This is a genomic window from Serratia sp. ASV30, assembly GCF_016428815.1.
GTDB lineage: Bacteria > Pseudomonadota > Gammaproteobacteria > Enterobacterales > Enterobacteriaceae > Chania > Chania fonticola_C.
In genome coordinates this window covers 1-57,671 of record NZ_JAELTL010000004.1, presented here as the reverse complement: position 1 = coordinate 57,671, position 57,671 = coordinate 1, and the positions used below count along the sequence as shown (strand labels likewise).

Annotated in this window: 51 protein-coding genes, 4 tRNA genes and 1 pseudogene (1 of these 56 running past the window's edge); 40 read left to right on the top strand and 16 right to left on the bottom strand. The window is 55.7% G+C overall.

The window, feature by feature from the left end; translation table 11 throughout:
• Window positions 1–66, top strand: partial view of a pitrilysin family protein gene (locus tag JHD74_RS02530; RefSeq protein ID WP_024527798.1) — the 3' portion only. 1,431 nt of this gene lie to the left of the window's left edge; 66 of the gene's 1,497 nt are visible here — the last part of the coding sequence; its start codon lies beyond the left edge, outside the window; the stop codon is at window positions 64–66.
• A 191-nt stretch (window positions 67–257) separates the two neighbouring features.
• Here the strand turns inward: JHD74_RS02530 and ppiC are convergent, their stop codons facing one another.
• Window positions 258–539, bottom strand: a complete 282-nt coding sequence (ppiC, locus tag JHD74_RS02525) for a peptidylprolyl isomerase PpiC (RefSeq protein WP_021181563.1) — start codon at window positions 537–539, stop codon at window positions 258–260.
• Window positions 540–653: 114 nt separating this feature from the next.
• On the opposite strand from ppiC, the gene rep reads away from it, so the two are divergent.
• Window positions 654–2,678: a DNA helicase Rep gene (gene rep, locus JHD74_RS02520; RefSeq protein ID WP_024527799.1), complete on the top strand. Its 2,025-nt coding sequence runs from the start codon at window positions 654–656 to the stop codon at window positions 2,676–2,678.
• A 78-nt stretch (window positions 2,679–2,756) separates the two neighbouring features.
• Here rep and ppx read toward each other — a convergent pair whose 3' ends face one another.
• Both ppx and rhlB read right to left on the bottom strand, forming a co-directional pair.
• Entirely contained in the window at window positions 2,757–4,250 is a 1,494-nt protein-coding gene (gene ppx, locus JHD74_RS02515) for an exopolyphosphatase (RefSeq protein WP_065684894.1), read from the bottom strand.
• A gap of 9 nt (window positions 4,251–4,259) precedes the next feature.
• The gene (gene rhlB, locus JHD74_RS02510) at window positions 4,260–5,549 is read right to left on the bottom strand and encodes an ATP-dependent RNA helicase RhlB (protein WP_024484189.1); all 1,290 of its coding nucleotides are present in this window, start codon (window positions 5,547–5,549) and stop codon (window positions 4,260–4,262) included.
• Window positions 5,550–5,680: 131 nt separating this feature from the next.
• Between rhlB and trxA the strand changes: the two genes are divergently transcribed.
• The 19 genes from trxA to JHD74_RS02415 all read left to right on the top strand — a co-directional run bounded on the left by trxA (window position 5,681) and on the right by JHD74_RS02415 (window position 23,358).
• Window positions 5,681–6,007 (top strand): thioredoxin TrxA, encoded by a 327-nt coding sequence (gene trxA / locus JHD74_RS02505; RefSeq protein WP_024484188.1) that lies wholly within the window; start codon window positions 5,681–5,683, stop codon window positions 6,005–6,007.
• A 447-nt stretch (window positions 6,008–6,454) separates the two neighbouring features.
• Window positions 6,455–7,714, top strand: coding sequence for a transcription termination factor Rho (gene rho, locus JHD74_RS02500; RefSeq protein WP_021181558.1), 1,260 nt, complete (start codon window positions 6,455–6,457; stop codon window positions 7,712–7,714).
• A gap of 278 nt (window positions 7,715–7,992) precedes the next feature.
• A complete protein-coding gene (wecA, locus tag JHD74_RS02495) occupies window positions 7,993–9,090 on the top strand; it encodes a UDP-N-acetylglucosamine--undecaprenyl-phosphate N-acetylglucosaminephosphotransferase (RefSeq protein ID WP_024527801.1) in 1,098 nt (365 codons plus the stop codon).
• Window positions 9,091–9,110: 20 nt separating this feature from the next.
• On the top strand, window positions 9,111–10,163 hold the full coding sequence (wzzE, locus tag JHD74_RS02490) for an ECA polysaccharide chain length modulation protein (protein ID WP_021181556.1): 1,053 nt from the start codon (window positions 9,111–9,113) through the stop codon (window positions 10,161–10,163).
• A gap of 86 nt (window positions 10,164–10,249) precedes the next feature.
• Window positions 10,250–11,380: a non-hydrolyzing UDP-N-acetylglucosamine 2-epimerase gene (gene wecB, locus JHD74_RS02485; protein WP_024527803.1), complete on the top strand. Its 1,131-nt coding sequence runs from the start codon at window positions 10,250–10,252 to the stop codon at window positions 11,378–11,380.
• Window positions 11,377–12,639 (top strand): UDP-N-acetyl-D-mannosamine dehydrogenase, encoded by a 1,263-nt coding sequence (wecC, locus tag JHD74_RS02480; RefSeq protein ID WP_024484184.1) that lies wholly within the window; start codon window positions 11,377–11,379, stop codon window positions 12,637–12,639. Before wecB ends, wecC begins: the two co-directional genes overlap by 4 nt.
• A complete protein-coding gene (rffG, locus tag JHD74_RS02475; RefSeq protein WP_199061530.1) occupies window positions 12,636–13,703 on the top strand; it encodes a dTDP-glucose 4,6-dehydratase in 1,068 nt (355 codons plus the stop codon). The genes wecC and rffG overlap by 4 nt, the downstream gene beginning before the upstream one ends.
• Window positions 13,704–13,820: 117 nt before the next feature.
• The gene (gene rfbA, locus JHD74_RS02470; RefSeq protein WP_024527805.1) at window positions 13,821–14,702 is read left to right on the top strand and encodes a glucose-1-phosphate thymidylyltransferase RfbA; all 882 of its coding nucleotides are present in this window, start codon (window positions 13,821–13,823) and stop codon (window positions 14,700–14,702) included.
• On the top strand, window positions 14,680–15,399 hold the full coding sequence (gene rffC / locus JHD74_RS02465; protein WP_065684893.1) for a dTDP-4-amino-4,6-dideoxy-D-galactose acyltransferase: 720 nt from the start codon (window positions 14,680–14,682) through the stop codon (window positions 15,397–15,399). Before rfbA ends, rffC begins: the two co-directional genes overlap by 23 nt.
• Window positions 15,386–16,516 carry a dTDP-4-amino-4,6-dideoxygalactose transaminase gene (gene rffA / locus JHD74_RS02460; protein ID WP_024484180.1) on the top strand — a complete coding sequence of 377 codons (1,131 nt, stop codon included), beginning with the start codon at window positions 15,386–15,388 and terminating at the stop codon, window positions 16,514–16,516. The genes rffC and rffA overlap by 14 nt, the downstream gene beginning before the upstream one ends.
• Before the next feature lies 1 nt (window position 16,517).
• Complete coding sequence (gene wzxE / locus JHD74_RS02455) at window positions 16,518–17,768, top strand: lipid III flippase WzxE (RefSeq protein WP_059199111.1); 1,251 nt, start codon at window positions 16,518–16,520, stop codon at window positions 17,766–17,768.
• Window positions 17,765–18,850, top strand: coding sequence for a TDP-N-acetylfucosamine:lipid II N-acetylfucosaminyltransferase (locus JHD74_RS02450; RefSeq protein ID WP_074030090.1), 1,086 nt, complete (start codon window positions 17,765–17,767; stop codon window positions 18,848–18,850). The genes wzxE and JHD74_RS02450 overlap by 4 nt, the downstream gene beginning before the upstream one ends.
• Entirely contained in the window at window positions 18,847–20,214 is a 1,368-nt protein-coding gene (gene wzyE, locus JHD74_RS02445; protein WP_024527809.1) for an ECA oligosaccharide polymerase, read from the top strand. Before JHD74_RS02450 ends, wzyE begins: the two co-directional genes overlap by 4 nt.
• Before the next feature lie 8 nt (window positions 20,215–20,222).
• Window positions 20,223–20,963 carry a lipopolysaccharide N-acetylmannosaminouronosyltransferase gene (gene wecG / locus JHD74_RS02440; protein ID WP_024527810.1) on the top strand — a complete coding sequence of 247 codons (741 nt, stop codon included), beginning with the start codon at window positions 20,223–20,225 and terminating at the stop codon, window positions 20,961–20,963.
• 346 nt (window positions 20,964–21,309) lie between these two features.
• Window positions 21,310–22,713 carry an amino acid permease gene (locus JHD74_RS02435; RefSeq protein WP_024527811.1) on the top strand — a complete coding sequence of 468 codons (1,404 nt, stop codon included), beginning with the start codon at window positions 21,310–21,312 and terminating at the stop codon, window positions 22,711–22,713.
• Between the two features lie 135 nt (window positions 22,714–22,848).
• Window positions 22,849–22,925, top strand: a tRNA-Arg gene (locus JHD74_RS02430).
• A gap of 70 nt (window positions 22,926–22,995) precedes the next feature.
• Window positions 22,996–23,071 (top strand) — tRNA-His (locus tag JHD74_RS02425).
• A gap of 47 nt (window positions 23,072–23,118) precedes the next feature.
• Window positions 23,119–23,205: transfer RNA gene (locus tag JHD74_RS02420), tRNA-Leu, on the top strand.
• Window positions 23,206–23,281: 76 nt separating this feature from the next.
• Window positions 23,282–23,358 (top strand) — tRNA-Pro (locus JHD74_RS02415).
• Window positions 23,359–24,807: 1,449 nt separating this feature from the next.
• Here the strand turns inward: JHD74_RS02415 and hemY are convergent.
• From hemY to hemC, 4 genes are read right to left on the bottom strand one after another with little or no spacing between them, the layout of a single operon-like run.
• A complete protein-coding gene (gene hemY / locus JHD74_RS02410; RefSeq protein ID WP_199061528.1) occupies window positions 24,808–26,001 on the bottom strand; it encodes a protoheme IX biogenesis protein HemY in 1,194 nt (397 codons plus the stop codon).
• Between the two features lie 3 nt (window positions 26,002–26,004).
• Entirely contained in the window at window positions 26,005–27,129 is a 1,125-nt protein-coding gene (gene hemX, locus JHD74_RS02405) for a uroporphyrinogen-III C-methyltransferase (protein WP_024529530.1), read from the bottom strand.
• A 22-nt stretch (window positions 27,130–27,151) separates the two neighbouring features.
• Entirely contained in the window at window positions 27,152–27,892 is a 741-nt protein-coding gene (gene hemD, locus JHD74_RS02400; protein ID WP_199061526.1) for a uroporphyrinogen-III synthase, read from the bottom strand.
• On the bottom strand, window positions 27,889–28,830 hold the full coding sequence (hemC, locus tag JHD74_RS02395) for a hydroxymethylbilane synthase (RefSeq protein ID WP_161712661.1): 942 nt from the start codon (window positions 28,828–28,830) through the stop codon (window positions 27,889–27,891). The genes hemD and hemC overlap by 4 nt, the downstream gene beginning before the upstream one ends.
• A 314-nt stretch (window positions 28,831–29,144) precedes the next feature.
• On the opposite strand from hemC, the gene JHD74_RS02390 reads away from it, so the two are divergent.
• On the top strand, window positions 29,145–31,703 hold the full coding sequence (locus tag JHD74_RS02390; RefSeq protein WP_199061524.1) for a class I adenylate cyclase: 2,559 nt from the start codon (window positions 29,145–29,147) through the stop codon (window positions 31,701–31,703).
• Between the two features lie 38 nt (window positions 31,704–31,741).
• Here JHD74_RS02390 and cyaY read toward each other — a convergent pair whose 3' ends face one another.
• Window positions 31,742–32,062: an iron donor protein CyaY gene (cyaY, locus tag JHD74_RS02385; RefSeq protein WP_173410001.1), complete on the bottom strand. Its 321-nt coding sequence runs from the start codon at window positions 32,060–32,062 to the stop codon at window positions 31,742–31,744.
• Between the two features lie 78 nt (window positions 32,063–32,140).
• On the opposite strand from cyaY, the gene JHD74_RS02380 reads away from it, so the two are divergent.
• From JHD74_RS02380 to uvrD, 6 genes are all read left to right on the top strand, one after another.
• On the top strand, window positions 32,141–32,335 hold the full coding sequence (locus JHD74_RS02380; protein WP_282440812.1) for a lipoprotein: 195 nt from the start codon (window positions 32,141–32,143) through the stop codon (window positions 32,333–32,335).
• 69 nt (window positions 32,336–32,404) lie between these two features.
• Entirely contained in the window at window positions 32,405–33,229 is an 825-nt protein-coding gene (gene dapF / locus JHD74_RS02375; RefSeq protein ID WP_021181537.1) for a diaminopimelate epimerase, read from the top strand.
• Window positions 33,226–33,930: a DUF484 domain-containing protein gene (locus JHD74_RS02370; RefSeq protein ID WP_024529535.1), complete on the top strand. Its 705-nt coding sequence runs from the start codon at window positions 33,226–33,228 to the stop codon at window positions 33,928–33,930. Before dapF ends, JHD74_RS02370 begins: the two co-directional genes overlap by 4 nt.
• Window positions 33,927–34,838 carry a tyrosine recombinase XerC gene (gene xerC, locus JHD74_RS02365; RefSeq protein WP_024529536.1) on the top strand — a complete coding sequence of 304 codons (912 nt, stop codon included), beginning with the start codon at window positions 33,927–33,929 and terminating at the stop codon, window positions 34,836–34,838. Before JHD74_RS02370 ends, xerC begins: the two co-directional genes overlap by 4 nt.
• Window positions 34,838–35,554 (top strand): 5-amino-6-(5-phospho-D-ribitylamino)uracil phosphatase YigB, encoded by a 717-nt coding sequence (gene yigB / locus JHD74_RS02360; RefSeq protein ID WP_021807765.1) that lies wholly within the window; start codon window positions 34,838–34,840, stop codon window positions 35,552–35,554. Before xerC ends, yigB begins: the two co-directional genes overlap by 1 nt.
• A gap of 77 nt (window positions 35,555–35,631) precedes the next feature.
• Window positions 35,632–37,794 (top strand): DNA helicase II, encoded by a 2,163-nt coding sequence (uvrD, locus tag JHD74_RS02355; protein ID WP_021181533.1) that lies wholly within the window; start codon window positions 35,632–35,634, stop codon window positions 37,792–37,794.
• Window positions 37,795–37,988: 194 nt separating this feature from the next.
• Here the strand turns inward: uvrD and JHD74_RS02350 are convergent, their stop codons facing one another.
• Window positions 37,989–38,462, bottom strand: a complete 474-nt coding sequence (locus tag JHD74_RS02350; protein ID WP_199061522.1) for a WbuC family cupin fold metalloprotein — start codon at window positions 38,460–38,462, stop codon at window positions 37,989–37,991.
• 190 nt (window positions 38,463–38,652) lie between these two features.
• Between JHD74_RS02350 and ysgD the strand changes: the two genes are divergently transcribed.
• The 3 genes from ysgD to JHD74_RS02340 all read left to right on the top strand — a co-directional run bounded on the left by ysgD (window position 38,653) and on the right by JHD74_RS02340 (window position 41,054).
• Window positions 38,653–38,742: a YsgD/CorL family protein gene (ysgD, locus tag JHD74_RS27025; protein ID WP_367651464.1), complete on the top strand. Its 90-nt coding sequence runs from the start codon at window positions 38,653–38,655 to the stop codon at window positions 38,740–38,742.
• A gap of 167 nt (window positions 38,743–38,909) precedes the next feature.
• A complete protein-coding gene (gene corA, locus JHD74_RS02345; protein ID WP_024529538.1) occupies window positions 38,910–39,860 on the top strand; it encodes a magnesium/cobalt transporter CorA in 951 nt (316 codons plus the stop codon).
• Between the two features lie 132 nt (window positions 39,861–39,992).
• Entirely contained in the window at window positions 39,993–41,054 is a 1,062-nt protein-coding gene (locus JHD74_RS02340; protein ID WP_199061520.1) for an AbrB family transcriptional regulator, read from the top strand.
• Here JHD74_RS02340 and rarD read toward each other — a convergent pair.
• Window positions 41,046–41,933: an EamA family transporter RarD gene (gene rarD / locus JHD74_RS02335; RefSeq protein ID WP_021807769.1), complete on the bottom strand. Its 888-nt coding sequence runs from the start codon at window positions 41,931–41,933 to the stop codon at window positions 41,046–41,048. The two genes, JHD74_RS02340 and rarD, sit on opposite strands and share 9 nt — an antisense overlap.
• Window positions 41,934–42,025: 92 nt before the next feature.
• Window positions 42,026–42,496: a thioesterase family protein gene (locus tag JHD74_RS02330; RefSeq protein WP_074030108.1), complete on the bottom strand. Its 471-nt coding sequence runs from the start codon at window positions 42,494–42,496 to the stop codon at window positions 42,026–42,028.
• Window positions 42,497–42,698: 202 nt separating this feature from the next.
• Between JHD74_RS02330 and pldA the strand changes: the two genes are divergently transcribed.
• From pldA to rhtC, 3 genes are read left to right on the top strand one after another with little or no spacing between them, the layout of a single operon-like run.
• Window positions 42,699–43,577 carry a phospholipase A gene (gene pldA / locus JHD74_RS02325; protein WP_024529541.1) on the top strand — a complete coding sequence of 293 codons (879 nt, stop codon included), beginning with the start codon at window positions 42,699–42,701 and terminating at the stop codon, window positions 43,575–43,577.
• A 60-nt stretch (window positions 43,578–43,637) separates the two neighbouring features.
• The gene (gene recQ / locus JHD74_RS02320) at window positions 43,638–45,470 is read left to right on the top strand and encodes an ATP-dependent DNA helicase RecQ (protein WP_024529542.1); all 1,833 of its coding nucleotides are present in this window, start codon (window positions 43,638–43,640) and stop codon (window positions 45,468–45,470) included.
• Window positions 45,471–45,482: 12 nt separating this feature from the next.
• Window positions 45,483–46,109, top strand: coding sequence for a threonine export protein RhtC (gene rhtC, locus JHD74_RS02315; protein ID WP_024529543.1), 627 nt, complete (start codon window positions 45,483–45,485; stop codon window positions 46,107–46,109).
• 33 nt (window positions 46,110–46,142) lie between these two features.
• Here the strand turns inward: rhtC and rhtB are convergent, their stop codons facing one another.
• The gene (gene rhtB / locus JHD74_RS02310; protein WP_021181524.1) at window positions 46,143–46,763 is read right to left on the bottom strand and encodes a homoserine/homoserine lactone efflux protein; all 621 of its coding nucleotides are present in this window, start codon (window positions 46,761–46,763) and stop codon (window positions 46,143–46,145) included.
• 105 nt (window positions 46,764–46,868) lie between these two features.
• Here rhtB and pldB point away from each other — a divergent pair, with 105 nt between their 5' ends.
• From pldB to JHD74_RS02295, 3 genes and pseudogenes are all read left to right on the top strand, one after another.
• Window positions 46,869–47,906, top strand: coding sequence for a lysophospholipase L2 (gene pldB, locus JHD74_RS02305; protein WP_024529545.1), 1,038 nt, complete (start codon window positions 46,869–46,871; stop codon window positions 47,904–47,906).
• 11 nt (window positions 47,907–47,917) lie between these two features.
• Window positions 47,918–48,718: a sugar/pyridoxal phosphate phosphatase YigL gene (gene yigL / locus JHD74_RS02300; protein WP_024529546.1), complete on the top strand. Its 801-nt coding sequence runs from the start codon at window positions 47,918–47,920 to the stop codon at window positions 48,716–48,718.
• Between the two features lie 63 nt (window positions 48,719–48,781).
• Window positions 48,782–48,954: pseudogene (locus tag JHD74_RS02295) on the top strand (IS6 family transposase); the annotation flags it as partial.
• A 37-nt stretch (window positions 48,955–48,991) separates the two neighbouring features.
• Here the strand turns inward: JHD74_RS02295 and alsS are convergent.
• Window positions 48,992–50,671 carry an acetolactate synthase AlsS gene (gene alsS / locus JHD74_RS02290; RefSeq protein WP_199061518.1) on the bottom strand — a complete coding sequence of 560 codons (1,680 nt, stop codon included), beginning with the start codon at window positions 50,669–50,671 and terminating at the stop codon, window positions 48,992–48,994.
• A 28-nt stretch (window positions 50,672–50,699) separates the two neighbouring features.
• Window positions 50,700–51,479: an acetolactate decarboxylase gene (gene budA / locus JHD74_RS02285; protein WP_199061517.1), complete on the bottom strand. Its 780-nt coding sequence runs from the start codon at window positions 51,477–51,479 to the stop codon at window positions 50,700–50,702.
• 430 nt (window positions 51,480–51,909) lie between these two features.
• Here budA and JHD74_RS02280 point away from each other — a divergent pair, with 430 nt between their 5' ends.
• Window positions 51,910–52,812: a LysR family transcriptional regulator gene (locus JHD74_RS02280; protein WP_199061516.1), complete on the top strand. Its 903-nt coding sequence runs from the start codon at window positions 51,910–51,912 to the stop codon at window positions 52,810–52,812.
• Between the two features lie 123 nt (window positions 52,813–52,935).
• Here JHD74_RS02280 and glpQ read toward each other — a convergent pair whose 3' ends face one another.
• Together glpQ and glpT are read right to left on the bottom strand one after the other, a co-directional pair.
• Window positions 52,936–54,015 (bottom strand): glycerophosphodiester phosphodiesterase, encoded by a 1,080-nt coding sequence (glpQ, locus tag JHD74_RS02275; RefSeq protein WP_024529558.1) that lies wholly within the window; start codon window positions 54,013–54,015, stop codon window positions 52,936–52,938.
• Between the two features lie 104 nt (window positions 54,016–54,119).
• Window positions 54,120–55,472, bottom strand: coding sequence for a glycerol-3-phosphate transporter (glpT, locus tag JHD74_RS02270; RefSeq protein WP_024484654.1), 1,353 nt, complete (start codon window positions 55,470–55,472; stop codon window positions 54,120–54,122).
• 361 nt (window positions 55,473–55,833) lie between these two features.
• Between glpT and glpA the strand changes: the two genes are divergently transcribed.
• Together glpA and JHD74_RS02260 are read left to right on the top strand one after the other, a co-directional pair.
• Complete coding sequence (gene glpA / locus JHD74_RS02265; RefSeq protein WP_199061515.1) at window positions 55,834–57,483, top strand: anaerobic glycerol-3-phosphate dehydrogenase subunit A; 1,650 nt, start codon at window positions 55,834–55,836, stop codon at window positions 57,481–57,483.
• A partial coding sequence (locus JHD74_RS02260) for an FAD-dependent oxidoreductase (protein WP_199061514.1) occupies window positions 57,473–57,671 on the top strand: 199 nt, incomplete at its 3' end. The genes glpA and JHD74_RS02260, both read left to right, overlap by 11 nt.

The window sequence follows — 57,671 nt, the reverse complement described above, 5'->3', positions numbered from 1 at the left end:
GTGGTGAGCGAAGAGCCAAAACCGGCGGACGCGGCTACCGCAGCACCGGAAACCAGCACTCAGTAATCATTGCCCCTCACCCCAACCCTCTCCCACAGGGAGAGGGAGCTGGTCCGGTGTTGTGGTCATGTACTGTGATAGATCTGTTCCCGACACAAAGGGGATCTGATTTGGTGCTGTAGTCAGGTAATTTTCTTTAGCTGATAGTTAGCTCGATCGGTCCCCTCTCCCTGTGGGAGAGGGTTAGGGTGAGGGGCCTAGTTGCGATACAGTACCTTGATGATGTGATAGCCGAACTGGGTTTTCACCGGGCCATAGGGCTTGAGCAACGGGATGCTGAACACCGCCTTATCGAAGGCTGCGACCATAGTCCCCTTGTTGAACTCACCCAGGGAGCCGCCGTTGCGCTTGGACGGGCAGCTCGAGTATTTGCGCGCCAGCGTATCAAAGCTGACGCCGCGCTTGAGTTTGGCCAACAGCTCGTTGGCCAGTGTTTCGTTATCCACCAGAATGTGCAGGGCACTAGCGGTCTTTGCCATCTTGATTTCCAATTAGTCGTGTAGAATTTGCCGCCATTATACCTGTTAAATCTGAGCGGCGCTTTCTGCTACAATCCTTCTCCCCCGCACACCAATATTGAGCAATAAAGCGCCATGCGATTAAACCCCAGCCAACAACAAGCCGTCGAATTCGTTACCGGGCCTTGCCTGGTGCTGGCCGGTGCCGGTTCCGGCAAAACGCGTGTGATCACCAATAAAATTGCTCACCTGATCCACCAATGTGGCTATCAGGCCCGGCATATTGCCGCCGTAACCTTCACCAACAAAGCGGCGCGTGAGATGAAAGAGCGTGTGGCGCAAACCATGGGGCGCAAAGAGTCACGTGGCCTGATGATCTCCACCTTCCATACGCTGGGGCTGGAAGTGATCAAACGCGAATATGCCGCGTTGGGGATGAAGTCCAACTTCTCGCTGTTTGACGATCAAGACCAACTCGCGTTGTTGAAAGAACTGACTGAGAAGTGGCTGGAAAACGACAAGACTCTGGTAGCACAGCTGATCTCGACCATTTCCAACTGGAAGAACGATCTGGTGGATCCGCAGCGGGCAATGGGGCTGGCGCGCTCCGAGCGGGACAAACTGTTCGCCCACTGCTACGGGCTGTATCACGACCACATGAGGGCCTGTAACGTCCTGGATTTTGACGATCTGATCCTGCTGCCCACCTTGTTGCTACAGCGTAATGAGGAGGTGCGTGAGCGCTGGCAGAACCGTATCCGCTACCTGCTGGTGGATGAATATCAGGACACCAACACCAGCCAGTACGAACTGGTGAAACTGCTAGTGGGTAACCGCGCACGCTTTACCGTGGTGGGGGATGACGATCAGTCGATCTACTCCTGGCGTGGAGCACGTCCACAGAACCTGGTACTACTAAAGGAAGATTTCCCGGCGTTACAGGTGATCAAGCTGGAGCAGAACTACCGTTCCAGCGAACGTATTTTGAAGGCCGCCAATATCCTGATTGCCAACAACCCGCACGTCTTTGAAAAACGCCTGTTCTCCGAACTGGGTTACGGCGAAGAGTTGAAGGTGGTCACGGCCAACAATGAAGATCACGAGGCCGAGCGGGTGGTGGGGGAACTGATCGCCCATCACTTTGTGAAGAAAACCAACTACGGCGACTATGCGATCCTCTATCGCGGTAACCACCAGTCGCGGCTGTTTGAAAAAATGCTGATGCAGAACCGCATTCCGTACAAGATTTCTGGCGGCACGTCGTTCTTCTCGCGCCCGGAAATCAAGGATTTGCTGGCTTATCTGCGGGTTTTGACCAACCAGGATGACGACAGTGCCTTCCTGCGTATCGTCAATACGCCGAAGCGGGAAATCGGCCCGGCGACGCTGCAAAAGTTGGGGGAGTGGGCCAATCAGCGTAACAAGAGCCTGTTCCGCGCCAGCTTCGATCTTGGCCTGGGCCAGTATCTGACCGGCCGGGGGCTGGAGTCTTTGCAGCGTTTCACCCACTGGATGGAAGGGATCATCCAGATGGTGGAGCGTGAGCCGGTGGCAGCGGTGCGCGATCTGATCCGCGGCATCGATTATGAAAGCTGGTTGTTTGAAACCTCGCCCAGCCCGAAAGCGGCCGAAATGCGTATGAAAAACGTCAACACGCTGTTTGGCTGGATGACCGAGATGCTGGAAGGCAACGATCTGGACGAACCGATGACGCTGACCCAGGTGGTCACGCGCTTTACGTTGCGTGACATGATGGAGCGCGGCGAAAGTGATGAAGAGTTGGATCAGGTACAACTGATGACTCTGCATGCTTCCAAGGGATTGGAATTCCCCTATGTGTTCCTGGTGGGGATGGAAGAGGGGTTATTGCCGCATCAGAGCAGCATTGACGAGGATAATGTCGATGAAGAACGGCGTTTGGCCTATGTTGGGATCACTCGAGCCCAGAAAGAGCTGATTTTCACCCTGTGTCGCGAACGTCGCCAATACGGTGAGCTGGTGCGGCCGGAACCCAGCCGTTTCCTGTTGGAACTGCCGCAGGACGATCTGGCTTGGGAGACGGAACGCAAGGTGGTTAGTCCACAGGAGCGGATGGAGAAAGGCCAGAGCCATTTGGCCAGCGTGAAGGCGATGTTGGCCAAGGCCAAGGGCGGTAGCTGAGACTAGTTGCGAAGGCGTCTCAGACCGCTAACAAAAGCCTGCACTGGCTTCCTATATAGGGGCGCTGCATGTGCCCTTTTAAGACTGCTCTTCCAAAAACAGCGGCCAGTGGGCATAGCTCTGCCAGTGGCTTTCCTGATCCAACGCCTCTGCGCGCAGCGGATGTCGTTCTAACCAGCCGTGCGGCAAAATCACATGCAACTCTTCATCGTTGGCGCGCAGGCGTACTGCGGGCAGGGTATCGTCACGGCGGCGGCTGGCAAAGATGATGGCCAGACGTAACAGACGACACATGCGCTGTGCCACGCGGGGCGGCACGGCGTTTTGTTGGCTCAGCAGCGCCAGATCGAGGGCATTGCTTTGGTTTTGCAGCAGGGTGGCTAACAGTTTTTTCTGTGCCGGGGTGAAGCCGGGTAAATCAAGATGGCTGACCAGATAGGCGGCATGTTGAGGAGCCTGTTTGAAATCGACGCTCAGGCCGATTTCGTGGATCAGGCAGGCCGCATGCAGTAGCTCACGACATCGCGTGTCTAATTGCCATTCATTGGTGGTCTGCAAACAGAAGTTTGCGGCCAACTGGCTGACGCGTTCGGCCTGCTCGATATCCAGCAGGTAACGGCGTTGCAGATTGCGTAACGTGCGGCTGCGGATATCCTGCTCGACCGGCAGATGCAGCATGCCATACACCAGGCCTTCGCGCAGAGCGCCACCGGCCAGCGTCATGCTTTCGATGCCTAACTCCTGGAAAATGGCCAGCAGTATCGACAGGCCGCTTGGGAACACCAAGGCACGTTCCAACGTCAGCCCTTCGATTTCCAACTCTTCCAGTTTGCCACACTGAATGGCGCGTTGTTTCAACTGCCGCAGCTTGGGCAGGGTAATACGTTCATCCATCCCCTGCGCCACCATGATTTCCTGTAGCGCTTGCACGGTACCGGAGGCGCCGACGCAAATCTGCCAGCCATGTTGACGAAGTTGTGGGGCGATTGGCCGCACCATTTCACGCGCTGCCTGTTCGGCGGCTTCGAAGTTATCCCGCTCCAGATTGCGATCGCTGAAGAAGCGTTCGAGCCAGGTGACACAGCCCATCGAAAGGCTATACAGCTGCGCGGCCTGCGCCCCTGTACCTACGACCAACTCCGTGCTGCCACCCCCGATATCGACCACCAGACGCCGATCCGGGCCGCCTGTGGTGTGGGCAACGCCGTGGTAAATCAGGCGGGCTTCTTCTTCACCGCTGATGACCTGAACGGGGCAGCCAAGGATAGTTTCGGCGGTTTGCAGGAATTCGGCCGCGTTGTTGGCCAGGCGCAGCGTTGCGGTGGCGACGACCCGAATTTGATCGCGTGGGATATCCTGCAGGCGTTCCGAGAACAGCCGCAGGCATTGCCAGCCGCGCTGCATGGCTTCCTGTGACAGGTGATTGTGCTGATCCAGCCCGGCCGCCAGGCGCACTTTGCGCTTGATGCGAGCCAGCGTCTGGATACTGCCAGCCACCTCACGTACCACCAACATATGGAAACTGTTGGAACCCAGATCGATGGCGGCATAGAGGGTGCTGGAACCTGGCATAGTCGTCTATTAGCCCGAACGTTTACGGTTGTTACGTGGCGCACCACCACGACGTGGCGCGGAAGAGTTACGGCGTGGGCCGTTGTTGCCACGTGGGCGCACCAGGCGCTTCGGTGCAGGCAGATCGCTCAGCAGCGCATCGCTGTTGTACTTGCTCACAGGAATGCTGTGGCCCGTATAGGTTTCGATAGCTGGCAGGTTAAGCGCGTACTCTTCACAGGCCAGGCTGATGGAGTGACCGCTTTCGCCCGCGCGGCCAGTACGGCCAATGCGGTGCACGTAGTCTTCGCAGTCGTCCGGCAGATCGTAGTTGAAGACGTGAGTCACCAACGGGATATGCAGGCCGCGTGCGGCGACATCGGTGGCGACCAGGATATCCAGGTTACCCTTGGTGAAGTCGTCCAGAATACGCAGGCGTTTTTTCTGCGCCACGTCGCCGGTCAGCAAGCCTACGCGGTGACCGTCGGCAGCCAGATGGCCCCAGATGTCCTCACAGCGGTGCTTGGTGTTGGCGAAGATGATGCAGCGATCCGGCCACTCTTCCTCGATCAGCGTTTGCAGCAGGCGCATTTTTTCTTCGTTGGAAGGGTAGAACAGCTCTTCCTGAATGCGGTGGCCGGTTTTCTGTTCCGGTTCAACTTCCACATATTCGGCATTGTTCATCTGCTCAAAGGCCAGCTCGCGTACGCGATAGGACAGGGTGGCAGAGAACAGCATGTTCAGGCGTTGATCGACCGCAGGCATGCGGCGGAACAGCCAGCGGATATCTTTGATAAAGCCCAGGTCGTACATGCGGTCGGCTTCATCAAGCACCACAACCTGGATCGCACCCAGATCGATATAATTTTGTTTGGCGTAGTCGATTAAACGGCCGGTGGTCCCCACCAGAATATCTACGCCGCTTTCCAGCACTTTCAGCTGTTTGTCATAGCCATCGCCGCCGTAGGCCAGGCCAAGTTTCAACCCGGTAGACTGCGACAGAGCTTCTGCATCGGAATGGATCTGCACTGCCAGTTCACGCGTAGGCGCCATGATCAAGGCGCGCGGCTGGTTGGTCTGGCGACCTTCTTTCGCCGGGTGGGACAGCAAATAGTGAAAAGTAGACGCTAAAAATGCCAGCGTCTTTCCGGTACCGGTTTGCGCCTGACCTGCAACGTCGCGCCCACTGAGGGTGAGCGGCAATGCTAACGCCTGGATGGGCGTGCAGTTGTGAAACCCTTTTTTCTCAAGGGCTTCAAGGACTAACGGGTGCAGGGCGAAGTCGGAAAACTTCTGTTCGGTCAAGTGTGTTTTGCTCATAGTGTGGTAGAATATCAGCTAACTATTGCTTTACGAAAGCATATCCGTTGAAATAAAAGCGGTGAAATAAAATCACCTGAGTTGGTTTGATGCTACACCAACAAGGTAGACCTAATCCTGTGGAGTAGAACATGAGCGATAAAATTATTCACCTGACTGACGACAGCTTCGATTCCGATGTGCTGAAAGCCGAAGGGCCAATCCTGGTCGATTTCTGGGCTGAATGGTGTGGTCCGTGCAAGATGATTGCTCCGATCCTCGACGAGATTGCCGAAGAGTTCGCCGGCAAGTTGACCATTACCAAACTGAACATCGATCAAAACCCGGCTACCGCGCCTAAATACGGCATCCGCGGTATCCCGACGCTGTTGTTGTTCAAGAACGGTGAAGTGGCAGCGACCAAGGTCGGCGCGCTGTCCAAGGGCCAGCTCAAAGAGTTCCTGGACGCGAATCTGTAATTAGGGCGGGAAGCCCCGTGACGGGCGTCTGGAGGGGGATTTTCATTCACCGCTAGACGCCTGCCAAGAAGCGTGTTAAGTTTAACCATACTGCATTCTGAACTTGCCATAAGTATTAAATCTAAAGAGTCTGAATCTAAGCATTACTCTACGTTGAACCATCGGCACTAGCATTTTACTGTGAACCGAGCCCGTGTTTTGACGATCAAGCGGTTTTACAAAAAAATCAGTTTTAAGGCACCTTCGATCTTAAACCGTCAGCGTGTGCGCCCCAGCTAAGCCATTTCTTACTGCGGCGGCCCAGCAGCCCGGCGATCGAACGTCCAGTAACAGGCACGCATACCCTATGAATTTCACGTTGTAGCTTGAAAGGTTATGGGTATAACACGCTGCCATACCATTCACGATACTAGTTCGAGACACACCCCGAGTTTAAGAACCCCCACTATGAATCTTACCGAATTAAAGAATACGCCGGTTTCTGAGCTGATTACTCTCGGCGAAAATATGGGGCTGGAAAACCTGGCCCGCCTGCGCAAACAGGACATTATCTTCTCTATACTCAAGCAACATGCGAAAAGCGGAGAAGATATCTTCGGTGATGGCGTGCTGGAGATATTGCAGGATGGATTTGGTTTCCTCCGTTCCGGAGACAGTTCCTACCTCGCAGGCCCCGACGATATCTACGTTTCTCCCAGCCAAATCCGCCGCTTCAACCTCCGCACAGGTGACACCATTTCCGGTAAGATTCGTCCGCCAAAAGAAGGCGAGCGCTATTTTGCCCTGTTGAAAGTTAACGAAGTTAACTACGACAAACCGGAAAACGCCCGTAACAAGATCCTGTTCGAAAACCTGACGCCGCTGCACGCCAACTCACGTTTGCGTATGGAGCGCGGCAACGGCTCTACCGAAGATCTGACGGCTCGCGTACTGGATCTGGCAGCGCCAATCGGTCGTGGCCAGCGTGGCCTGATTGTGGCACCGCCGAAAGCCGGTAAAACCATGCTGCTGCAAAACATTGCGCAGAGCATCGCATACAACCATCCAGACTGCGTGCTGATGGTGCTGTTGATCGACGAACGTCCGGAAGAAGTGACCGAGATGCAACGTCTGGTAAAAGGCGAAGTCATCGCTTCTACCTTTGACGAACCCGCATCCCGCCACGTACAGGTTGCTGAAATGGTGATCGAGAAGGCCAAGCGCCTGGTCGAACACAAAAAAGACGTGATCATCCTGCTGGACTCCATCACCCGTCTGGCGCGTGCCTACAACACCGTAGTACCTGCCTCAGGCAAAGTGCTGACCGGTGGTGTGGATGCCAACGCCCTGCATCGTCCGAAGCGCTTCTTCGGTGCGGCTCGTAACGTTGAGGAAGGCGGCAGCCTGACCATCATCGCTACCGCACTGGTCGATACCGGTTCGAAGATGGACGAAGTGATCTACGAAGAGTTTAAAGGTACGGGTAACATGGAACTGCATCTGGCGCGTAAAATCGCCGAGAAGCGCGTGTTCCCAGCTATCGATTACAACCGTTCCGGTACGCGTAAAGAAGAGTTGCTCACCACCTCTGAAGAACTGCAGAAGATGTGGATCCTGCGCAAGATCATTCACCCAATGGGCGAGATCGATGCGATGGAGTTCCTCATTAACAAGTTGGCGATGACCAAAACCAACGACGAATTCTTCGACATGATGAAACGCTCATAAAGAAGTAAAATATTCGAGGAACGCCACGCCTAGTCGTGGCGTTTTTTGCTTTTGGCGGATACGATAAGTAACAGTAAAGGAAAGTAAGTTATTTTTGTGACTTATTGAGAACTTATCTTATTTACGCCTGTTTTTTGCGTTAATGCGTTGAAGCAAGACACGTTTTGGGCATTGATAAGTGTCTATGTCATAGGAAATGACTGAAAGGTCGCTTGGTCATGTGGCGCGGTTTTTTACCCATGTTAAGCTGCCTCATCTTCTTCAGAGATTTGTTAACCGTGAACTTACTCACCATGAGTACTGAAATTCTTTTTGTTTTTCTATTTTCTCTGGCTTTTATATTTGTTGCTCGCAAGGCAGCAAAACCTATTGGTTTGGTTGATAAGCCTAATTATCGCAAACGTCATCAGGGGCTGATCCCGCTGGTGGGTGGGATTTCTGTTTACGCTGGCATCTGCTTTGCCTTCCTGATCACCGACCAGACGATTGTGCACAGCAAACTCTATCTCACCTGCGCGGGTGTCCTGGTATTTGTCGGGGCGCTGGACGATCGCTTCGATATTAGCGTCAAGATCCGCGCCACCATTCAGGCGCTGGTCGGCATTGCCATGATGGTGTTTGCCGGTCTTTATCTGCGCAGCCTCGGCTATGTGTTTGGTGGCTGGGAAATGCAGTTGGGGCCGTTTGGCTATTTGGTGACGCTGTTTGCCGTTTGGGCGGCGATTAACGCCTTTAACATGGTCGACGGTATCGACGGCCTGCTCGGCGGTCTCTCTTGCGTCTCGTTCGGCGCGATGGGGATCCTGTTGTATCAAGGTGGCCATAGCGACCTTGCCTTCTGGTGCTTCGCCATGCTGGCGGCCATCGTTCCCTATATTCTGCTCAACCTCGGCATCCTTGGCCGTCGCTATAAAGTTTTTATGGGCGACGCCGGCAGTACGCTGATCGGTTTTACCGCCATCTGGCTGCTGGTGCAAAGCTCGCAAGGGCCAAATCATCCGATCAAGCCGGTCACCGCGCTGTGGATTATCGCCATCCCGCTGATGGATATGATTGCCATCATGTACCGCCGTCTGCGTAAGGGCATGAGCCCGTTCTCGCCAGACCGTCAACACATCCACCATTTGATTATGCGCGCGGGCTTTACGCCTCGTCAGGCTTTTGTGCTCATCACCTTGGCCGCAGCGCTGTTGGCGGCGATTGGCGTGATAGGCGAACGCCTGACTTTCATACCTGAATGGTTTATGTTGGCATTATTCTTGCTTGCATTCTTCTTCTATGGCTATTGCATTAAACGTGCATGGCGGGTCGCGCGCTATATCAAACGTCTCAAGCGCCGCCTGCGAAATGCAACGAACAATAAGCAAGTACCTTAACCTGAGGCTTTAGGGCAGTGATGAATCCTGAAACAACGTCTGACAAGAATACCCCGGTGGTCGATAACGAACTCGATATCCGCGGTCTATGCTGCACCCTGTGGCGCGGCAAAAAATGGATTATCGGTTTCGCGGTGTTGTTTGCTGCTGTCGCGCTGATCGTTTCCTACCTGGTGAAACAGGAGTGGAGCGCCACGGCGATCACCGATAAGCCAACGGTGAATGCGCTGGGGGGATATTACTCTCAGCAGCAGTTCCTGCGTAACCTGGATCAGCGCACGCTGCCTGCGGTTGCCAGCGATCAGCCAGGCATCGCCGATGAAGCCTATAATGAATTTATCATGCAGCTCGCCGCCTATGACACGCGTCGTGATTTCTGGCTGCAAAGCGATTACTACAAACAGCGCCAGGAAGGGGATGCCCGTGCCGATGCGGCGTTGCTTGATGACCTGATTAACAATATCCAGTTCACGCCGCGCGACGACAAAAAAGTGCTGAATGACAGCGTGAAACTGACCGCCGAAACTGCGCCAGACTCCAACCATCTGCTGCGTCAGTATGTTGCCTTTGCCAGCCACCGTGCGGCGCAGCATCTGAATGAAGAGATCCAGGGAGCCTGGGCGGCGCGTACCACCTCGATGAGTGCACAGGTCAAACGCCAGGAAGCGGTAGCCGATGCGGTGTATCAGCGTGAGCTCAAGACCGTGCAGCAGGCGCTGAAAATCGCCGAGCAGCAAGGGATTAGCCGTACGCAGACCGATACGCCAGCCGAACAGCTGCCAGACTCCGATCTGTTCCTGTTGGGCAAACCCATGCTGCAGGCGCGCCTGGAAGGTTTACAGGCTTCTGGCCCGGCTTACGATGTGAGTTACGATCAGAATCGGGCCATGCTGGCAACTTTGAACGTCGGCCCGACGTTGGATGCCAAATTCCAGACCTACCGCTATTTACGTACGCCGGAAGAGCCGGTGAAACGTGATAGCCCACGCCGGGTATTCTGGCTGATTATGTGGGGCGCAATCGGTGGCCTGATTGGTGCGGGCGTTGCCTTGGTACGCCGGCCGCGTAGTTAATCAATAATATAATAATTTCGCTGTTGGGCACTGAGTGCCCAACTTTGCAGGTTCGCCTGCACTTCACCGACCAAAAGAGATTCGCTGTGAAAGTGTTGACTGTTTTTGGCACCAGACCGGAAGCCATCAAAATGGCACCTCTGGTACATGCTCTGGCTCAGGATGATGCCTTTGAGTCAAGAGTCTGCGTTACGGCACAGCATCGCGAGATGCTGGATCAGGTACTGCGTTTGTTTGAAATCGTACCGGATTACGACCTGAATATTATGAAACCGGGCCAGGGGCTGAGTGAAATCACCTGCCGCATTCTGGAAGGGATCAAAGGCGTACTGGAGGACTTCAAGCCGGACGTGGTGTTGGTTCACGGTGACACGACGACCACCATGGCGACCAGCCTGGCGGCGTTTTATCAGCGTATCCCGGTGGGGCATGTGGAAGCGGGTCTGCGTACCGGTAATCTCTATTCTCCGTGGCCTGAAGAGGCCAACCGCAAATTGACGGGGCATTTGGCGATGTATCATTTCTCGCCAACCGAAAATTCACGTCAGAACCTGTTACGTGAATCGCTGCGGGACGACCATATTTTCGTCACGGGTAACACCGTGATCGATGCGTTGCTGTGGGTGCGCGACCGCATCATGCACAACCCAGAGCTGCGCAGCAGCCTTGACCAGCGTTATCCTTTCCTGGATGCCAACAAAAAGCTGATCCTGGTGACTGGGCACCGCCGCGAAAGCTTCGGCGGTGGGTTCGAGCGCATCTGTAGCGCCTTGGCCGAGATTGCCCGTCAGCATCCTGATGTGCAGGTGGTGTATCCAGTGCACCTCAATCCGAACGTCAGCGAGCCGGTTAACCGTATTTTGAAGGGGATCGATAACATCATTCTGATCGATCCGCAGGATTACCTGCCGTTTGTCTATCTGATGACGCGATCTTATCTGATCCTGACCGACTCGGGCGGCATTCAGGAAGAGGCGCCATCGCTGGGTAAACCGGTGTTGGTGATGCGTGATACCACCGAGCGGCCAGAAGCGGTAGATGCCGGCACGGTACAGCTGGTGGGAACGGACGTAGCTAAAATTGTTGATGCGGTAACCCGGTTATTGACAGACGAAGGCGAATACCACGCCATGAGCCGGGCGCATAACCCGTACGGTGACGGGCATGCCTGCCAACGTATCCTAGAAGCTTTAAAGAATCATCAGGTGACACTATGAGTTTTAACACTATTTCAGTTATTGGCCTGGGCTATATCGGTTTGCCAACGGCGGCGGCGTTTGCTTCCCGCAAGAAAAAAGTGGTGGGCGTAGATGTTAACCAGCACGCGGTAGATACCATTAACCGCGGTGCCATCCACATCGTCGAACCTGATTTGGATCGCGTGGTAAAAGAAGCGGTAGAAGGCGGTTATCTGCAGGCGGTAACTAAACCGCTGGCGGCCGATGCGTTCCTGATCGCCGTACCAACGCCGTTCAAAGGGGATCACGAACCCGATCTGGCCTATGTTGAAGCCGCTGCCAAGTCATTGGCACCGGTACTGAAAAAAGGCGACCTGGTGATCCTGGAGTCTACTTCACCGGTGGGCGCTACTGAGCAGATGGCACTGTGGCTGGCAGAGGCGCGTAGCGATCTGAGTTTCCCGCAGGATGCCGGTGAGCAGGCCGACGTGAACATTGCCTACTGCCCTGAGCGCGTGCTGCCTGGGCAGGTAATGGTTGAGCTGATCCAGAATGACCGCGTGATTGGCGGGATGACGCCAAAATGCTCCGAGCGCGCCAGCGCGCTGTACAAGATTTTCCTCGAAGGTGAGTGTGTGATCACCAACTCGCGCACCGCCGAGATGTGCAAACTGACGGAAAACAGCTTCCGCGACGTTAACATCGCGTTTGCCAACGAGCTTTCGCTGATCTGTGCCGAACAAGGCATTAACGTATGGGAACTGATACGCCTGGCCAACCGCCACCCGCGCGTCAACATTCTGCAGCCTGGCCCAGGCGTGGGCGGGCACTGTATCGCCGTTGATCCTTGGTTCATCGTGGCGCAGAACCCGCAACAGGCTCGTCTGATCCATACTGCACGCCTGGTTAACGACGGCAAACCGCTCTGGGTGGTCGATCAAGTCAAGGCAGCCGTGGCAGATTGCCTGGCGGCCACCAACAAGCGCGCTTCTGAAGTGAAAATTGCCTGCTTCGGTTTGGCGTTCAAACCCAATATCGACGACCTGCGTGAAAGCCCGGCGGTTGAAGTGGCTCACCTGATTGCCGATTGGCACGTGGGTGAAACCCTGGCGGTCGAGCCTAACGTTGAGCAACTGCCGAAGTCACTGGCGGGCCACGTTACGCTGAAAAAACTGCCTGAGGCCTTACAGCAGGCGGATGTGATCGTGATGCTGGTCGATCATAAAGAATTCAAGGCCATCAGGCCGGAAGAGATTAAGCAGTCCTGGATCGTGGACACCAAAGGAGTTTGGCGTTGAAACGTATTTTGGTCACCGGCGGGGCAGGATTTATCGGCTCTGCCGTAGTAAGACATATCATCGAGGGGACCCGCGACAGCGTGGTGGTGGTTGATAAGCTCACCTATGCCGGTAACCTGGAGTCGCTGGCGGGTGTGGCGGACAACGAGCGCTATGCTTTCGAGCAGGTAGATATCTGCGACCGTGCCGCACTGGACCGCGTATTTGCGCAGCACCAGCCGGATTTCGTGATGCACCTGGCGGCAGAAAGCCACGTTGACCGCTCGATCGACGGCCCGGCTGCCTTTATCGAAACCAACATAGTGGGCACTTACACCATGCTGGAGGCTGCCCGTCATTATTGGCAGGCGCTGGCGGCAGAGAAAAAGCAGGCTTTCCGCTTCCATCATATCTCTACCGATGAGGTGTACGGCGACCTGCACGGCACCGACGATCTGTTTACCGAAACTACGCCTTACGCGCCAAGCAGCCCGTATTCTGCCTCCAAGGCCTCGAGCGACCACTTGGTGCGCGCCTGGCTGCGTACCTACGGTTTCCCCACCGTCGTGACTAACTGCTCCAACAACTACGGCCCTTACCACTTCCCAGAGAAGCTGGTGCCGCTGGTGATCCTTAATGCCATCTCCGGCAAACCGCTGCCGGTCTACGGCGACGGGGCGCAGGTGCGTGACTGGCTGTTTGTGGAAGACCATGCGCGGGCGTTATATCAGGTGGTGACAGAAGGTGTGATTGGGGAAACCTATAACATCGGCGGCCACAACGAACGCAAAAATATCGAAGTGGTACAGACCATCTGCGATCTGCTGGAAGAGCTGGCACCGAACAAACCGCAGGGCGTGGCGAAATATCGCGATCTGATCACCTACGTTAAAGATCGCCCTGGTCACGATATGCGCTATGCCATCGACGCGGGCAAAATTGAACGTGAACTGGGTTGGCGCCCACAGGAAACTTTTGAAAGCGGCATCCGCAAGACGGTTTCCTGGTATCTGAACAATGAAACCTGGTGGCGCCGAGTGCAAGACGGGTCTTATGCCGGGGAACGTTTGGGCTTAAGCCAGTAATACCCTTCATCTTTCAGGCCACAGCGTTGTTGGTTGTGACTCGAAATCTATTGGGTATGTTTACTTAACGTATGGCAAAAAGAACTTTCGCGTAACGAAGGTGAGTCAGGAGTGACGATGAAAGGTATTATTCTAGCCGGCGGTTCGGGGACGCGTTTACACCCGATCACCCGCGGCGTCTCCAAGCAGTTGCTGCCTATTTACGATAAACCGATGATTTACTATCCGCTCTCGGTGCTGATGCTGGCCGGGATCCGCGATATTCTGATTATCTCTACGCCAGAAGATCTGCCCTCGTTTCGCCGTTTGCTGGGCAACGGTGAAGAGTTTGGCATCAACCTCAGCTACGCCGAACAACCGAGCCCGGACGGGTTGGCGCAGGCCTTCCTGATTGGCGAAGAGTTTATCGGCGGTGAGCCGTGCTGCCTGGTGCTGGGCGACAATATCTACTTCGGCCAGGGCTTCAGCCCGAAACTGAAAAGCGTGGTTCAGGGTCTGAAAGGTGCCACGGTATTTGGTTACCAGGTCATGGACCCAGAGCGCTTTGGCGTAGTGGAGTTCGACGATAACTTCCGCGCGCTGTCGATTGAAGAAAAGCCGCTGAAGCCAAAGTCCAATTGGGCAGTCACCGGCCTTTATTTCTATGACAACCAGGTGGTGGATTTCGCCAAGCAGGTGAAGCCTTCCGAACGTGGCGAGCTGGAGATCACCAGCATCAACCAGATGTATCTGGAACGTGGCGAATTGAGCGTCGAGCTGCTGGGGCGTGGTTTTGCCTGGCTCGATACTGGCACCCACGACAGCCTGATCGAAGCCAGTACCTTTGTGCAGACGGTAGAGAAACGCCAAGGGTTCAAGATTGCCTGTCTGGAAGAGATCGCCTGGCGTAACGGCTGGCTGGATGATGATGGCGTAAGACGCTCGGCGCAGGCGTTAGCCAAAACCGGCTATGGCAAATACTTACTGGATTTACTGCATGTCCGTCCACGCCAATATTGAGCCTTTGGGTTGGGAAAGCGAGTATTTCCAACTCTCTAGCGCCAAACTGCATTTTGACGATGCGGCTCCCGCGCTGACGGCAACTGAACTGGATGCGTTTGCGCTGGTTCAGGCCAAGATCCCGGCTCAGCGCCTGGACTTGGCCGATGGTTTGGCTGGCGTAGGGTTTCGGCTGGTAGAGGGCGAAGTGGACTTTGCCCTGGCAATTGGCACAGATTGTGCATTGAATTTACCGGCTATCCGCATCGCCCAGCCTGAAGATATTCCACTGTTGCGTTCGGTGGCGGCCAAGGTTTTTGCCGCCAGCCGTTTTCGCGCGCCTTGGTATCAGCCGCAGGACAGCGGGCGTTTTTACGCCACCTGGATTGAAAAAGCGGTGCTGGGGACGTTTGACCATCAGTGCCTGCTTGTGCTGGGCAGCGATGGGGAGCCAGAAGGGTTTGTCAGCCTGCGTGATATCGGCCAGCAAGAGGCGCGTATCGGCCTGCTGGCGGCATTCCCAGGTGTACAAGGTAAAGGGACCGGTTCTCGGCTGATGACTGCCGCGATCGCCTGGTGCCAGCAGCAACGGCTGCAGCGCCTGCGGATCGCGACTCAGATAAGTAATATTGCCGCGTTACGGCTCTATCAACGGCACGGTGCCACCCTAGAAAGCACCGCGTATTGGTTCTATAGAGGTTTACATGATCCCATTTAACGCTCCACCGGTTGTTGGCACGGAACTCGATTATATGCAGGCCGCGATGAGCAGCGGCAAACTCTGTGGTGACGGTGGTTTTACCCGTCGCTGCCAGCAGTGGATGGAACAGCATTTCGGCTGCCCGAAAGTGCTGCTGACGCCGTCTTGCACCGCGTCACTGGAAATGGCCGCCATCCTGCTGGATATCCAGCCGGGTGATGAAGTGATCATGCCGAGCTACACCTTCGTATCCACCGCTAACGCCTTTGTGCTGCGCGGGGCGGTGATGGTGTTTGTCGATCTGCGTCCAGACACCATGAACATCGATGAAACCAAGATTGAAGCGGCGATCACCGATAAAACCCGTGCCATCGTGCCGGTGCATTACGCTGGCGTGGCCTGCGAAATGGACACCATCATGGCGTTGGCGAAGAAGTACAACCTGATGGTGGTAGAAGATGCTGCGCAGGGCGTGATGTCGACCTATAAAGGCAAAGCCTTGGGGACCATCGGTCATATCGGCTGCTTCAGCTTCCATGAGACTAAAAACTACACCGCTGGCGGTGAAGGTGGCGCGACGCTGATTAACGACCCGGCCCTGATCGATCGTGCCGAAGTGATCCGTGAAAAAGGCACCAACCGCAGCCAGTTCTTCCGTGGTCAGGTGGACAAATATACCTGGCGCGATATTGGTTCCAGCTATCTGATGTCAGATCTGCAAGCCGCTTATCTGTGGGCGCAGTTGGAAGCCGCCGAGACGATCAACCAGCGCCGCCTGAAGCTGTGGCAGAACTATTACGATGCATTGAAACCGTTGGCGGCTGCGGGGCGTATCGCCTTGCCGGTCATTCCGGCCAACTGCGTGCATAACGCCCATATGTTCTACATCAAGCTGAAAGACGTGCAGGATCGCACCGCGTTTATCGACTACCTGAAAGAAGCCGAAATCATGTCGGTGTTCCATTACATCCCACTGCACGCCTGCCCGGCGGGTGAGAAGTTTGGCCGTTTCTCCGGCGAGGACCGCTTCACCACCAAAGAGAGCGAGCGCCTGGTGCGTCTGCCGCTGTTCTTTAACATGTCAGACGTCAATCAACGTACGGTGATCAATACCATCCTGAGCTTCCTCGCCTGATATGTCGCTGGCAAAAGCATCGATTTGGACCGCAGGCTCCACGCTGATCAAGATCGGCGTGGGGTTGCTGGTGGTAAAAATGTTGGCGGTGGCCTTCGGCCCCAGCGGTGTTGGGCAGGCGGGTAACTTCCGCCAGTTGATCACCGTGCTGGGCGTGCTGTCGGGTGCCGGGATTTTTAACGGTATCACCAAGTATGTGGCGGAATACCATCAGGATCCGCAGCGGTTGCGGATGGCGGTGGGTACCGCATCCAGCATTGTGCTGGGTTTCTCAACCCTGCTGGCGCTGGTGTTCCTGTTTGCTGCCGAGCCGATCAGCCGTGGGCTGTTTGGCCATGGTGACTATGTGAACGTGGTGCGGGCGGTGGCGTTTATCCAGATGGGGATTGCCTACGCCAACCTGTTCCTGGCGATCCTCAAAGGTTATCGCGATGCGATGGGTAACGCGCTGGCGGTGATCGCTGGCAGCCTGATCGGTGTGGTTGCCTTTACGCTATGCTTTAAGCTGGGCGGCTATGAAGGCGCGTTGGCCGGGCTGGCTCTGGTTCCTGCCCTGGTGGTGTTGCCTGCCGGTTTCATGCTGTGGCGGCGCAAGGCGCTGCCGCTGCGCTATCTGGCGCTGGCCTGGGATAAGGCGCTGGCCAGCCATCTCGGTAAGTTTACCCTGATGGCGCTCATCACCTCCGTGACCTTGCCGGTCGCCTATGTAATGATGCGTAACCTGTTGGCGGAACATTACGGCTGGGACGAAGTGGGGATCTGGCAAGGGGTGAGCAGTATCTCCGATGCCTACCTGCAGTTTATTACCGCTTCTTTCACCGTTTACCTGCTGCCAACGTTGTCGCGCCTGCAAGAGAAAAGCGCTATTTCGCGGGAGATCGTGCGCTCGCTGAAGTTTGTGCTGCCTGCGGTCGCCGCTGCCAGCTTTACCGTCTGGCTGCTGCGTGACTTCGCCATCTGGCTGCTGTTCTCAGAGAAATTCGTTGCCATGCGCGATCTGTTTGCCTGGCAACTGGTGGGGGACGTGCTGAAAGTCGGGGCCTACGTCTTTGGTTACCTGGTGATCGCCAAGGCGTCGCTACGTTTTTACATTCTGACAGAGGTCAGCCAGTTTGCCTTGCTGACGCTGTTCTCGCACTGGCTGATCCCACTGCACGGCGCATTAGGGGCAGCACAGGCCTATATGGCAACCTACATCGTGTATTTTGCGCTCTGTAGCTGCGTATTTATTCTTTATCGTAGACGAGTATGACCATACTAATCCACGTACTGGGATCTGATATCCCGCATCATAATCAGACGGTGTTGCGCTTCTTTAATGACGTGCTGGCCGAACGCTTGCCCGCAGAACAAGTGTGTCACTTCATGGTGGCAGCCAAAGACGTGGCCGCGTTGGGCCACTTTCCCAAACTGACCATCGAGGCTTTCCCCGGCAAAAAGAGCCTGGCAGAGGCAGTGATTGCCCGTGCCAAGGCCAACCGTGACAACCGCCTGTTCCTGCATGGCCAGTTTAACGCGACGCTGTGGCTGGCCTTGCTGAGCGGTAAAATCAAGCCGCGCCAGGTGAGCTGGCATATCTGGGGGGCCGATCTGTATGAAAACGCCACCAGTTGGAAATACCGCCTGTTCTACGTGCTGCGCCGCATTGCCCAAGGGCGGGTGGGCCACGTGTTTGCTACCCGAGGCGACCTGATCCACTACCAGCAGCGGCACGCGCGCGTTCCGGCCTCGCTGCTGTATTTCCCGACGCGGATGGACCCAGCGTTGACAGGCATCGAAGTCGAAAAGAACCTGGCCGGGCCGATGACCATCCTGGTGGGCAACTCCGGTGATACCACCAACCGCCATATCGAGGCGTTACAGGCTATCCATCAGCAATTTGGTGACAAGGTGCGGGTGATTTTGCCGATGGGCTATCCGGCCAATAACGATGCCTATATTGCCCAGGTGCGTGCGGCGGGCCTGAAGCTGTTCTCCGAGCAGAACCTGCAACTGCTGACCCAGCAGGTGGCGTTTGACGATTATCTCAATATCCTGCGTGAATGCGATCTCGGCTACTTTATTTTCGACCGTCAGCAGGGGATCGGTACGCTGTGCCTGTTGATCCAGTTTGGCGTGCCTTTTGTCCTGAGCCGCAAGAACCCGTTCTGGCAGGACCTGGCCGAGCAGCATCTGCCGGTGCTGTTCTATGGCGATTCTCTGGATGAAGCCGTGGTGCGCGAATCACAGCGCCAGCTGGCAACGCTGGATAAGCGATCCATTGCCTTTTTCAATCCGAACTACGTGGATGGCTGGCAGCAGGCATTGGCGCTGGCGGCGGGGGAAAACCCATGACGCTGGCACAGTTTGGCGGGCTGTTTGTCGTCTATCTGATCGGGGCGCTGTTTGTGCTCACCCTGACCTATCAGGAGTTTCGGCGCGTCCGCTTCAACTTTAACGTCTTCTTTTCCTTGCTCTATCTGCTGACGTTTTACTTTGGCTTCCCGCTGACCTGCTTACTGGTGTTCCAGTTTGACGTGGCCGTGGTGCCGGTAGAGTTCCTGCTGTACGCCATTCTCTCCGCCACCGCCTTCTACGCCATTTACTACGTCAGCTACAAGACGCGGTTGCGTAAACGCACTGGTCAGCCGCATAAGCCGGTGTTCACCATGAACCGGGTTGAGACGCATATCACCTGGATATTGCTGGCGCTGGTGGCGATCGGCACCGTGGGCATCTTCTTTATGCAGAACGGCTTCCTGCTGTTCAAGCTCAACTCCTACAGCCAAATCTTCTCCAGCGATGTGTCAGGGGTGGCGCTCAAGCGCTTCTTCTACTTCTTCATCCCGGCGATGCTGGTGGTCTATTTCCTGAAGCAGGATCTGCGCGCCTGGTTCTTCTTCCTGGCGGCCACGGTGGCGTTTGGCATTCTGACCTACGTGATCGTGGGCGGTACCCGTGCCAACATCATCATCGCGTTCGCTCTATTCCTGTTTATTGGCATTGTGCGCGGCTGGATCTCGCTGTGGATGCTGGTAGCCGCCGGGGTGTTTGGCATTGTCGGCATGTTCTGGCTGGCGTTAAAACGCTATAGCCTGGATGTCAGCGGCCCGGAAGCGTTCTACACTTTCCTGTATCTGACGCGTGATACCTTCTCGCCGTGGGAGAACCTGGGGCTGCTGCTGCAAAATTACGACAAGATCGATTTCCAGGGGCTGGCCCCGATCGTGCGTGATTTCTATGTCTTTATCCCTGCCTGGTTGTGGCCGGGACGGCCTGATCTGGTGCTGAATACCGCCAACTACTTTACCTGGGAAGTGCTGGACAACCATTCCGGGCTGGCGATTTCCCCGACGCTGATTGGTTCGCTGGTGGTGATGGGGGGGGTGCTGTTTATCCCGCTGGGCGCCATTGTGGTGGGCCTGATCATCAAGTGGTTCGACTGGCTGTATGAACTGGGCAAAAGCGAGCAGAACCGCTTTAAGGCGGCGATTTTGCAAGGGTTCTGTTTTGGCGCGGTGTTTAATATCATCGTGCTGGCGCGTGAGGGGGTAGATTCCTTTGTCTCACGCGTGGTGTTCTTCTGCATCATTTTTGGTGCCTGCCTGGTATTGGCAAAATTACTGTACTGGCTGTTTGATGCTGCCGGGCTTATCAAGACTCGAATTATGCGCAAGCGCGCGTTGGCTCCCGTGGCCAACTCTCTTGTGCCAAGGTAATAGTGACAATGGAAGCAAACATTTCGGTTCCCAAGTATGAGCTGCGCGGTTTCAGCCTGTGGGGCTTTCGCAACATGGCGCAGTGTATGGATTTTCTGTTCGATGGTGGCAGGGTCAAGCAAGGCACCCTGGTGGCGATGAACGCCGAGAAAATCCTCAATGCGGAAACCGATCCGGCGCTGCATGCCCTGCTGGATGAGGCTGAGTACAAATATGCCGATGGCATCAGCATGGTGCGCTCCATCCGCCGCAAGTATCCTGGCGCTGAGGTGTCGCGCGTGGCCGGGGCCGATCTGTGGGAAGCCATGATGCAGCGCGCCGGGCAGGAAGGCACGCCGGTGTTTCTGGTTGGCGGCAAGCCTTCTGTGCTGGCAGAGACCGAGCAGAAGCTGCGCAGCCAGTGGAATGTGAATCTGGTAGGCAGTCAGGATGGCTACTTCAAGCCGGAACAGCGGGATGCCTTGTTTGCACGCATTAGAGCAAGCGGCGCGGCTATCGTGACCGTGGCAATGGGATCGCCCAAGCAGGAAATCCTGATGCGGGATTGCCGCAAGGTGCATCCACAGGCGTTGTATATGGGGGTTGGCGGCACCTATGACGTGTTTACCGGCCATGTGAAGCGCGCGCCCAAGGTGTGGCAGAATCTGGGCCTGGAGTGGCTCTACCGCCTGCTCAGCCAGCCGAGCCGTATTCGCCGCCAGCTTCGACTACTCAAGTTCGTCGGCTATTACTACACCGGCAAGATGTGATCCTTCGGCTGGAGCAGCCTCTCCGTTGCTCCAGCGTCTGTTTTGCTCAAATAATCTCCCTATCGGCCATAACGTGGTCAAAGCTATAACCTCGGTCAATCATTCCCTCGTCATTTATTCCATAAGGTTTTAATTCGCGGTTTGCTTATAGCGGCAAAATGCGAAACCATAGCGCCCGAAAATTTCCCCAGGCTGCAGCGGCACTTCCCCGCAATTAAATTGTGCGGATGACTCCTTAAGTTCCGTTTTGCCCGGCGGGGGATGAATTACACTCAACTTGTCTAAAACAATAATGACCGGCACCGATCGGCAGGCAAAACAGCATCAAAAATATGACTGAGGATGTATGGCAAGCAAAGAAAAACCACAAGGTTTACATCGCGGGTTAGAAGCGCGACATATAGAGCTGATCGCCCTGGGTGGCACGATCGGCGTGGGTCTGTTTATGGGGTCAGCCAGTACGTTGAAATGGGCCGGGCCTTCAGTGCTGCTGGCCTATATCATCGCTGGCCTGTTTGTGTTCTTCATTATGCGCTCAATGGGCGAGATGTTGTTCCTCGAGCCGGTGGCGGGCTCTTTTGCCGTCTATGCGCACAAATACATGAATCCCTTTTTCGGCTATCTCACCGCCTGGGGCTACTGGTTTATGTGGCTTGCCGTGGGGATATCGGAAATCACGGCTATCGGCGTCTATGTGCAGTTCTGGTTCCCAGAGATACCGCAGTGGCTGCCTGCGTTGATTGCGGTTGCTATGGTCGCGTTAGCCAACCTGGCGGCGGTGCGCCTGTACGGTGAGCTGGAGTTCTGGTTTGCCATGATCAAGGTCACCACCATTATCGTGATGATCCTGGTGGGCCTGGGGGTGATCTTCTTCGGCTTTGGTAACGGCGGGCAGCCGACGGGCTTTGCCAACCTGACGGCTCACGGTGGTTTCTTTGCCGGTGGCTGGAAAGGCTTCCTGTTTGCCCTGTGTATCGTGGTGGCTTCTTACCAGGGCGTTGAGCTGGTCGGCATTACCGCCGGGGAAGCCAAGAACCCGCAGGTAACGCTCAAACGGGCGATCAACAACATCCTGTGGCGCATCCTGATTTTCTATGTTGGTGCCATCTTCGTGATTGTCACCATCTTCCCGTGGAACGGTATCGGCACCGCTGGCAGCCCGTTTGTGCTGACCTTTGCCAAGATTGGTATTGTTGCCGCAGCCGGTATCATCAACTTTGTCGTGCTGACCGCCGCGCTCTCCGGCTGCAACAGCGGCATGTATAGCGGCGGCCGGATGCTCTATGCCCTGGCCAAGAACCGCCAACTGCCTGCGGCATTGACCAGGCTTTCTGCCAGCGGTGTGCCGGTCAACTGTATTGCCATTACCATTATCTGCCTGCTGGTGGGGTCTGCGCTGAACTACGTTATCCCCAATCCTCAACAGGTGTTCGTCTATGTCTATAGCGCCAGCGTGCTGCCGGGCATGATGCCGTGGTTCGTGGTGCTGATCAGCCAGATCTATTTCCGCCGTGCCCATAAAGAAGCGATGAAGACTCACAGCTTCAAGTCATTTATGTTCCCTTACATGAACTACCTGACCATCGCTTTCCTGATTTGTGTGCTGGTTGGTATGGGGATCAATCCGGATACGCGGATCTCGTTGGTGGTGGGGATGATTTTCCTGGCTGCGGTGAGCCTGTGCTACTTTGTATTCGGTATGCATAAAGTCCATCATCAGCCTGAAAAGCGGACAGAAAGTCAGCGCTAAGCTTAAGAAAAGGGCCTTGTCGGGCCCTTTCTGCTGCAAGAGTGAGCAAAGGGTCAGCGAACTCAACATTTCTGAGAAAAAGCACTAGACAGGATGGGCATAAAACCGTAGTATCCCCACCCGCAACGGCGCTACGCGCCCGTAGCTCAGCTGGATAGAGCGCTGCCCTCCGGAGGCAGAGGTCTCAGGTTCGAATCCTGTCGGGCGCGCCATTAATTTTGTGCGCAGGAGCTGCGGTGGTATGATTACCGCGTGAAGTAAGCAGTAGATAAAGTAGTTATGGTGGCTATAGCTCAGTTGGTAGAGCCCTGGATTGTGATTCCAGTTGTCGTGGGTTCGAGCCCCATTAGCCACCCCACTTTACCTAGGGTAAAGTAAAAGAATTGAAAGCTGTTTTGTGACAGTGCGAAGGTGGCGGAATTGGTAGACGCGCTAGCTTCAGGTGTTAGTGTTCTTACGGACGTGAGGGTTCAAGTCCCTCTCTTCGCACCACACACAAAATGTCTGATAAATTTAATATTTACATAGACATAGGCTGGAAAGTTCGGTAGTATCAGCAACAAGAAATCGGCGAGTAGCGCAGCTTGGTAGCGCAACTGGTTTGGGACCAGTGGGTCGGAGGTTCGAATCCTCTCTCGCCGACCAATTTCAAAGAAACCTGCTTTTTAAGCAGGTTTTTTTACGTCTGGAATTTGTGTAGCCCGTTCAGCGATGAGCGGGTTTTTTGCTTTTTATCCTGGCGGAAATGGTGGGTGTCCGATACCTGAGATATCGTGCTGGCCCCTCACCCTAACCCTCTCCCACAGGGAGAGGGGACCGATCGAGCTCGTTGATTTCTCTGCGTATTACCCGGACTTTCTTCTTACTGATAACTTTCCGAAGCGGTACGATCGAGTTCATTGATTCTCTGCGTAATACCCTGCCTTTCTCCTTCTTACATTACTCTCCGAAGCGGTACGATCGAGTTCGTTGATTCTCTGTGTAATACCTTGCCTTTCTCCTTCTTACATCACTTTCCGAAGTCGCACGAGCTAATCAAGGGCTCAGGGCAGCCCCCTCGCCCTTTGGGAGAGGGTTGGGGTGAGGGGAAACAGACGACTTTAGAGCCGGCCTTACAAGGGAATGATCAGAAGGAAGCAGAGATAAGCGCTGGAAAAATGGCAGGGTGCAAAATGGAGGATAAACAGCGCAACGACTTCTGGAGCATATCGGCATCATGCCATTCTTGCCCCAGATAACAGTCGTTTTATTTCAGGCAGGCGTTACGTCGGCAATCAGAGATTGATCGTGCCGAATGAGAAGTCTACGTTATTGAAAGCGGTGATGATTTTGTTGATCAGTTTCATAGTGGCAGTCCCCAGAGAGTCATTGATAGTGTGATTCATGTCACACAAATAGGCTACACTCGGCCGCCAAATCGATCAAGTATTTTGTGATGTATCTCACAAAAATATTAAACCGACGTTTTATTTTAGCGCGAGTCGTTTTATCGAGCGGCTTTATCTTGGCAAACCCTACGAAATTTCAACCTGTCTCCTTTTGTCCTTTATGGGTATGCCTGTTGTCGTCAGTTTGAGACATTTAACCTGATGATTTTAATCAATAAAAAAGACTTTTCATTAACCCGTCGTTTTAAGGCGACAGGATCCGTAGAGGGGCAAATCGCAGCGAACAGGAGGGAAAAATCAGAGGGTTAATAGAGATAACTTTAAATCGTTTAAATTCAAAATGATGAGTTAAATTTTTGCCGGTTGGCACTGAGAAATTAAAAGTTGGCACGCCAAGTGCAATATCTCTATCGTAGATGCTCATTCCACTTCTTATGTTCGCCTTAGGCCTCATAAACCCAGGAATGATGCAGAGCCGATTTTAGGGTGCCTATTGCCCACCTGAACGATGAAAGGGTTGCTTGCAACGGCTTCATCACACTCCGGGCAAAACGTTGAGTGAGGCACCACCCAGTTGTCCTAGACCTGATTGCTTCTTTTATACACTTGTCTCGCGGCAAGTGTTTTTTTTTGCCCCAAGGAAAGTTGCAGGCAAAAAAAAGGGCCCAGCACGGCATGCTGAGCCCTGACAAGCCAACCGGGGAAGTTACTCGCCGTTTTGCTTGAGCGTTAACATCAGCCCTTCACGGCGCATCTGTGTGGCTTCGTCGCTGCGGTGCAGCTTATCCAACGCATCTGCCAGCCAGGCGTAGTCATACGCATCTGGCCGCTGTTGCAGTGCCGCATGGAACGCATCACTGGCTTGCTGCCATTCACCGTGCTTCATCAGTAACTGACCCAGTGTGCTGTTAAGCAACGGCGTCGCACCATGCTGCTTGATCTGTTGGCGTAACGCTTTCTCCAACTGCTCCGGGTTGCCAGACTTGATACGTGGGATCAACAACACCAACCGCTCATCGTATTGGCGCTTCAGACTATCCAGCACAATGCTTTGTGCCAGTTCATGGTCATTACACTCAATAAGATGTTCCACCATCGCGACCTGTAGCGGGATTTCGTGGCGAATTTTACGGCTTTGATCTTTCCACCAGCGCTTCAACCCTTCACTGCCTTCATCGGCCATGGCCTGATTCATCAGGCCGATATAGGCCTGCTGCTGTAAAGCTTGTAGCTCTTCTTCGCTGTGCAGGTTGATTTTGCTCATCGAAGGCAGAATTTCCAGCAGTGAGGCATAAGCTCCGGTGCGCAGATAAGCCTGCTCCGCCAACCGCAGCACTTCCGGATGACGTGGTGCCTGGTTCAGCAAGCGATCGACGCCGTGCCGTGCCGCATGGGCTTCACCCTGCGCCAACTGAATACGCACGCGGGTAATGTCTACCGGCAACTGATCGGTATCGGCAGCTTCGGCGGCACGCTCCAGATACTGGTTGGTGCGGAAGCCATCGCCACGTTGCTGTGCAGCTTCCGCTGCCAGCAGGTAGTTCACCACCGGTTGCTCGGCATGATCGGCATTGCGGGTCAGCAGTTTCTCTACCTGCTTGTAATCCCCTTCCGCCAGTTTGATCAGCGCCTCTTTGGTTTGCTTACGGGCGCGGCTACGTTTGCGGCCAAGGAACCAGCCACGGGTGCGCGCGCCAGTGCGGAAGACGCGGCGCAGGATCCATTCGATGACAAACAGCACCAGGAACAGCAGTACTGCCATAATCACCAGACCGGTCACGCTGGTTTCGACGTTGTAATTGTCGGTCTGGATCAGCACATAGCCTTGGTGCCCGGCCAGCATCGGCCCCAGCACCAGGCTGGCAATCAGCACCAGAAACAGGAATAACACGCGTAACATGGCTTATCCCTCCTGGTGAGTGGCAGGGGCCTGGGCCAACAGATTACGTACCCGGGTCTGCATCAGTTTTTCCAGCATCGGCTGGCTTTTCAGCTGGCCCGGTACGTCCATGGAGATCGATTGCTGGCTCAGGTTGTCCAACTCTTCCAGGAATGCCTTGGTAGCCGGATCGGTGGTATCGAAGTAGGCGCGTACCCAGGTCGATACCGTTTCCAGCGACTGTTTATACACTTCGTTCTGATGACGAGGGATCGCCTGTGCGGCAACCAGCAGGCGCGAACGGATATTCTCACGCAGATAGACATCCTGATTCGGCGCCAGCAGCGGTTCGGCACTGCTATCGCGACGGCGGACGGTAATAAAGTCCGCCATAAAGTTGTGCCAGCTCTTGGTCAGGTTTTGACGCCATTCGCTCAACGAACTGGACAGCTCGCCGTCGTCTTCATCCATTGGCCGTTCGTCACGGTTGTTATCCGCCAGACGCAGGTCGTCGACCTGGTTGGACAGTTGGTTGACCTTCAGGATGATGCCGTCAAAATCGATCTGCGCCACGGCGGAAAGGGTGCCGACATCTTCGGTGATGGCGCGGCGAATATCGATCAGGCTCGGATCGTTCATCTCTGCCAGGCTGGCGTCGGCGCTTTTCAGCAGCGCAGCCGCGGTGGTGACATCCTGATCGCTCCACAGCTTGCGGCCTGCCATTTTCACCAGAAAGTCCGCCTGTGCCAGCAGCCAGGTTTTGGCATCGCTGCCGGAAATGGTGGCAACCTTATCTTGCAGTTCATTGAGCTGACGCACCAGCGAGGTTTGCTCGCGATCGGTGGCCTCCAGCGTTTTCCCCTGCTGTTGCAGCAAGCCTTCCAGCGCGCTCTTTTCCTGCTGCTGGCTCTGCTTAAGCTCTGCCAACTGTTGCTGCAAGGCCTGGTTGGCGGCGATCAATGTCTGCGCCTGCTGGTGCGTGTGATAATAGCCGCCAGCACCCAGAGCGATGACCAGCACGATGGCAATCGCACCCAATACCGGGCCGGTGTTCTTACCTTTCCGGTGGTCAGCGGCTGGCTGCTGGGGGCTCTCAACCGCTGGGTTTGATTCTTCAACCGCGGCGGATGGAGTGTTTTGTTCCGTCATAGTGGCACATCCCATAGTCAGGTTATTGTAGCGCGCGGATCAGCGCGTCATTATCTGCGTTTTCAGCTACCCGAATCGTGCTCCAACCCAGCTCCTGGGCAAGGGTAGCAAGACGTTCACTGACGACTATCAGGCGGCAACGTAACAGCCACGAAGAGCGATAGTAATCAGGAACTAAAGTATAGAGCTGTTGTAACATTTCGCCGCTGGTCACTACCAGCGTATTGATACCGGCACGTTGCCAGTGGGCGCTTTGCTCACTGCCATCATAGTGCACCGGGCTGCGTTGATAACATTCATAATAGCTTACCACTGCACCCCGCTCAGCCAGCGTCTCGCCTAGCAGTTCGCGGCCGCCGTTGCCCCGCATGATCAACGCCCGTTTACCGGTGAGCTGTTGCAACGCGGGCAGCAACAACAGCATTTCGCTGATTTCACGTTCACGCGGATAGTCTACCGGCAGGCTGCTGATGCGATGCATTGCCAGTGCGGTGGTGCGGCCAATAGCATAATAGGACAACTGGCCAGGCCATTGAAGCCCGGCCCGATTGATGACCGAACTGGCATAGCTGACGGCGTGCTGCGATAGGGCAAACACCAAATCGCCCGCCTGCAACTCTGCCAGCCTCTGAGGTAAGCGGACAAGATCGTTACCGGGGGCGAAGTCGATCAGCGGCGCGTGAAAGGCAACCCGGCCAAGTGCGCGCAGGCGGCTCACCAGTTGTTCCCCGGCGGGAGAAGGGCGGGTTACCAGAATAGTCATGCAGGAGGATTTCCCTGATAAACGTCATGCAGGATCTCACGGGCACCGGCAGCCAACAGTTCTTCAGCCAGTTCTACACCCATTTGCTCAGCCTGTGCCGACGGGCCACGGCGTTCACCGCAGACCATCTGACTGCCATCAGGGGCACCGACCAGCGCACGTAACCACAGTTCATCGCCTGTCAGCTCGGCATAGCTGCCGATGGGAACCTGGCAGCCCCCTTCCAGCCGGGTGTTCATCGCCCGTTCGGCGCGGACACGGATTTCGGTTTCGCGATGGTTGAGAGGGGCCAGCAAAGCGCGGGTGACGTCATCGTCAAGGCGGCATTCGATACCGACCGCACCCTGGCCGACCGCAGGCAAGGATTCTTCCGCGCTCAGCGGGCAGCGGATACGCTGTTCCAGGCCCAGACGTTTTAACCCGGCCACGGCCAGAATAATGGCGTCGTAATCGCCGTTATCCAGCTTACCCAACCTTGTGCCGACGTTGCCCCGTAGATCGCGCACGATCAGATCCGGGCGACGGCGACGCAGCTGGCATTGACGGCGCAGGCTGGAGGTACCTACCACGCTGCCTAGCGGCAGTTGATCGAGCGAGGCAAAGTTATTGGAGACGAAAGCGTCACGCGGGTCGTCACGTTCACAGATGGTGACCAGCCCCAAGCCGGCGGGGAAGTCGACGGGGACGTCTTTCATTGAGTGCACGGCAATGTCTGCCCGGCCTTCCAGCAGAGCCAGCTCAAGTTCTTTGACGAACAGGCCCTTACCGCCAACCTTGGCCAGCGGCGTATCCAGAATGATGTCGCCGCGCGTGACCATAGGCACCAGTTCCACCTGCAGGCCCGGATGGCTAGCCATCAGACGCTGCTGAACATAGTGTGCTTGCCATAGGGCAAGTGGGCTCTGACGGGTGGCAATTCGAATAATTTTGTCTAACATGCTGGTTACCGTTTTTATAATTCGCCGTCCATCCTACCACTGAGGATCAAAACTGTCAGTGCAAGAAGCCACAGGCGGAGAAAGGACAACGGAATCAAAGGGGCGTGAGGGGAAGTTGGCGGCAGTTCACACTGCGGGTAAATCATTTATAGAAGCGCTAGGATAAGTGTGTCGCTTTACCTCCTTTACGGTCAATCAGCAAGGTGTTAGATTGATCACGTTTCCAGCAATAAGTCGTCAAAAATTCTTCTAAACTAAAGACGCAGCGGGAATACGGGTTTTTTTCAAGCATCGGGATAATCAGGCGAGACGTCTTGTACCTCTACATCGAGACACTGAAACAAAGACTGGATGCGATCAACCAACTACGTGTCGATCGTGCCCTGGCGGCCATGAAGCCCGCGTTCCAACGGGTCTACAGTCTGCTGCCTACCTTATTGCACCACCATCACCCACTGATGCCGGGCTACCTCAACGGTAACGTTCCCCATGGCATCTGTATCTACACGCCTGATGAAACCCAACAAGCTTATCTCAATGATCTAGAAGACAAATGGGGCAGCCCGTTTGAAAAAATGGCCACGGGCGAACTGCCGATTACGGCGCTTTATTCCATGGGCAGCACCTCCTCGATCGGCCAGAGCTGCACCTCGGATCTGGATATCTGGGTCTGCCACCAATCCTGGCTAGACAATGAAGAACGCAGCCGCCTGCAGCAAAAATGCAGCCTGCTGGAGAAATGGGCGGCCTCGATGGGGGTGGAAGTCAGCTTCTTCCTGATCGACGAAAACCGCTTCCGCCACAACGAAAGCGGCAGCCTGGGCGGTGAAGACTGCGGCTCAACCCAACATATTCTGTTGCTCGATGAGTTCTACCGCACGGCCGTACGCCTGGCAGGGAAACGTATCCTGTGGAACATGGTGCCGGGCGAAGAGGAAGCGCATTACGATGAATATGTGCTTTCGCTCTATTCCCAGGGGGTATTAACCCCGAATGAGTGGCTGGATCTTGGCGGATTGAGCACGCTCTCTGCGGAAGAGTACTTCGGTGCCAGCCTGTGGCAGCTGTATAAGAGCATCGATTCGCCCTACAAGGCGGTGCTGAAAACCCTGCTGCTCGAAGCCTATTCATGGGAATACCCGAAAACGCAGTTGCTGGCGATGGGGATCAAGCATCGTCTGCACCAGGGGGAGATCGTCTGCTTCGGCCTCGATGCCTATTGCATGATGCTGGAGCGCGTCACCCACTACCTGACTGAAATCAACGACACCACCCGCCTTGACCTGGTTCGCCGCTGCTTCTATCTGAAGGTCTGCGAGAAGCTGTCGCAATCCAACAACGCCACTATCGGTTGGCGGCGGGAAATCCTCAGCCAACTGGTCAGTGAGTGGGGCTGGGACGAAGAGCGGTTGGAGATCCTCGATAACCGGGCTAACTGGAAGATCGAACGGGTGCGCGAAGCCCATAACGAACTGCTGGATGCGATGATGCAAAGCTATCGCAACCTGATCCGTTTCGCTCGCCGCAACAATCTCAGCGTCAGTGCCAGCCCACAGGATATCGGAGTGTTGACCCGTAAACTGTACGCGGCCTTTGAGGCACTGCCGGGTAAGGTGACGCTGGTGAACCCGCAAATTTCGCCAGACCTGTCAGAAAACGACCTGACCTTTATTCACGTGCCGATTGGCCGTGCCAACCGCACCGGCTGGTACCTGTATAATCAGGCACCGGAGATGAGTTCGATCGTCAGCCATCAGCCGCTGGAATATAACCGCTATCTCAACAAGTTGGTGGCCTGGGCTTACTTCAACGGCCTGCTCACCTCACGCACCCGCTTGCATATCAAGAGCGGCAATATCTGCGACACCGCCAAACTGCAGGAACTGGTTACCGACGTGTCGCACCATTTCCCGCTGCGCTTGGCCGCTCCGACGCCGAAAGCGCTCTACAGCCCGTGCGAAATCCGCCATCTGGCGATTATCGTCAACCTGGAAAACGACCCGACGGCGGCCTTCCGTAATCAGGTGGTGCATTTCGATTTCCGCAAGCTGGACGTGTTCAGCTTTGGCCAACAGCAGCAATGCCTGGTTGGCAGTATCGATCTGCTGTACCGCAACTCATGGAACGAAGTGCGTACCCTGCATTTCAGCGGTGAGCAGTCGGTGCTTGAAGCGTTGAAGACCATTCTGGGCAAGATGCATCAGGATGCTGCACCGCCGGAATCGGTGGAGGTATTCTGCTATAGCCAGCACCTGCGTGGCCTGATCCGTACCCGCATTCAACAGCTGGTTTCCGAATGCATCGAGCTGCGTCTTTCCAGCACTCGCCTGGAGCCGGGCCGGTTTAAAGCGGTGCGTGTGGCCGGGCAAACCTGGGGCCTGTTCTTCGAACGCCTGAGCGTGTCGGTGCAGAAGCTGGAAAACGCCGTGGAGTTCTATGGGGCTATCTCCAACAACAAACTGCATGGTCTGTCGATCAAGGTAGAAACCGATCAGGTGCATTTGCCACCGGTAGTCGATGGTTTTGCCAGTGAGGGGATTATCCAGTTCTTCTTTGAAGACACCACGGATGATAAAGGCTTCAACATTTACATTCTGGATGAGTCGAACCGGGTTGAGGTGTATCACCATTGTGAAGGGAGCAAAGAGGAGTTGGTGCGCGATGTCAGCCGCTTCTATTCCTCCTCACACGATCGCTTTACCTACGGCTCCAGCTTTATCAACTTCAACCTGCCGCAGTTCTATCAGATAGTCCATCTCGATGGGCGCATCCAGGTGATCCCATTCCGCAGCAATGCGCTGTCGAACCTGTGTATCACGGTCGCCGACGGCAATGCCGCACAGCCTCTGAAGCAACAGTTCCAGCTGCATTAATGCTCGAGGGCGCAGTCGCTTGCGCCCCTCAGCAGAACTCAACTGAAGCTGACCGTCTCGCCGGACTGTGTGCTGGCCGCTTCACTCAGTAACTCATAAAATTCCCGGCCGCTGCGATCGCAATGCCAGCTCTCGTCACGATAGTTAAAGTGATAGCCTCCGGCCTTGGTGGCAAGCCACACCTGGTGCAACGGCTCCTGACGGTTGATCACAATCTTGCTGCCGTTTTCGAAGCTTAGCGTCATCACCCCGCCGTTGGTTTCGTAGTCGATATCCGCATCACCATCAAAATCGTCCAGGGTCTGTTCAATATTCAGCATCAGTTGGTCGGCCAACTGGTGAAACTCACTATCGTTCATATTCGATTCCTATTGCTTTTCATGATCCACCTGCGATTATAGTGAGCTTGGACGCATGAATTACAGGCATTAATGCAAATGAAAAAACAACTACGCTATGCGCTGATGGCCGTTTTGCTGGCCGGGCTCTCTGGCTGTGGCCTGAAGGGCCCGCTGTATTTTCCACCGAAGGACAAACCGGCAGAGCAACCGGTAACCAGTGCAGGTACCGTTAGCAAAAACCAACAAGAACCCGCTGGCACTCAGCAGCAACCGTCGATGATCAATCAGTAATGAGCCTTTAGGGTGGTTGATGCCACCATAAGTATCAGACGGTACGTCGTCCAGATAGCGGAGTATGATATGCAGTTCTCCAAAATGCACGGTTTAGGCAACGACTTTATGGTGGTCGATGCGGTTACACAGAACGTCTACTTTTCACCTGAGCTGATCCGCCGTCTGGCCGACCGGCATCTGGGCGTGGGTTTTGACCAGATGCTGGTGGTAGAACCGCCGTACGATCCTGAACTCGATTTCCATTACCGCATTTTCAATGCTGACGGCAGTGAAGTGGCCCAGTGCGGTAACGGCGCCCGCTGCTTTGCCCGCTTTGTGCGCTTGAAAGGCTTGACCAACAAGCGTGATATCCGCGTCAGCACCCAGACCGGGCGCATGATCCTGAGCGTCACCGATGATGACCTGGTGTGCGTCAATATGGGCGAGCCGAATTTCGATCCGCAGATTGTGCCGTTTCGCGCCACCAAAGCGGAAAAGACCTACATTATGCGCGCGGCGGAACATACGGTGCTGTGCGGCGTAGTCTCAATGGGTAACCCACACTGTGTGTTGCAGGTGGACGACGTGAAAACTGCCAAGGTGGAGCTGTTGGGACCGGTGCTGGAAGGACACGATCGCTTCCCGGAACGTGCCAACATCGGCTTTATGCAGGTGGTGAGCCGTGAGCACATCAAACTGCGGGTTTATGAGCGTGGTGCCGGTGAAACTCAGGCCTGTGGCAGTGGTGCCTGTGCCGCCGTGGCGGTGGGCATTCAGCAAGAGCTGCTGGCGGAAGAGGTGCATGTCGAACTGCCCGGCGGTAGCCTGCATATCCGCTGGAAAGGGCCAGGAGAGCCGTTATTTATGACCGGCCCGGCCACCCATGTTTATGACGGATTTATTCACTTATGAAGCAGGTTGACGATCGGATAGCCACGGGCGTTGAGCTTGATGATGACTCGGTGATGCAATTTCTGATGCAGAATCCGGACTTCTTTATGCGCAATGCGCGGCTGGTTGAACAGATGCGAGTGCCTCACCCGGTGCGGGGCACGGTATCGTTGGTGGAGTGGCATCTGGCGCGCCAGCGCAACCAAATCACCCAGTTGGAAGAAGAGATCACCTTGCTGATGGAGCAGGCCAGCGCTAACGAATCGCTGTTTGGCAGCCTGCTGCATCTACAGGCCGACCTGGCCACCGCCAGCAGCCTGCAGGATATGCTCAACCGCTTACAGCGTTGGGCGCGCGGGTTTGGGTTGGCGGGGGCGAATATCCGCCTGTTTGCCGATCGCTGGAATATTGGCGCACCGTCGGACTTCACCCATCTTGGCCTGGCGCGCTCGGCGTTTGAGCCGCTGCGAATTCAACGCCTGGGGGATCGCTATCACTACCTCGGCAACCTTAATGGCCCCGAACTGCTGCTGCTCTTGCCGCAGGCCAAACAGGTTGGCTCCGTGGCGCTGTCGTTGTTGGGGGAGCAGGGCGATCTCGGCATGGTGATCTTCAGCAGCCGCGATACTCAACATTATCAACAGGGGATGGGCACCGTGATGCTCGGCCAACTGGCGCGTATGTTGCCAAAACTGTTGGAACGCTGGATAGAACGCGCATGACCAGCGTAGCGGCCAACCTGCAACCGCCGGTGGACGCTTTCCTGCGTTATTTAAAGGTGGAGCGGCAACTCAGCCCACTGACTCAGATCAGCTATTCGCGCCAGCTGCAGGCATTGATCGCCATGGCAGGCGAACTGGGCATCAGTGAATGGCCGATGCTGGATGCCGCCAGAGTGCGTCAGTTGGCAGCCCGGAGTAAGCGCGCCGGGTTACAGTCTTCCAGCCTGGCGCTGCGCCTTTCTGCATTACGCAGTTTTCTGGACTGGCTGGTCGGCCAGGGCGTGATAAGCGCCAACCCTGCCAAAGGCATCCGCACACCGCGCAGTGGCCGTCATTTGCCGAAGAATATCGACGTCGATGAAATGAACCAGCTGCTGAACATCGATCTTAACGATCCGCTGGCAGTTCGCGATCGCGCAATGCTGGAAGTGATGTACGGGGCCGGGCTGCGTCTGGCCGAACTGGTGGGGCTGGATTGCCGCCATGTCGATCTGGGCGGCGGTGAGATCTGGGTGCTGGGGAAAGGCAGCAAAGAACGTAAATTGCCGATAGGCCGTACGGCGGTCACCTGGCTGGAACACTGGCTGGCGCTGCGCGATCTGTTCGCGCCGCAGGATGATGCCATGTTCCTCTCCAATCAGGGCAAGCGCATCTCGGCGCGCAACGTACAGAAACGTTTTGCCGAGTGGGGCGTCAAGCAGGGCGTCAACAGCCATATCCATCCGCACAAACTGCGCCACTCCTTTGCCACCCATATGCTGGAATCGAGCGGCGATCTGCGCGCGGTGCAGGAGTTGCTGGGGCACGCCAACCTGACCACCACGCAAATTTATACCCACCTCGACTTTCAACATCTGGCGAACGTGTACGATGCCGCGCATCCACGCGCCAAACGAGGGAAATCCTGATGCACTTTTACCGTCCGTTACGCCCGCTGGCCGCGCTGACTTTCGATCTGGACGATACGCTGTATGACAACCGTCCGGTGATCAAGCAGACCGAGCATGAGTCGGTGGCCTTTTTGCAGAACTACCATCCGGGATTGAGCCACTTCCAGTCGGCGGACTTCCACCGTTTGCGGCAGGAACTGCGTGAACAGGATCCGGAGATTTACCACGACGTTACCCAATGGCGCTGGCGGGCGGTCCACCTGGCGTTGAGCCGTCAGGGGCTGCGCGATGCTGAAGCGTCCATCGGTGCGGATGCCGCCATGCAGAACTTTGCCCTGTGGCGTAGCCGGATCGATGTGCCGGAAGCCACTCACGCTACCTTGCGGGCGCTGGGGCAACGTTATCCGCTGGTGGCGATCACCAATGGCAATGCCGATCCGGCCCAGTGCGGCTTGGAGCAATACTTCCAGTTTGTCCTGCGCTCCGGGCCAGATGGCCGCGCCAAGCCGTATCAGGATATGTATCAACTGGCGGTCGAAAGGTTGGGCGTGGCGCCGGAACAAATCCTGCACGTCGGGGATGACCTGACCACCGACGTTGCCGGGGCGCTGCGTTCGGGCTTGCAGGCCTGCTGGATCAACGACCGTCAGCGCAGCCTGATGCAGGTGGCTGACAGCCGTCTGCTACCACATATTGAGATTTCGCAGTTGGCATCGCTGACAGCATTGTTATAATCCCAGCAGAACTCTGTATAAATTCCCAGTGGAAAGTGCGTGGAAGCGGGCTTTCCCTTTACCAATCAATGGTGCCTATGGACGTTTCCGACCTGCTCGACAGCATGAATGATAAACAACGTGAAGCCGTGGCTGCGCCACGCAGCAACCTGTTGGTGCTGGCCGGTGCAGGCAGCGGCAAGACCCGGGTGCTGGTGCATCGCATTGCCTGGCTACTGGCGGTGGAGAACTGCTCGCCGTACTCCATCATGGCGGTGACTTTCACCAACAAGGCGGCGGCAGAGATGCGCCACCGTATCGAACACCTGATTGGCACCAGCCAGGGCGGCATGTGGATCGGCACCTTCCACGGCTTGGCACACCGCCTGCTGCGCGCCCATCATATGGACGCCAACCTGCCGCAGGACTTCCAGATCCTAGATAGTGAAGATCAACTGCGCCTGCTGAAACGCATCGTGCGTGCGCTGAACATTGACGAGAAGCAATGGCCGCCGCGCCAGGCGATGTGGTACATCAACGGCAAGAAAGATGATGGCCTGCGCCCGCAGCATATCGAAAGCTACGGTAACCCGGTGGAAGCCACCTGGCTGCGGATCTATCAGGCTTATCAAGAGGCTTGCGATCGTGCAGGGCTGGTCGATTTTGCCGAATTGCTGTTGCGCGCCCATGAGCTGTGGCTGAACAAGCCGCATATCCTCAATCATTATCGTGAGCGCTTCACCAATATCCTGGTGGACGAGTTCCAGGACACCAACCGCATCCAGTACGCCTGGATCCACATGCTGGCCGGGGGCAAGGCCAACGTGATGATCGTGGGGGATGATGACCAGTCGATCTACGGCTGGCGTGGTGCGCAGGTGGAAAACATCCAGCGTTTCCTGAAAGATTTTCCCGGTGCGGAAACGGTGCGTCTGGAGCAGAACTACCGCTCGACCAGCACCATCCTGAAGGCTGCCAACACCCTGATCGCCAATAACGACGGGCGCATGGGCAAAAACCTGTGGACTGAAGGGGCCGAAGGCGAGCCGATATCGATTTACTGTGCGTTCAACGAGCTGGATGAAGCCCGCTTTGTGGTTAACCGCATCAAGGCCTGGCAGGACAACGGCGGCGCGCTGAACGACTGTGCCATCCTGTATCGCAGCAACGCCCAATCGCGCGTGCTGGAAGAGGCCTTACTGCAAACCGCCATGCCATACCGCATTTACGGCGGCATGCGCTTCTTCGAACGTCAGGAGATCAAGGATGCCCTGGCCTATCTGCGACTGATCGCCAACCGTAACGACGATGCGGCCTTTGAGCGCGTTGTGAATACCCCAACGCGCGGCATTGGCGATCGTACCCTCGACGTAGTGCGCCAAGCGGCACGAGACCGCCAACTGACGCTGTGGCAGGCTACGCGTGCGCTGCTGCAAGATAAGGTGCTGGCGGGCCGTGCAGCGTCCTCCCTGCAGCGTTTTCTGGAGCTGGTGGACTCACTGGCTCACGAAACCGCCGAAATGCCGTTGCATGTGCAAACCGACCGGGTGATCCGCGATTCCGGGCTGTTTATCATGTATGAGCAGGAAAAGGGTGAGAAGGGCCAGGCGCGTATCGAAAACCTTGAGGAACTGGTCACGGCTACGCGCCAATACAGCTACCAGGATGAAGATCAGGATCTGATGCCGTTGCAGGCCTTCCTGTCCCATGCCGCACTGGAAGCGGGGGAGGGACAGGCAGATGCCTATCAGGACGCGGTACAGCTGATGACCCTGCACTCGGCAAAAGGGCTGGAGTTCCGCCAGGTGTTTATCGTCGGCATGGAAGAGGGTATGTTCCCAAGCCAGATGTCGCTGGACGAAGGTGGCCGCCTGGAAGAGGAACGCCGTCTGGCCTATGTTGGCCTGACCCGTGCGATGCAAAAATTGACGCTGACCTATGCGGAAACCCGCCGCCTGTATGGCAAAGAGGTGTATCACCGACCATCACGCTTTATCGGTGAGATCCCGGAAGACTGTGTGGAGGAGGTGCGCCTGCGGGCCAGCGTCTCCCGCTCGGTGAGCCACCGCCGGATGGGGACGCCGATCAGTGAAAACGACACTGGTTACAAGCTTGGACAGCGCGTGCGCCATGCCAAGTTTGGCGAAGGCACCATCGTCAACCTGGAAGGCAGCGGTGAACACAGCCGGTTGCAGATCGCGTTTCAGGGTGAAGGCATCAAGTGGCTGGTAGCAGCTTACGCCAAGCTGGAAACGGTGTAACATCCCCTCACCCCAACCCTCTCCCACAGGGAGAGGGAGCTAAAGTCCCTGCTCTGTTGGAAGCAAGAAGATAATCTCAGCAAAAATTGAGTTTATCTTCTCCTAAGGTGAGTCAACAGAAGTCCATGATGTATCACCGTTTTTTCAGGCCAACTCGATCGGTCCCCTGTGGGAGAAGGTGAGGGGGCAATAATTTAGTGAGCGAAACGGTCACCCACCTTTGCAGTGGCATACCAGCGCATCACCGCTTCGATCCCCTCGCCACCTTCCGGTGGAGCCCAACTCATACAATCGTCTTCACCGAGCGCCTGATAAGGGCCCTGCTTCACTTCAAACACCACGCCACCTGGATCGACAGATAGCACGGCATGCCAGGTAAACGCCGGCATCTCCAGCACCTTGGTTTCTTCACCCAGCAGGGTGCGTTGGGTGACCACGCCTTCGTCATTGAACTGCAACACTACGAAACGGCCACGTAGTGGGGTGAGTAACTCCCAGGTCTGCGGGTGGTGGTGCGGGCGAATATAGGTGCCAGGCTCCATGGCGATCGCCAGGCGTTGCACCGGATCGCTCAACTCTTCATGCAAGGTACGGTGGGCACGCAGGCGTGGCAGTGTGGCAGCCTGTTCGCTCATGGTCGTCAAATCGTGGGCGGTAATCTGTTTCATGTCGTCAATCCGCAATATTTCTGTGTGCTAATCTTAGCAAGATTCCTGGCCGCGGTCAGAGATCGCGACCAGGTTTTCCATCAGGCATGAGCAAGGTTGCAGGTGTGTTACAAACCGGCCGCGAGCGTGATGAATTGTTGCGCGATTATCCGCCCTAACCGGTTGACAGGCTTTTTCTTCTCGGCGTAACATGCGCGCACGAATCTCAATGAGGACACACGCCTTGGACACACCCAGTAGATACTGGCTCACAGACCTGGACACCAGGTACAACTTCTAAGGCTATCCCATTGCGCTGATACCCTTCGTGGTTGTCGGCGACCCTCCCCAGCGTCGCTCCGAGTCAGATCTCTTCATGGTCTGGAACGAGCCGGTATTGCATACTTTCCTCGCTTTCTGTGCTTCAATGCGTTGTCTACCCCCGTTACCATTAGGGAGCTTTGGCACATGCTAAGCGCTTTTAAATTAGATAACAGCCGCTTATCCCGTCTGGAGTTGGATGACTCAGAGGATCTGACCTCGTCGCTGTGGGTTGACCTGGTCGAGCCGGAGGAGGGCGAACGCGAGCGCGTGCAAAGTGAGTTGGGCCAAAGCCTGGCGACACGCCCCGAACTGGATGATATCGAAGCCTCGGCCCGTTTCTTCGAAGACGATGACGGCCTGCATATCCACTCCTTTTTCTACTACGAAGACGCCGAAGATCACGCGGGCAACTCTACCGTGGCATTCACTATCCGCGATGGCCGTCTGTATACCCTGCGTGAACGCGAACTGCCTGCTTTCCGGCTTTACCGGATGCGCGCGCGCAATTTACGAATGGTGGATGGCAACGCCTACGAACTGCTGCTGGATCTGTTTGAAACTAAAATTGAACAGCTGGCCGACGAGATCGAAAACGTCTACAGCGATCTGGAAAAGCTCAGCCGGGTCATTATGGAAGGGCACCAGGGCGACGAATATGATGAAGCGCTGTCCACGCTGGCCGAGCTGGAAGATATCGGCTGGAAGGTGCGCCTGTGTCTGATGGATACCCAACGCGCGCTGAATTTCCTGGTGCGCAAGGCGCGTTTGCCAACCAGCCAACTGGAACAGGCGCGGGAAGTGCTGCGCGATATCGAATCCCTGCTGCCGCATAACGAATCGCTGTTCCAGAAGGTCAACTTCCTGATGCAGGCGGCGATGGGCTTTATCAACATTGAACAGAACCGCATCATCAAGATCTTCTCGGTGGTATCGGTGGTGTTCCTGCCACCGACGCTGGTGGCCTCAAGCTATGGGATGAACTTTGAGTTTATGCCCGAGCTACGTTGGTCGTTTGGCTACCCTGGGGCGATTGCGCTGATGATCGTGGCGGGATTGGCACCTTATCTCTATTTCAAACGCAAGAACTGGCTTTAAATCCGGCTTTCGTTCGCTTCGGGTGGTGGTCTACACCACCGCCCCATTTTATCTTCAATGATCCCCTCTTTCGCCCGTTAAACCGGGGTAGAATATCCCCATTGCTTATCGGCTCGTAAGGCATGCGTCTTAATGGAGAAGTTCCCGCGCGTCATTCAATGGCTGATCCTGCTGCTGGCTTCGCTGGTGTTGGGGTTTGGTCTACAGGCCTTTCACGTTCCTGCTGCCTTGCTGCTGGGGCCGATGATTGTCGGCGTCGCGATGGGGCTGCTCGGCGCTTCGGTGCGCATCCCTAGTCCCTTCTTTATTGCGGCACAAGCGATCTTGGGCTGCATGATTGCCCAAAGCCTTTCGCCCAATATTCTTACCCCCTTGTTGGATGACTGGCCGCTGGTGTTGCTGGTGCTGATAGCGACGCTGTTGGCGAGCGGTGTTTCCGGCTGGTGCCTGGTGCGTTTCAGTGGCCTGCCCGGCCCTACCGGTGCCTGGGGATCTTCCCCTGGCGGCGCATCGGCGATGGTAGCGATGGCGGGAGATTTCGGCGCAGATGTGCGGCTGGTGGCGTTTATGCAGTATCTGCGCGTGCTGTTTGTCGCGACGGCAGCAGCGGTCGTAGCGCGTATCGGCCTGGGAGATGAAGCTGGGCATGGGAGCGCCGCTCTGGAGTGGTTCCCCGCCCTCGACTGGCGCTTTGCCGGTACTTTGGCCGTAGCGGTTATCGGCTCCTGGTTAGGACCGCGCCTGCGCATTCCTTCCGGTGCGCTGATGTTGCCAATGATCGCGGGGGCAGCATTACATTCTACCGGCACCATGGCGTTACAGGTGCCCGAATGGCTGCTGGCGCTGGCCTACACGTTGATTGGCTGGAGCGTCGGGCTGCGTTTTACCCGGGCCATCTTCCTGCTGGCGTTGCGCACCTTGCCGCAGATGGTGGTATCGATTGTCGCGCTGATGCTGTTTTGCGGTGGGCTGGGGTGGATGTTGACCCAGTTCCTGCCGGTCGATCTGCTGACGGCCTATCTGGCCACCAGCCCAGGTGGATTGGACACCGTGGCGATCATCGCCGCAGGCAGCCGGGTTGATATGACCTTTGTGATGGCGATGCAGACGCTGCGGCTGTTTACTATTTTGCTGACCGGCCCGGCGATGGCCAGATTCATCTCTAACCACGCCCAGCCAGTGCAATCAACGTAGCTTTCGTTGCTGGTATAAGGCATCCAACAGGAACAACACCAACGCCGCCCAGATGAAGCCAAAGGTCACCAGCTTATCCTGGCCGATGGTCTCACCGTAGAAGGTGACCGCCAGCAGGAACATCAGCGTTGGCCCCAGATATTGGAAGAACCCGAGCGTTGACAGGCGCAGGCGAGTGGCCGCTGCGGTAAAGAACAGCAGTGGAACGGTGGTAACCACCCCGGCGGCAACCAGCAGTAAATTCAGCGACCAGGGGTTGGCGCTCAGATGACTGGTTGGGCTATCGGCAATCAGGAATAGGTAGATGGCGGCCACCGGTAGCAGCCACAGGGTTTCGATCAGCATGCCGGTTTGTGCATCAATGGCAATCTTCTTGCGCAGCAGGCCGTAGAAGGCAAAGCTGAAGGCCAGGCCAAGCCCGATGATCGGCAGCGAACCAAACTGCCACAGCTGCACCAAGACTCCGGTAAAGGCCAAGGCTACGGCCACCCACTGCATACGGCGGAAACGCTCTCCCAGGAACAGCATCCCCAGCAGCACGTTCACCAGCGGATTGATGAAATAGCCCAGACTGGCCTCCAGCATATGGTGGTTATTCACCGCCCAGATAAACAGCAACCAGTTCCCTCCCACCAACAGCGCGGTGACGGCCAACAGCAGTAGCCGCTTGCGGTTTTTACAGGCGGCCCGCACCTGCGGCCAGTTGCGGCCCAATGACACCAGCCCCAGCATAAAGAAGAAGGACCAGATCACCCGGTGGGTGAGGATCTCATCGGCAGGGACTTGTTGGATCAGCTTGAAATAGGCGGGGGCGATACCCCAAATAAAATAGGCGGCCAGAGCAAAGAAAATGCCCTGCCGGGTCTGTTGAGCGTCCATGACGATTACCGGGTGGGAAAAGGAGATGCGGTGATTTTACTGAAGATAACCGGCTGTGTCTTACAATTGTGTGGCACAACCGGTTGGTACCCCTAGCCTACCAGGTAGGTGGCGGTGGCGCTGGCGATGTGTAAGCCATCGTGGTTGTGCAGCTCGACGCGGGCTACTGCCACTTTATTGCCACTGCGCAGTACGCTGGCGGACGCGACAAAATGCTCACCACGGCCTGGGCGAAGATAGTCGACGCGCAGATCGATTGTTCCCATGCGCGATAAACGTGACGCCAGCTCTTCTTCGATCAGTGGATCCTGACGCATCAGCACGCTGCCCACGCACGCTAGCCCGGCGGCAACATCCAGTACGGAAGCGATCACGCCGCCATGCAGGATTTTCTGGGCGGCATTGCCCACCAGCTTAGGCTGGTTGGTAAAGCTCAATTCAACGAAGTCGTCCTCAAAGCGGCGTAGCTCCAGTCCCAATTCACGGTTAAACGGCATGTGATAGACGAAGATTTCGCCTATCTTCTGGCGGGCGGCCTCGAGGGTCAAAGTTGTGTGTGACATAGTTCCTTTCTTCATTTGAGTTTTGCCAGCCGATGTACTGGTCAGTCCAGGTTAATGACTTGTGGATTTTATGCTTATCTTTTGTTGCTTTCCAGAGCCACCAGATAAATGTATTCACTAGTGCGGTAAATCCTGCAATGTGTGTAAAATGACCTGCTTTTATTTCTGGGTTTTTCCTTATCTTTCGAGAGTGAACTAAATTATGCGCGTTCTGTCTGGGATTGTGATGGCGATGCTGTTTACGCCAGTAGTGGTGCAGGCCAATGAGGCCACTGAGCAAAAGAATCTGAATAAACCGGCAGTTCGTGGCAGCATCATCGGCAACATGCTGCAAAACTACGATAACCCGTTCACACTCTATCCGTATGAAACCAACTACCTGCTTTACACCGATACCAGCGATCTGAACAAAGAAGCGATCAAGTCCTACAACTGGGCGGAGAACGCGCGCAAAGATGAGGTGAAGTTCCAGCTTAGTCTGGCATTCCCGATCTGGCGTGGCATTGCCGGGGAAAACTCGGTTTTGGGGGCATCTTACACCCAACGTTCCTGGTGGCAGTTTTCTAACCACGACGAATCCTCACCGTTCCGTGAAACCAACTACGAACCGCAAATTTTTGTCGGCTGGGCCACGGCGTATAAGTTTGCCGGCTGGACGCTGCGTGATATCGAAGTGGGTTTGAACCATGAATCCAACGGCCGTGAAGATCCTACCTCGCGTAGCTGGAACCGTGGCTATGCGCGTCTGATGGCGCAGAACGGCGACTGGCAGGTCGAGGTCAAACCCTGGTTCCGCTTCTCGGAAAGCGATAGCAACGACGATAACCCGGATATCACCAAGTACATGGGCTATTACCGCCTGACGGTGGGCTATGCCTTGGGGGAAAGCGTGTTCAGTGCCGAAGGCCAATACAACTGGAATAGCGGGTATGGCGGCGCGCAGTTGGGCTGGAGTTACCCAATTACCAGCCATGTGCGTTTTTATACCCAGGTGTTCAGCGGCTACGGTGAATCGATGATTGATTACAACTTCAAGCAGACACGGCTGGGTGTTGGTGTCATGCTTAACGATATTATGTAATTTGCCGTCCAGATAGCGGTGCCCAGATTGGCACCGCCGTAAAGAAAAATGGGGAAGTGTGTGTCAACCGCAGCAGTGATAAACAGAGAGTTGCTGGCAGAGCAGGTATTACGCGATACCTTCGGCTACCAGCAGTTCCGTCCGGGCCAACAAACGATTATCAACGCAATTATCGGCGGCCAGGATTGCCTGGTGGTGATGCCGACCGGCGGAGGTAAATCGCTGTGCTATCAAATCCCGGCGCTGGTGATGGATGGACTGACGCTGGTGGTATCCCCACTGATTTCGTTGATGAAAGATCAGGTCGATCAGCTCTTGGCCTATGGTGTTTCCGCCGCCTGCTATAACTCGACGCAAACGCGGGAGCAGCAGTTGGAGGTGATGGCGGGCTGTCGCAGCGGCCAGATCAAGATGCTGTATATCGCCCCCGAACGGCTGATGATGGACAGCTTCCTCGAACTGTTGGATCACTGTCCGCCGGTGATGCTGGCGGTGGATGAGGCACACTGTATTTCCCAGTGGGGCCATGACTTCCGCCCGGAATACCGTGCGCTGGGCCAACTGAAGCAACGCTTCCCGACCATGCCGGTAGTGGCATTGACGGCCACCGCTGATGAAGCCACGCGGGGGGATATCGTTCGCCTGTTGGCGCTAGACGATCCGCTGATCCAGATCAGCAGCTTCGATCGCCCAAATATCCGCTACACGCTGGTGGAGAAGTTCAAACCGCTCGATCAACTTTGGCGCTTCGTGCAGGACCAGCGCGGTAAAAGCGGCATTATTTACTGCAACAGCCGCGCGAAGGTGGAAGACACCACCGCACGTTTGCAAAGCCGTGGGTTGAGCGTTGGGGCTTATCACGCCGGGCTGGACAACGAACGCCGCTCCCAAGTGCAGGAAGCCTTCCAGCGTGATGACTTGCAGGTGGTGGTCGCCACCGTGGCCTTCGGCATGGGCATCAACAAACCCAACGTGCGTTTTGTGGTGCACTTCGATATTCCGCGCAACATCGAGTCCTATTATCAGGAGACTGGTCGTGCAGGGCGTGATGGCCTGCCAGCGGAAGCGATCTTGCTGTATGACCCGGCGGATATGGCCTGGTTACGCCGTTGCCTGGAAGAAAAACCGGCGGGGCAGCAGTTGGATATCGAACGTCATAAGCTCAACGCCATGGGGGCATTTGCCGAAGCACAAACCTGCCGCCGTCTGGTGCTGCTGAACTACTTCGGTGAAGGCAAACAGCAGGCCTGTGGCAACTGCGATATCTGCCTTGACCCGCCCAAGCGTTATGACGGCCTGGAGGATGCTCGCAAGGCGTTGTCGGCGATTGGTCGCGTTGGGCAACGTTTCGGCATTGGCTATGTGGTGGAGGTGCTACGCGGCTCCAATAACCAGCGTATCCGGGAGTTTGGTCACGAAAAGCTGCCGGTGTACGGCATTGGCCGCGATCAGACCACCGAACACTGGACCAGCGTGCTGCGCCAACTGATCCATCTGGGCTTTATCACCCAGAACATTGCGATGCATTCGGCGCTGCAACTGACCGAGGCCGCGCGCCCGGTGCTGCGTGGTGAAGTAGTGCTACAACTGGCGGTGCCGCGTATTCAAAGCTTCAAGGTACGCAGCAGCGCCAACCAGAAATCCTACGGCGGCAATTACGATCGCAAGCTGTTTGCCAAACTGCGCAAGCTGCGTAAATCGATTGCCGACGAAGAGAACATCCCCCCGTACGTGGTGTTCAACGACGCAACGCTGCTTGAGATGGCCGAACAGATGCCGATCAGGGCCAGCGAGCTGTTGAGCGTCAACGGCGTGGGGCAGCGTAAGCTGGAACGTTTTGGTGCGCCATTTATGGCGATGATCCGCGCTCACCTCGACGGTGACGACGAATAAGGATAATCACTCATGCTGATGTTGTTTTTAACGGTGGCGATGGTGCATTTGATTGCACTGATGAGCCCAGGGCCGGACTTCTTTTTTGTTTCGCAAACCGCAGCCAGTCGTTCCCGTCGCGAGGCGATGATGGGCGTGGTGGGGATCTCCCTCGGCGTCATGGTCTGGGCCGGTGTGGCGCTGCTGGGGCTGAACCTGATCCTGCAAAAGATGGCCTGGCTGCACCAGATCATCATGGTGGGCGGTGGCCTGTATCTGTGCTGGATGGGCTGGCAACTGCTGCGTTCCGCCCGTAGCCAGAATGCGCAAACTGCTCCGGCAGAAGAGGTGAAGGTGGCGTTACCCAAGCCGGGCCGCAGCTTTATCCGTGGCTTGCTCACCAACCTTTCCAACCCGAAGGCTGTCATTTACTTTGGTAGCGTATTCTCGCTGTTTGTCGGTGAGGATGTAGGGGCCGGAGCGCGTTGGGGATTATTCGCTCTGATCACCGGTGAAACCTTTATCTGGTTCACCCTGGTGGCGATCATCTTCGCGTTACCCGCCATGCGCCGGGGTTATCAGCGGATGGCGAAATGGATCGACGGCTTGGCCGGGGTGTTGTTCACCGGTTTTGGCCTGCATCTGATTTTTACCCGTTAATGATCGTCGGGCCGAACGCTTCGGCCCAATCGATCATGCCTTTCTTGCCGTTGCCAGTAATCCCGCCACCAGAATAAACAGCGAGCCAAAAATCCGGTTCAGCAGCTGCATTTGGCGCGGGGTCTTTAACCAACCGGCAATGCGCGTGGCCAGCGTGGCGTAACCAATCATCACTAGGATATCGATCACCACCGTGGTGACGCCGAGAATGACATACTGCTCGGCCTGGGGCTGGTTGGGCATGATGAACTGCGGGAACAGAGCTGCCAGAAACACGATGCTCTTGGGGTTGGTCAGATTCACCAGGACGGCTCGGCGAAACAGACGGCGCCGTGGCATGGTGCCTGCCAGAGTGTGCAGATCCAACGCGCCTGCGGCGCGCCACTGCTGGATACCCAGCCATACCAGATAGGCCGCACCAAACCATTTCAGTAGTTCAAAGGCCAGCAGCGATTGGGAGACCACCGCGCCGAGGCCAATCCCCACCAGCACAATATGGATACTCAGGCCTACCTGCAGACCCGCAATCGACGCTGCCGCTCCGCGATAGCCGTGGCTGATGCCGGTACTCATGGTGTTGATGGCACCGGAACCGGGGGAAAGACTGAGGATAAGGGTTGTCAGCAGATAGGTTAACCACCAGTCTAAGGTCATCGCAATGCTCCCTGAATACACCAATTTGTGCCACAATACGCTAGTATGATTTCCCGTGCCAGAGATCACATTTACCTCTCTGAACATCCCGTTAAAAGGTAGGCCATGTCGTCATTCACCCTTGATCCCGCGCAATGGTTAAACCGTGAAAAGCAGTTCTCTGCCTTCGCGACCGGGCCACTGCTGGATTTTTGGCGGCGACGTGAGGAAGGGGAATTCACCGGCGTCGGGGGCGTACCGATCCGCTTTGTGCGTTTTGCTTCCCCGCTGCACCAGCGGGTAGTGGTGATCAGTCCGGGGCGCATCGAAAGCTATATCAAGTACCCGGAAGTGGCGTACGATCTGTTTCACAGCGGCTATGACGTGATGATCATCGATCATCGTGGTCAAGGGTTGTCCGGGCGTATGCTGGCAGATACGCACCGGGGGCATGTGGTAAACTTTGCCGACTACGTGGACGATTTTGCCCAGTTTTACCATCAGCAGGTCAAACCCTTGGGTTACCGGCAGCATGTCGCGCTGGCACACTCGATGGGAGGGGCGATACTGGCGCAGTTCCTGGCGCGTGAGCCACAGGCGTTTGCCGCCGCCGCACTCTGCGCGCCAATGTTGGGCATTTATCTGCCAATGCCGGGCTGGATGGCCAACGGTATTTTGAACTGGACGGAAAAGCGCCCAGGGTTGCGTGACTATTATGCGGTTGGGACCGGGCAGTGGCGGCCATTGCCCTATGTGGTCAATACGCTGACCCACAGCCGCGAGCGTTATCGCCGCAACCTGCGTTATTACGCCGATCATCCCGAACTGCGGGTAGGTGGGCCAACCTATCATTGGGTCAAGGAAAGTATTCAGGCCGGGCAGCAGATCATTGCCCAGGCTGCTAACATCACAACGCCGATTTTATTATTGCAGGCCGGTGAGGATCGGGTGGTCGACAACCGTTCCCAGCGCGCTTTTTGTCAGGCACTGTCAGACGCGGGGCACCCTTGTGAAGGGGGAAAACCGTGGGTTATCAAAGGCGCTCGCCATGAGATCCTGTTCGAACGGGACGCGATGCGCGCCGAGGCACTGAACGCAATCCTGCGATTCTTTGCTCAGCACTTAGGCGGTACTGCTGCCGCCGAAAATTCCACTAGAGGTTAGAACATATCGCTATGTATCACGTCGTTGCTTCCGATTTAGATGGCACTCTGCTGTCCCCTGAGCACACCCTGACACCGTACGCCAAAGAAACGCTGCAGCTGCTGACGCAGCAGGGCGTGCACTTTGTTTTCGCTACCGGCCGCCACCATATCGACGTTTCCCAGATCCGCGATAATCTCGGCATCAGTGCTTTTATGATCACCTCCAACGGTGCGCGGGTACATAACACCGCCGGTGAGCTGATCTTCAGCCACAACCTGGATCAGGATATCGCCCGCGATCTGTACAACATGATGCACGACAACCAGGATATCCTGACCAACGTCTACCGCAACGACGACTGGTTCATGAACCGTGAAAGCCCGGAGCAGGAAGAATTTTTCCAGGAATCGATCTTTAAATATGAGCTGTTTGAGCCGGGCTTGCTGGAAACCGATGGCGTGTGCAAAGTGTATTTCACCTGCGACGATCATGAAAAACTGCTGCCGTTGGAAGATGCCATCAACGCGCGCTGGGGCGATCGCGTCAACGTCAGCTTCTCGTTCCCAACCTGCCTGGAGGTGATGGCCGGTGGCGTCTCGAAAGGCCATGCGTTGGAAGAAGTCGCCAAGATCATCGGCTATTCGCTCAAAGAGTGCATCGCCTTTGGCGATGGCATGAACGATTTGGAAATGCTGTCGATGGCGGGGAAAGGCTGCATCATGCAGGATGCCCAGCAACGTCTGAAAGACAAGTTGCCGGAGCTGGAAGTGATTGGCTCCAACGTTGACGACGCCGTGCCTCATTACCTGCGTAAAATGTACTCGATTTAACTGATTGGGGCGCAGTCTTTACCGGCTGCGCCCGCCGAGCGACCTGGCTCACATTCCATCAACAATAACATGATTGAATGTGACCACGGTAAGCTGAAACGGATAATCAACCCGATGTTAGGCTTCAAGTCCATGAAGACGGCTTATAGCGGTCATGCGTGTGTTACGTAAAGGCCAGGCTGAACCTTGGTCCCCAAGGGAAAGTGCGTCTGGTGAACGACGTTTTCAGTCTCTAAGGGGAGTAGCTGAAGGGAACGTTTTCCCTAGCCCGAATCAAATCATCTGGCTGAAGTTCATTTGAGCCATCAGTTTGTAATTGTCAGCATAATCTACCGGGATTGCCACCACCACCGGCCCCTGAATTTCCATAGCCTTACGCAACATAGGCCGCAACTCCTCCACTGATTGCACCGCAAACCCGACTGCACCGCATGCCTCTGCATAGGCTTTGAAATCAATCGGGCCAAACTCTACACCAGACTTGCGTTGATATTTACTCACCTCCTGCATTTCCACCATGTTGTAGGCATTATCTACCCAAATCACATGCACAATATTGGCTTTCAGCCGCACCGCGGTTTCCAACTCCATGCTCGACTGCATAAATCCTCCATCGCCGGAGATGGATAACACTTTGTCTCCCGGCCGGACCAGCGCCGCACCAATGGCCCACGGTAGGGCAACCCCCATGGTCTGCTGGCCATTGGAGATCAGGAGTTGGCGGGCGCGGAAGCTATACAAATAGCGAGCGATCCAGATATGGAAGCTCCCCATATCCACACATAGCGTCACGTCATCGCTGACGATATCCTGCAGTTCCTTGACGATGCGCAACGGATGAATCGGCATACCGCCACGGCGTGCAGCACGCTCTGCCAGCTCCGCGCGCTGCAGGCCGAGATCGGATAAGATCAGTTCCACCTCGGCAGGCATACCGATCACATTGCTGAAACCTTCGGTCAGCAAATTGATAGTGGCGTTGATATTACCGACCAGCTCCACATCTGGGCGGTAACAGGTATCAATTTCGGCCGGTTGTACATCGATATGTACCAGCATCAACCGCCTTTGGCTGTTCCACATGCAGGGATCGTATTCGATCGGGCTATAGCCCACACTGACCACCAGATCGGCTTTTTGCAACAGTTGGTCGGCAGGCTGATTGTTAAATAACCCGACGCGGCCAGCAAAGCGGGAAAAATCATTTGCATCAATCACTCCGGCGGCCTGATAGGTTCCTACCACCGGCATATGCGTACGCTGTAACAAATGGCGTATTGCGGCACTATTTTCCGGGCGGCTGGCTTGCAGCCCCAGCAACAGTACCGGACATTTCGCCTGCTGGATCAGTTTAAGCGCTTCGTGAATGTCCTCAGTTGAAGCGGCCCCCAGACGGGGTGAGCGGCCTCCGGTCAGCACCGGTGCCGTAACCGGTTCATTGATGATATCCATCGGCAAGCTGATAAACGCAGCCCCAGGACGGCCAAATTCAGCACTGCGGAACGCATTGGCCATCACTTCTGAAATGGCGGAACCGGTATGTACCTCGGCACAATATTTGGTTACTGGCCGGAACATGCTGACGGTATCCATGCTCTGGTGTGTTTGCTTAAGGTTGTCAGCACGTTTCACCGCCCCGCCCAAGGCCACCACCGCATCCCCTTCGGAGGTCGCGGTGGCCAGCCCGGTGATCAGGTTAGAGCTGCCAGGCCCGGAGGTCACCAGTGCGACTCCTGCCTTGCCGGTCAAGCGGCCAACTGCTGCCGCCATAAATGCCGCGTTGGCTTCGTGACGTACCACCACGGTTTTTATCTCAGGTTCATCTTCCAACGCATCGAACACGCGATCTATTTTCGCCCCGGGAATACCAAATACTTGTTTCACGCCCTGCGCGTGCAGATTTTTAACCACCAAATCTGCACCACACCGCCAGTGATTGTCTGAACCAACCATAATCCACCTCCTGAAAAAACGACGCCGATTAACCCTCGGCAGAACGAATGGCGCAATCCAAATCCTCTGGACAGAGGTCGGCGCACAGGAAATCCGCATCGTGCGGCAATTGAAGATTGAGACGAGCGATCACGCCAAACTGCAGACGGCCATGATCGAGCTGATAATCCAGGACATGACCCCCACCGATACGATCGTCAGTGATAAAGTGTTCGTGGTAACCCGCAACACTGATGCCCTGCATATAATCAGGTGAGCGGAATCCCACCAATGTGCCGCTGCGTTGCTGAAATGCAAAGGTCGGCTGCGATTCGATCGCTTCCAGCATCGGTTTGTAGGGCCGCTCTTGCCGCGGTACGGTCCGGGTTTCCACATGGCTGAACAGACCATCAACCCGTAACGCACAGAACAGATTAGGTGAAGCTACCTGCTGGTCGATGCACCGGTGCAGGTCGGCTTTGCAGATCGGTTTTTCAATCTTTAGCGTCACACTCGGCTGAAAAAAAGTGACCACCGCGAATGGCGTTCTTTGCTGCAGACTGGCCGCACGGGCGCTGCCATCTGCACGCAACTGATGAACTTCCCGATCAAAAGCGATCAGTTCTCCATCAAGATGGTTGAAGGTCCCCAAGCCGAAGTTACCGTGCTTGAGCAACTCGGCGATAGTGACATCCCCTTCGTAAACACCATCAAGCAAGGCGCTCATCAATGAGGTCTGATAAATTTCCCCCTGACCACAATCCAGCGCTTGCCTGGCAAAACCTTGCGCCAGCTGCTGCGCACATGAACAGCCATGATTTTCATTCATTACCACCTCCTCCACCCGCACGGCACCTAAGGTGCGATGCGTTTAAATGCTCAAGAACATGGGCAAACCTGCCGCTGCTAAAGTGCTCACTGAGACCCCTTCAGCTGGCAACGGCAAAAAACAGTGATACAAACAGGCAACGCGCCGGACTCAACCAGAGTCTAGGTAAAACAAAGACCTGCTAATGATTTTAACCGCGCCACACCACGTTTACGATTAATGTGGTATTGATTTTAAAATGCATGAATCAGATGAATTAACTATATAATTTCAAACTTTAAGTTTTATAAAGATAAATTAAGGTTTTTTATATTGATGATTGAATATTATTAGCACGATATCGCTGACTCACTCTGGAAGTAGAGTAGCGCTAACTCAACCGGTAGAGAACCGAGTATTCATAAGTAATGCTTTTGCATATAATGCAAAGATGAATGACGCACGCTATGCCGAACATTTGCCGATCTTTCTCGATGTTGCCCAATTGGGTAGTTTCTCTGCCGCCGCACGCAAACTGGGTATGGTGCCTTCTTCATTGGTGCGGCATATCGATACGCTGGAAGGTGAGCTTGGGGTCATGCTGTTTGTGCGCTCAACTCGCGGCCTGGTGCTGACCGATGCTGGTGAAATGCTGAAAAAGCGCGCCACACTGTTGCTGACGCAAATCATCGACATCCGCGCTGAACTGGCAGCACAAAACGAGACTCCGCAAGGCGTGCTGCGTATCAGTTGCTTGCCCACCTTCGGTAAAACCTATCTGTTGCCGCTGTTGCCGGTGCTAATCCAGCGTTATCCAAGGCTGGCAGTTGAGTTGGATCTCACCGAGCGCCAGACCGATCCGAAACAAGAATTGCTGGACGCCGCCATCCGTATCGGCGAGCAGAAAGACAGTTCACTGTACGCAACCCGCATCGCCACCCAGCGCTGGTTCATGTGTGCCAGCCCGGACTATATCGTTCACAATGGGATACCGGCCAACCTACAGGAGTTACGTGATCATCAGTTGATCGCTCGCTATCACAAACAGCAACCCGCTTGCTGGGCGCAAATCCTCAGTGAACCACTGATGAATCAGTGCAAGATGGTGCTGCGCTGTGATGATTTTTCGGCACAGTGGCAAGCGGCATTACTCGGATTAGGCATCGCTTTCTTGCCTAACTGGGTGGTAGGACCGGATATTCAGGCAGGAAGTTTGTTGCCTCTGCTGGCAGATCCACGCGGCGAGGCACAAGGGATCTATCTGTTGCGCCCAGTAGCCAGAATCTCTGCCAAATTGAGCGCTTTTATAAGTTTGCTCACTGAGCGTATTGGTCAACCTCCAAGCTGGCAATGACGTGGCTCAATCGAGCTTTTCAATCCCGGTTCAGCCTCTGGTATCGGCATTTATGTGGTTGCTTTGCTGTTACGGCAGGCTTGGTTCTGATCCCCACCGGGGTAACCCGGTGGGGAGTCGTCGTTACTTATGTTGCCCCTGCTTTTGCAGGAACTGTACGCCCTTGTCCGGGAAGTCGGTAAACACGCCGTCAACGCCCGCCTGATTGTAAATCGCGTCGAACAGTTGGTTCACGTCGGTGACGTATTTCGGCAGCTTATCGGCACGAATGGTGTAAGGGTGCACCGCCATATTGCTGGCATGAGCGTCCTTGACCATATCGGTCAACACAATCTGGTTCGGTTTGGATTTTTCTTCGACGATCAGCATATGATAGTCAGGCCCGATGCCGTCGGCATACTGGGCGATCTTTTTCATCGCGCCCGGTTTGAACATCCAGTCGTAGTCATAGTTGACCCACTTGCCGTCGGCCTTCTGCTCGTAGGTTTCGTTCCAGTCGGTGTAGGCAATCAGCTGCACCAGCTTCAGATCCATCCCCATCTTGGGTTCCAGCTGATCCTTGATGCGTTTCAGCTCGTTGGCATCAAAACACTGCAGATAGACGTTGTCGCTCTTGCTGGTGTAGCCGTATTGCTTAAGGACTTCCAGCACCCTGGTGGAGATGTCTTTTCCTTCCTGCTGATGGAACCAAGGGGCCTTGATTTCCGGGTAAAGGCCGATGTTCTTGCCGGTTGAATGGTTGAGACCCTGTACGAACTCGATCTCTTCCTGGAAGGTGTGGACGCGGAAGTCGGATTTGCCCATCGGGAAGCGGCCAGGGTAGCTTTGCACCTGCTTACCGTCTTTGATATCAAAGCCTTCGGTGAACTTCAGCGATTTGATCTCAGGCAGCGTAAAGTCGATGGCGTAGTAGCGGCCATCTTTACGCGCCCTGTCCGGGAAGCGCTCGGCAACGTCGGTGACGCGATCCAGATAGTGGTCGTGCAACACCACCAGCTCGTTGTCTTTGGTCATCACCAGATCTTGCTCAAGGAAGTCGGCACCCTGCGCGTAGGCCATCGCCTTGGCCGGTAACGTATGCTCCGGCAGATAGCCACTGGCACCGCGGTGAGCGATAACCACTTTATCTGCAGCCTGGGCGGCACTGAGCATTGAAGTGGCAAGAATGATCCCTGTCAGCAGGGCTTTGGTTTGAGTCCGCATTCTGTGTTGCTCCATGTTGTAGAGGTAAGAAAAAGGCCGCAGCGCGGCCTTAGATTGACGATAAAGGGTAGGTAGGGGCGCTGCATGCTGCGCCCGCTTGGCTTTTAACCGCGTTTGGCCGCGATTTCTGCGTGGTGTTTCTTCTCGCTGATCATGGTCAGCACCAGCAGGATCACCGCACCGATGCTGCCGCCGATCATCACCATAAAGCCGCCGTCCCAACCGAAGTAGTCAACGGTATAGCCGACGATGGCGCTGGCTGCGACCGAACCGCCCAGGTAACCGAACAGGCCGGTAAAGCCTGCGGCGGTACCTGCCGCTTTCTTCGGTGCCAGTTCCAGCGCGTGCAGGCCGATCAGCATGACTGGGCCATAGATCAGGAAGCCGATGGTGATCATACAGGCCATATCGATGCCTGGGTTACCCACCGGGTTCAACCAGTAAACGATGGTGGCGATGGTCACCAGAACCATGAAGAACACCCCGGTGGCGCCACGGTTGCCTTTAAACACCTTGTCCGACATCCAGCCGCACAGCAGGGTGCCTGGGATACCGGCGTATTCGTACAGGAAGTAGGCCCAGGAGGACTTATCCAGCGCGAAGTGTTTCACTTCTTTCAGGTAGGTAGGTGACCAGTCCAGGATGCCGTAGCGCAGCAGATACACGAACACGTTGGCGATCGCGATGTACCACAGCAGTTTGTTTGGCAGCACGTACTGCATGAAGATCTGCTTGGCAGTCAGCTCTTCTTCTGCTTCTTCGCTGTAATCATCCGGATAGTCGTTTTTGTATTCTTCAATCGGTGGCAAACCAACAGATTGCGGGGTGTCACGCATCAAGGCGAAAGCGATCAGGGCCACCAGGATCGCACCGAAGGCAGGCATATACAGCGCCGCATGCCAGTCGTTAAACCAGGCCATACCCAGCAGGAACAGCAGTGGGGGCAGGCCACCACCGACGTTGTGCGCACAGTTCCATACCGAAACAATACCGCCACGCTCTTTCTGTGACCACCAGTGCACCATGGTACGGCCACAAGGCGGCCAACCCATACCCTGGAACCAACCACACAGGAACAGCAGCACGAACATCACGGCAATGCTGGAGGTAGCCCAAGGCACAAAGCCCATAAACAGCATGACGGCAGCAGCCAGGATCAGGCCGGCGGGTAGGAATACACGCGGGTTGGAACGGTCAGAAACCGACCCCATGATGAACTTGGAGAAACCGTAGGCGATGGAAATCCCTGACAGCGCAAAGCCCAGGTCACCACGGCTGAAGCCCTGATCGATCAGATACGGCATCGCCAGGGTGAAGTTTTTACGCACCAGATAGTAGGCGGCGTAACCGAAAAAGATCCCCATAAAAATCTGCCAGCGCAGCTTACGGTAGAGCGGGTCTACCTTGTCGACTGGCACACGAGAAATGTGTGCAGCTGGCTTAAAAATACTCAACATGAGCGCCTCCGATGGCTTTATCTGTTTATTGCCTCAACAGGAAACGGCTGTCCTGAAGATGAGCTTGCGGATACCTGAAGTGTTGTTAAATGTTCCATAACGAGCGCAATGCTAGAGAAAACCCCCCGGTCACACCGTGATGGATGGCTCATTTGTTACACTTTTATGAAACTGTGGCGAATTTTGAGTGATCGGTTAACATTTTGGAATGGCTAAATAGCACAAATACGTGATGTTTGTCACATTCATGGCTTTTTATGGCCATATTATTTTCGTTTTCTGTTCGTTATTGTTCCTTATCAAACAAAAACCCTACTGACTGTGGCTAAATAAACGCATAACTACAGGCTCAGGGGGCGTGATGAGCAACAACTCACCAATCACCGAAACGGACGTGATCATCATTGGCGGCGGCGCTACCGGCGCGGGGATTGCCCGTGACTGCGCGCGGCGCGGTCTGCGTTGCGTTTTACTGGAAAGGCATGACATCGCCACTGGCGCGACTGGCCGCAACCACGGGTTGTTGCACAGCGGGGCGCGCTATTCGGTCACCGACGGCGAATCGGCACGCGAGTGTATTGAAGAAAACCGCATCCTCAAGCGCATTGCACACCACTGCATCGAACGTACCGACGGCCTGTTCATTACCTTGCCGCAGGACTCATTGGCCTTTCAGCAGCAGTTTATTACCGCCTGTCGCAGCGCTGGCATTGAGGCCGAAGCCATTGACCCTGCGCTGGCATTACGCCTGGAGCCTGCGGCTAACCCGGCGCTGATCGGCGCGGTACGAGTGCCGGATGGCACCGTCGATCCTTTCCGCTTAACGGCGGCCAACATGCTTGATGCGCGTGAACATGGCGCAAAAATCCTCACCTATCATCAGGTTACCGGTTTGTTGCGTACTGGCGATCGCGTGACGGGCGTGCGCGTTTTCGATCATCAGGCTGCACAGCAGTACGATATTCATGCTCAGGTGGTGGTCAATGCCGCCGGGATCTGGGGCCAGCAAATTGCCGAGTATGCCGATCTGCGCATCCGCATGTTCCCTGCCAAAGGGGCGTTGCTGATCCTGGGCCATCGCATCAATAACATGGTGATTAACCGCTGCCGTAAACCGGCGGATGCCGACATTCTGGTACCTGGCGATACCATCTCGCTGATTGGTACCACCTCCACTCATATCGAGTACGACCAGATTGACAACATGGTGGTGACGCCACAGGAAGTGGATATATTAATCCGCGAAGGCACGCTGCTGGCCCCGAAACTGGCGCAAACGCGCATTCTGCGTGCCTATGCGGGCGTGCGGCCACTGGTCGCCAGCGACGACGACCCTTCTGGGCGCAACGTCAGCCGCGGCATCGTGCTGCTCGACCATGCGGCGCGCGATGGGTTGGAGGGTTTTATCACCATTACCGGCGGCAAGCTGATGACTTACCGGCTGATGGCCGAATGGGCCACCGATTTGGTCTGCACCAAGCTGGGCATCGACAGCCCTTGCACCACGGCGGAAGTGGCGTTGCCCGGCTCCCGCCAGAGCGCCGAAGAGACGGTGCGCAGCGTGGTTTCACTGCCTGCCAGCATCCGGGGCTCGGCGGTGTACCGTCATGGCGATCGTGCCAGCCTGGTCCCTTCTGGCAACCGGCTGGACAACAGCCTGGTGTGTGAGTGTGAAGCGGTGACTGCCGGTGAGGTGCGTTATGCGGTGGATTCTCTGACCGTCAACAATCTGGTCGATCTGCGCCGCCGCACCCGCGTTGGGATGGGGACCTGCCAAGGTGAGCTGTGTGCCTGCCGTGCCGCAGGTTTGTTGACGCGGTTTAACGTGGTGACGCCGCAGCAATCCATCACCCAACTGTCCCATTTCCTCAATGAACGCTGGAAAGGCGTGCGGCCTATCGCCTGGGGCGATGCCCTGCGGGAGAGCGAATTCACCAGTTGGGTATATCAAGGGTTATGCGGGTTAGATGCGCAGGGTGACGCTAAGCAGGAGGCGGATGATGCAATTTGATGCGGTGGTGATTGGTGGTGGTTTGGCCGGGTTGAGCTGTGCTATCCGTTTGGCTGAGCATGGCAAACGCTGCGCAATAGTCAGTTCCGGCCAAAGCGCGCTCTATTTTTCTTCCGGCTCGCTCGATCTGCTGGCCCATCTGCCCGATGGGACGCCGGTGGCGTCGCCTCTGTCTGCCTTGCACGAAC

Coding starts and splice junctions, on each gene's coding strand:
- ppiC (WP_021181563.1), bottom strand. CDS start 539: ATGGCAAAGACCGCTAGTGCCCTGCACATTCTGGTGGATAACGAAACA.
- rep (WP_024527799.1), top strand. CDS start 654: ATGCGATTAAACCCCAGCCAACAACAAGCCGTCGAATTCGTTACCGGG.
- ppx (WP_065684894.1), bottom strand. CDS start 4,250: ATGCCAGGTTCCAGCACCCTCTATGCCGCCATCGATCTGGGTTCCAAC.
- rhlB (WP_024484189.1), bottom strand. CDS start 5,549: ATGAGCAAAACACACTTGACCGAACAGAAGTTTTCCGACTTCGCCCTG.
- trxA (WP_024484188.1), top strand. CDS start 5,681: ATGAGCGATAAAATTATTCACCTGACTGACGACAGCTTCGATTCCGAT.
- rho (WP_021181558.1), top strand. CDS start 6,455: ATGAATCTTACCGAATTAAAGAATACGCCGGTTTCTGAGCTGATTACT.
- wzzE (WP_021181556.1), top strand. CDS start 9,111: ATGAATCCTGAAACAACGTCTGACAAGAATACCCCGGTGGTCGATAAC.
- wecC (WP_024484184.1), top strand. CDS start 11,377: ATGAGTTTTAACACTATTTCAGTTATTGGCCTGGGCTATATCGGTTTG.
- rfbA (WP_024527805.1), top strand. CDS start 13,821: ATGAAAGGTATTATTCTAGCCGGCGGTTCGGGGACGCGTTTACACCCG.
- rffC (WP_065684893.1), top strand. CDS start 14,680: ATGTCCGTCCACGCCAATATTGAGCCTTTGGGTTGGGAAAGCGAGTAT.
- rffA (WP_024484180.1), top strand. CDS start 15,386: ATGATCCCATTTAACGCTCCACCGGTTGTTGGCACGGAACTCGATTAT.
- wzxE (WP_059199111.1), top strand. CDS start 16,518: ATGTCGCTGGCAAAAGCATCGATTTGGACCGCAGGCTCCACGCTGATC.
- JHD74_RS02450 (WP_074030090.1), top strand. CDS start 17,765: ATGACCATACTAATCCACGTACTGGGATCTGATATCCCGCATCATAAT.
- wzyE (WP_024527809.1), top strand. CDS start 18,847: ATGACGCTGGCACAGTTTGGCGGGCTGTTTGTCGTCTATCTGATCGGG.
- wecG (WP_024527810.1), top strand. CDS start 20,223: ATGGAAGCAAACATTTCGGTTCCCAAGTATGAGCTGCGCGGTTTCAGC.
- JHD74_RS02435 (WP_024527811.1), top strand. CDS start 21,310: ATGGCAAGCAAAGAAAAACCACAAGGTTTACATCGCGGGTTAGAAGCG.
- hemY (WP_199061528.1), bottom strand. CDS start 26,001: ATGTTACGCGTGTTATTCCTGTTTCTGGTGCTGATTGCCAGCCTGGTG.
- hemX (WP_024529530.1), bottom strand. CDS start 27,129: ATGACGGAACAAAACACTCCATCCGCCGCGGTTGAAGAATCAAACCCA.
- hemD (WP_199061526.1), bottom strand. CDS start 27,892: ATGACTATTCTGGTAACCCGCCCTTCTCCCGCCGGGGAACAACTGGTG.
- hemC (WP_161712661.1), bottom strand. CDS start 28,830: ATGTTAGACAAAATTATTCGAATTGCCACCCGTCAGAGCCCACTTGCC.
- cyaY (WP_173410001.1), bottom strand. CDS start 32,062: ATGAACGATAGTGAGTTTCACCAGTTGGCCGACCAACTGATGCTGAAT.
- JHD74_RS02380 (WP_282440812.1), top strand. CDS start 32,141: ATGAAAAAACAACTACGCTATGCGCTGATGGCCGTTTTGCTGGCCGGG.
- dapF (WP_021181537.1), top strand. CDS start 32,405: ATGCAGTTCTCCAAAATGCACGGTTTAGGCAACGACTTTATGGTGGTC.
- JHD74_RS02370 (WP_024529535.1), top strand. CDS start 33,226: ATGAAGCAGGTTGACGATCGGATAGCCACGGGCGTTGAGCTTGATGAT.
- xerC (WP_024529536.1), top strand. CDS start 33,927: ATGACCAGCGTAGCGGCCAACCTGCAACCGCCGGTGGACGCTTTCCTG.
- yigB (WP_021807765.1), top strand. CDS start 34,838: ATGCACTTTTACCGTCCGTTACGCCCGCTGGCCGCGCTGACTTTCGAT.
- uvrD (WP_021181533.1), top strand. CDS start 35,632: ATGGACGTTTCCGACCTGCTCGACAGCATGAATGATAAACAACGTGAA.
- JHD74_RS02350 (WP_199061522.1), bottom strand. CDS start 38,462: ATGAAACAGATTACCGCCCACGATTTGACGACCATGAGCGAACAGGCT.
- ysgD (WP_367651464.1), top strand. CDS start 38,653: ATGCGCGCACGAATCTCAATGAGGACACACGCCTTGGACACACCCAGT.
- corA (WP_024529538.1), top strand. CDS start 38,910: ATGCTAAGCGCTTTTAAATTAGATAACAGCCGCTTATCCCGTCTGGAG.
- JHD74_RS02340 (WP_199061520.1), top strand. CDS start 39,993: ATGGAGAAGTTCCCGCGCGTCATTCAATGGCTGATCCTGCTGCTGGCT.
- rarD (WP_021807769.1), bottom strand. CDS start 41,933: ATGGACGCTCAACAGACCCGGCAGGGCATTTTCTTTGCTCTGGCCGCC.
- JHD74_RS02330 (WP_074030108.1), bottom strand. CDS start 42,496: ATGTCACACACAACTTTGACCCTCGAGGCCGCCCGCCAGAAGATAGGC.
- pldA (WP_024529541.1), top strand. CDS start 42,699: ATGCGCGTTCTGTCTGGGATTGTGATGGCGATGCTGTTTACGCCAGTA.
- rhtC (WP_024529543.1), top strand. CDS start 45,483: ATGCTGATGTTGTTTTTAACGGTGGCGATGGTGCATTTGATTGCACTG.
- rhtB (WP_021181524.1), bottom strand. CDS start 46,763: ATGACCTTAGACTGGTGGTTAACCTATCTGCTGACAACCCTTATCCTC.
- pldB (WP_024529545.1), top strand. CDS start 46,869: ATGTCGTCATTCACCCTTGATCCCGCGCAATGGTTAAACCGTGAAAAG.
- yigL (WP_024529546.1), top strand. CDS start 47,918: ATGTATCACGTCGTTGCTTCCGATTTAGATGGCACTCTGCTGTCCCCT.
- alsS (WP_199061518.1), bottom strand. CDS start 50,671: ATGGTTGGTTCAGACAATCACTGGCGGTGTGGTGCAGATTTGGTGGTT.
- budA (WP_199061517.1), bottom strand. CDS start 51,479: ATGAATGAAAATCATGGCTGTTCATGTGCGCAGCAGCTGGCGCAAGGT.
- JHD74_RS02280 (WP_199061516.1), top strand. CDS start 51,910: ATGAATGACGCACGCTATGCCGAACATTTGCCGATCTTTCTCGATGTT.
- glpQ (WP_024529558.1), bottom strand. CDS start 54,015: ATGCGGACTCAAACCAAAGCCCTGCTGACAGGGATCATTCTTGCCACT.
- glpT (WP_024484654.1), bottom strand. CDS start 55,472: ATGTTGAGTATTTTTAAGCCAGCTGCACACATTTCTCGTGTGCCAGTC.
- glpA (WP_199061515.1), top strand. CDS start 55,834: ATGAGCAACAACTCACCAATCACCGAAACGGACGTGATCATCATTGGC.